This is a genomic window from Streptomyces sp. NPDC053367 (assembly GCF_044545925.1).
GTDB lineage: Bacteria > Actinomycetota > Actinomycetes > Streptomycetales > Streptomycetaceae > Streptomyces.
Genome location: NZ_JBITYN010000012.1, coordinates 169,913 through 225,723 on the forward strand (window position 1 = coordinate 169,913; position 55,811 = coordinate 225,723).

General features: G+C 71.3%; 51 protein-coding genes and 5 tRNA genes (2 of these 56 running past the window's edge). 21 read left to right on the plus strand and 35 right to left on the minus strand.

What is annotated here, in order from left to right:
- Positions 1–162: the 5' portion of a 3-isopropylmalate dehydratase small subunit gene (gene leuD / locus ACIGXJ_RS30930; protein ID WP_399652309.1), read on the minus strand. Its footprint begins 432 nt before the window's first position; 162 of the gene's 594 nt are visible here — the first part of the coding sequence; it begins with the start codon at positions 160–162; the stop codon falls past the left edge of the window.
- Positions 163–168: 6 nt separating this feature from the next.
- Positions 169–1,599: a 3-isopropylmalate dehydratase large subunit gene (gene leuC, locus ACIGXJ_RS30935; protein ID WP_399652312.1), complete on the minus strand. Its 1,431-nt coding sequence runs from the start codon at positions 1,597–1,599 to the stop codon at positions 169–171.
- Between the two features lie 189 nt (positions 1,600–1,788).
- Here leuC and ndgR point away from each other — a divergent pair, with 189 nt between their 5' ends.
- The gene (gene ndgR / locus ACIGXJ_RS30940; protein ID WP_026278050.1) at positions 1,789–2,505 is read left to right on the plus strand and encodes an IclR family transcriptional regulator NdgR; all 717 of its coding nucleotides are present in this window, start codon (positions 1,789–1,791) and stop codon (positions 2,503–2,505) included.
- Between the two features lie 82 nt (positions 2,506–2,587).
- Here the strand turns inward: ndgR and ACIGXJ_RS30945 are convergent, their stop codons facing one another.
- Entirely contained in the window at positions 2,588–3,115 is a 528-nt protein-coding gene (locus ACIGXJ_RS30945) for a DUF4188 domain-containing protein (protein WP_399652315.1), read from the minus strand.
- A gap of 38 nt (positions 3,116–3,153) precedes the next feature.
- On the opposite strand from ACIGXJ_RS30945, the gene ACIGXJ_RS30950 reads away from it, so the two are divergent.
- Entirely contained in the window at positions 3,154–3,798 is a 645-nt protein-coding gene (locus tag ACIGXJ_RS30950) for a MerR family transcriptional regulator (RefSeq protein WP_399652317.1), read from the plus strand.
- A 44-nt stretch (positions 3,799–3,842) separates the two neighbouring features.
- Here the strand turns inward: ACIGXJ_RS30950 and ACIGXJ_RS30955 are convergent.
- The 6 genes from ACIGXJ_RS30955 to ACIGXJ_RS30980 form a co-directional block, all read right to left on the minus strand.
- Positions 3,843–3,915, minus strand: a tRNA-Glu gene (locus tag ACIGXJ_RS30955).
- A 28-nt stretch (positions 3,916–3,943) separates the two neighbouring features.
- Positions 3,944–4,015: transfer RNA gene (locus ACIGXJ_RS30960), tRNA-Gln, on the minus strand.
- A 20-nt stretch (positions 4,016–4,035) separates the two neighbouring features.
- Positions 4,036–4,108, minus strand: a tRNA-Glu gene (locus ACIGXJ_RS30965).
- A 63-nt stretch (positions 4,109–4,171) separates the two neighbouring features.
- A tRNA-Glu gene (locus ACIGXJ_RS30970) sits at positions 4,172–4,244 on the minus strand.
- 21 nt (positions 4,245–4,265) lie between these two features.
- A tRNA-Gln gene (locus tag ACIGXJ_RS30975) sits at positions 4,266–4,337 on the minus strand.
- 90 nt (positions 4,338–4,427) lie between these two features.
- On the minus strand, positions 4,428–5,159 hold the full coding sequence (locus ACIGXJ_RS30980; protein ID WP_399652319.1) for an HAD family hydrolase: 732 nt from the start codon (positions 5,157–5,159) through the stop codon (positions 4,428–4,430).
- Between the two features lie 73 nt (positions 5,160–5,232).
- Here ACIGXJ_RS30980 and ACIGXJ_RS30985 point away from each other — a divergent pair, with 73 nt between their 5' ends.
- Positions 5,233–5,529, plus strand: a complete 297-nt coding sequence (locus tag ACIGXJ_RS30985) for a type II toxin-antitoxin system RelE/ParE family toxin (protein WP_399652321.1) — start codon at positions 5,233–5,235, stop codon at positions 5,527–5,529.
- A gap of 60 nt (positions 5,530–5,589) precedes the next feature.
- Here ACIGXJ_RS30985 and gltX read toward each other — a convergent pair whose 3' ends face one another.
- From gltX to ACIGXJ_RS31000, 3 genes are all read right to left on the minus strand, one after another.
- On the minus strand, positions 5,590–7,074 hold the full coding sequence (gene gltX, locus ACIGXJ_RS30990; RefSeq protein WP_399652323.1) for a glutamate--tRNA ligase: 1,485 nt from the start codon (positions 7,072–7,074) through the stop codon (positions 5,590–5,592).
- The gene (locus tag ACIGXJ_RS30995) at positions 7,067–7,843 is read right to left on the minus strand and encodes a fumarylacetoacetate hydrolase family protein (protein ID WP_399652325.1); all 777 of its coding nucleotides are present in this window, start codon (positions 7,841–7,843) and stop codon (positions 7,067–7,069) included. The genes gltX and ACIGXJ_RS30995 overlap by 8 nt, the downstream gene beginning before the upstream one ends.
- A 253-nt stretch (positions 7,844–8,096) precedes the next feature.
- A complete protein-coding gene (locus ACIGXJ_RS31000; protein ID WP_399652327.1) occupies positions 8,097–8,285 on the minus strand; it encodes a hypothetical protein in 189 nt (62 codons plus the stop codon).
- Between the two features lie 566 nt (positions 8,286–8,851).
- Between ACIGXJ_RS31000 and ACIGXJ_RS31005 the strand changes: the two genes are divergently transcribed.
- The 8 genes from ACIGXJ_RS31005 (at position 8,852) to ACIGXJ_RS31040 (ending at position 19,371) form a co-directional block, all read left to right on the plus strand.
- On the plus strand, positions 8,852–12,580 hold the full coding sequence (locus ACIGXJ_RS31005; protein ID WP_399652330.1) for a nitrate- and nitrite sensing domain-containing protein: 3,729 nt from the start codon (positions 8,852–8,854) through the stop codon (positions 12,578–12,580).
- 9 nt (positions 12,581–12,589) lie between these two features.
- Entirely contained in the window at positions 12,590–13,003 is a 414-nt protein-coding gene (locus ACIGXJ_RS31010) for a roadblock/LC7 domain-containing protein (RefSeq protein ID WP_003973453.1), read from the plus strand.
- A gap of 114 nt (positions 13,004–13,117) precedes the next feature.
- A complete protein-coding gene (locus ACIGXJ_RS31015; protein ID WP_399652334.1) occupies positions 13,118–13,516 on the plus strand; it encodes a DUF742 domain-containing protein in 399 nt (132 codons plus the stop codon).
- Positions 13,497–14,087, plus strand: a complete 591-nt coding sequence (locus tag ACIGXJ_RS31020; RefSeq protein WP_399652336.1) for a GTP-binding protein — start codon at positions 13,497–13,499, stop codon at positions 14,085–14,087. The genes ACIGXJ_RS31015 and ACIGXJ_RS31020 overlap by 20 nt, the downstream gene beginning before the upstream one ends.
- Before the next feature lie 388 nt (positions 14,088–14,475).
- On the plus strand, positions 14,476–17,721 hold the full coding sequence (locus ACIGXJ_RS31025) for a nitrate- and nitrite sensing domain-containing protein (RefSeq protein ID WP_399652339.1): 3,246 nt from the start codon (positions 14,476–14,478) through the stop codon (positions 17,719–17,721).
- Between the two features lie 10 nt (positions 17,722–17,731).
- Entirely contained in the window at positions 17,732–18,145 is a 414-nt protein-coding gene (locus ACIGXJ_RS31030) for a roadblock/LC7 domain-containing protein (RefSeq protein WP_004983065.1), read from the plus strand.
- Positions 18,146–18,239: 94 nt separating this feature from the next.
- Positions 18,240–18,809, plus strand: coding sequence for a DUF742 domain-containing protein (locus ACIGXJ_RS31035; protein WP_399652342.1), 570 nt, complete (start codon positions 18,240–18,242; stop codon positions 18,807–18,809).
- Positions 18,790–19,371, plus strand: a complete 582-nt coding sequence (locus ACIGXJ_RS31040) for a GTP-binding protein (protein ID WP_399652345.1) — start codon at positions 18,790–18,792, stop codon at positions 19,369–19,371. The genes ACIGXJ_RS31035 and ACIGXJ_RS31040 overlap by 20 nt, the downstream gene beginning before the upstream one ends.
- 203 nt (positions 19,372–19,574) lie before the next feature.
- On the opposite strand, the gene ACIGXJ_RS31045 is transcribed toward ACIGXJ_RS31040, so the two are convergent.
- Entirely contained in the window at positions 19,575–19,766 is a 192-nt protein-coding gene (locus ACIGXJ_RS31045) for an acyl-CoA carboxylase subunit epsilon (protein WP_399652347.1), read from the minus strand.
- A gap of 57 nt (positions 19,767–19,823) precedes the next feature.
- A complete protein-coding gene (locus tag ACIGXJ_RS31050) occupies positions 19,824–21,407 on the minus strand; it encodes an acyl-CoA carboxylase subunit beta (RefSeq protein ID WP_399652350.1) in 1,584 nt (527 codons plus the stop codon).
- A gap of 308 nt (positions 21,408–21,715) precedes the next feature.
- Between ACIGXJ_RS31050 and ACIGXJ_RS31055 the strand changes: the two genes are divergently transcribed.
- Positions 21,716–22,324 carry a YceI family protein gene (locus tag ACIGXJ_RS31055; protein WP_399652352.1) on the plus strand — a complete coding sequence of 203 codons (609 nt, stop codon included), beginning with the start codon at positions 21,716–21,718 and terminating at the stop codon, positions 22,322–22,324.
- A gap of 66 nt (positions 22,325–22,390) precedes the next feature.
- Here ACIGXJ_RS31055 and ACIGXJ_RS31060 read toward each other — a convergent pair whose 3' ends face one another.
- Genes ACIGXJ_RS31060 through ACIGXJ_RS31070 form a run of 3 tightly spaced genes read right to left on the minus strand, consistent with a single transcriptional unit; the run spans position 22,391 to position 27,445 of the window.
- Positions 22,391–22,951 (minus strand): YdeI family protein, encoded by a 561-nt coding sequence (locus ACIGXJ_RS31060; RefSeq protein WP_399652355.1) that lies wholly within the window; start codon positions 22,949–22,951, stop codon positions 22,391–22,393.
- A 52-nt stretch (positions 22,952–23,003) separates the two neighbouring features.
- Positions 23,004–24,371, minus strand: coding sequence for a hypothetical protein (locus ACIGXJ_RS31065; protein ID WP_399652357.1), 1,368 nt, complete (start codon positions 24,369–24,371; stop codon positions 23,004–23,006).
- A 50-nt stretch (positions 24,372–24,421) separates the two neighbouring features.
- Positions 24,422–27,445 carry a glycoside hydrolase family 3 protein gene (locus ACIGXJ_RS31070; protein ID WP_399652359.1) on the minus strand — a complete coding sequence of 1,008 codons (3,024 nt, stop codon included), beginning with the start codon at positions 27,443–27,445 and terminating at the stop codon, positions 24,422–24,424.
- Between the two features lie 230 nt (positions 27,446–27,675).
- On the opposite strand from ACIGXJ_RS31070, the gene ACIGXJ_RS31075 reads away from it, so the two are divergent.
- A complete protein-coding gene (locus ACIGXJ_RS31075; protein WP_399652361.1) occupies positions 27,676–29,532 on the plus strand; it encodes a ricin-type beta-trefoil lectin domain protein in 1,857 nt (618 codons plus the stop codon).
- Between the two features lie 99 nt (positions 29,533–29,631).
- On the opposite strand, the gene cimA is transcribed toward ACIGXJ_RS31075, so the two are convergent.
- From cimA to ureA, 6 genes are all read right to left on the minus strand, one after another.
- Positions 29,632–31,254 (minus strand): citramalate synthase, encoded by a 1,623-nt coding sequence (gene cimA, locus ACIGXJ_RS31080; protein WP_399652364.1) that lies wholly within the window; start codon positions 31,252–31,254, stop codon positions 29,632–29,634.
- 301 nt (positions 31,255–31,555) lie between these two features.
- Positions 31,556–32,101: a TetR/AcrR family transcriptional regulator gene (locus ACIGXJ_RS31085; protein ID WP_399652619.1), complete on the minus strand. Its 546-nt coding sequence runs from the start codon at positions 32,099–32,101 to the stop codon at positions 31,556–31,558.
- Positions 32,102–32,154: 53 nt separating this feature from the next.
- Complete coding sequence (locus ACIGXJ_RS31090) at positions 32,155–32,643, minus strand: hypothetical protein (protein WP_399652366.1); 489 nt, start codon at positions 32,641–32,643, stop codon at positions 32,155–32,157.
- 23 nt (positions 32,644–32,666) lie between these two features.
- Entirely contained in the window at positions 32,667–33,695 is a 1,029-nt protein-coding gene (locus ACIGXJ_RS31095) for an agmatine/peptidylarginine deiminase (RefSeq protein ID WP_399652368.1), read from the minus strand.
- A 17-nt stretch (positions 33,696–33,712) separates the two neighbouring features.
- Positions 33,713–35,425, minus strand: coding sequence for an urease subunit alpha (locus ACIGXJ_RS31100; RefSeq protein ID WP_399652371.1), 1,713 nt, complete (start codon positions 35,423–35,425; stop codon positions 33,713–33,715).
- Positions 35,422–36,117: an urease subunit gamma gene (gene ureA, locus ACIGXJ_RS31105; RefSeq protein WP_399652373.1), complete on the minus strand. Its 696-nt coding sequence runs from the start codon at positions 36,115–36,117 to the stop codon at positions 35,422–35,424. The genes ACIGXJ_RS31100 and ureA overlap by 4 nt, the downstream gene beginning before the upstream one ends.
- A gap of 147 nt (positions 36,118–36,264) precedes the next feature.
- Between ureA and ACIGXJ_RS31110 the strand changes: the two genes are divergently transcribed.
- Entirely contained in the window at positions 36,265–37,701 is a 1,437-nt protein-coding gene (locus ACIGXJ_RS31110) for a cytosine permease (RefSeq protein WP_399652376.1), read from the plus strand.
- A gap of 78 nt (positions 37,702–37,779) precedes the next feature.
- Here the strand turns inward: ACIGXJ_RS31110 and ACIGXJ_RS31115 are convergent, their stop codons facing one another.
- On the minus strand, positions 37,780–38,868 hold the full coding sequence (locus ACIGXJ_RS31115; protein ID WP_399652379.1) for a branched-chain amino acid aminotransferase: 1,089 nt from the start codon (positions 38,866–38,868) through the stop codon (positions 37,780–37,782).
- Positions 38,869–39,127: 259 nt separating this feature from the next.
- Positions 39,128–40,171: a 3-isopropylmalate dehydrogenase gene (locus ACIGXJ_RS31120; RefSeq protein ID WP_399652382.1), complete on the minus strand. Its 1,044-nt coding sequence runs from the start codon at positions 40,169–40,171 to the stop codon at positions 39,128–39,130.
- Positions 40,172–40,313: 142 nt separating this feature from the next.
- On the opposite strand from ACIGXJ_RS31120, the gene ACIGXJ_RS31125 reads away from it, so the two are divergent.
- Positions 40,314–41,882: a purple acid phosphatase family protein gene (locus tag ACIGXJ_RS31125; RefSeq protein ID WP_399652385.1), complete on the plus strand. Its 1,569-nt coding sequence runs from the start codon at positions 40,314–40,316 to the stop codon at positions 41,880–41,882.
- A gap of 76 nt (positions 41,883–41,958) precedes the next feature.
- Here the strand turns inward: ACIGXJ_RS31125 and ACIGXJ_RS31130 are convergent, their stop codons facing one another.
- Positions 41,959–42,090: a hypothetical protein gene (locus tag ACIGXJ_RS31130; RefSeq protein ID WP_399652388.1), complete on the minus strand. Its 132-nt coding sequence runs from the start codon at positions 42,088–42,090 to the stop codon at positions 41,959–41,961.
- A 233-nt stretch (positions 42,091–42,323) separates the two neighbouring features.
- Positions 42,324–43,250: a LysR family transcriptional regulator gene (locus ACIGXJ_RS31135; RefSeq protein WP_399652391.1), complete on the minus strand. Its 927-nt coding sequence runs from the start codon at positions 43,248–43,250 to the stop codon at positions 42,324–42,326.
- A gap of 102 nt (positions 43,251–43,352) precedes the next feature.
- On the opposite strand from ACIGXJ_RS31135, the gene ACIGXJ_RS31140 reads away from it, so the two are divergent.
- Entirely contained in the window at positions 43,353–44,345 is a 993-nt protein-coding gene (locus ACIGXJ_RS31140) for an NADP-dependent oxidoreductase (RefSeq protein WP_399652394.1), read from the plus strand.
- 3 nt (positions 44,346–44,348) lie between these two features.
- On the opposite strand, the gene ACIGXJ_RS31145 is transcribed toward ACIGXJ_RS31140, so the two are convergent.
- Both ACIGXJ_RS31145 and ACIGXJ_RS31150 read right to left on the minus strand, forming a co-directional pair.
- A complete protein-coding gene (locus ACIGXJ_RS31145; protein WP_399652397.1) occupies positions 44,349–44,873 on the minus strand; it encodes a GNAT family N-acetyltransferase in 525 nt (174 codons plus the stop codon).
- A 10-nt stretch (positions 44,874–44,883) separates the two neighbouring features.
- Positions 44,884–45,315, minus strand: a complete 432-nt coding sequence (locus ACIGXJ_RS31150; RefSeq protein ID WP_399652400.1) for a hypothetical protein — start codon at positions 45,313–45,315, stop codon at positions 44,884–44,886.
- A gap of 68 nt (positions 45,316–45,383) precedes the next feature.
- Here ACIGXJ_RS31150 and ACIGXJ_RS31155 point away from each other — a divergent pair, with 68 nt between their 5' ends.
- From ACIGXJ_RS31155 to ACIGXJ_RS31165, 3 genes are read left to right on the plus strand one after another with little or no spacing between them, the layout of a single operon-like run.
- Entirely contained in the window at positions 45,384–46,280 is an 897-nt protein-coding gene (locus tag ACIGXJ_RS31155; protein WP_399652403.1) for an alpha/beta fold hydrolase, read from the plus strand.
- A 52-nt stretch (positions 46,281–46,332) separates the two neighbouring features.
- Positions 46,333–46,539 (plus strand): DUF5988 family protein, encoded by a 207-nt coding sequence (locus tag ACIGXJ_RS31160; protein WP_399652406.1) that lies wholly within the window; start codon positions 46,333–46,335, stop codon positions 46,537–46,539.
- A 34-nt stretch (positions 46,540–46,573) separates the two neighbouring features.
- A complete protein-coding gene (locus ACIGXJ_RS31165) occupies positions 46,574–47,068 on the plus strand; it encodes a DUF1877 family protein (protein WP_399652409.1) in 495 nt (164 codons plus the stop codon).
- A 32-nt stretch (positions 47,069–47,100) separates the two neighbouring features.
- Here ACIGXJ_RS31165 and pruA read toward each other — a convergent pair whose 3' ends face one another.
- The gene (gene pruA, locus ACIGXJ_RS31170) at positions 47,101–48,732 is read right to left on the minus strand and encodes an L-glutamate gamma-semialdehyde dehydrogenase (RefSeq protein ID WP_399652413.1); all 1,632 of its coding nucleotides are present in this window, start codon (positions 48,730–48,732) and stop codon (positions 47,101–47,103) included.
- 38 nt (positions 48,733–48,770) lie between these two features.
- Entirely contained in the window at positions 48,771–49,697 is a 927-nt protein-coding gene (locus tag ACIGXJ_RS31175) for a proline dehydrogenase family protein (protein ID WP_399652417.1), read from the minus strand.
- A 162-nt stretch (positions 49,698–49,859) separates the two neighbouring features.
- Between ACIGXJ_RS31175 and ACIGXJ_RS31180 the strand changes: the two genes are divergently transcribed.
- On the plus strand, positions 49,860–51,041 hold the full coding sequence (locus ACIGXJ_RS31180) for a PucR family transcriptional regulator (protein ID WP_399652420.1): 1,182 nt from the start codon (positions 49,860–49,862) through the stop codon (positions 51,039–51,041).
- Positions 51,042–51,045: 4 nt separating this feature from the next.
- Here the strand turns inward: ACIGXJ_RS31180 and ACIGXJ_RS31185 are convergent, their stop codons facing one another.
- Positions 51,046–51,483: a hypothetical protein gene (locus tag ACIGXJ_RS31185; protein WP_399652423.1), complete on the minus strand. Its 438-nt coding sequence runs from the start codon at positions 51,481–51,483 to the stop codon at positions 51,046–51,048.
- A gap of 41 nt (positions 51,484–51,524) precedes the next feature.
- Positions 51,525–52,106, minus strand: a complete 582-nt coding sequence (locus tag ACIGXJ_RS31190; protein ID WP_399652426.1) for a TetR/AcrR family transcriptional regulator — start codon at positions 52,104–52,106, stop codon at positions 51,525–51,527.
- Positions 52,107–52,218: 112 nt separating this feature from the next.
- Here ACIGXJ_RS31190 and ACIGXJ_RS31195 point away from each other — a divergent pair, with 112 nt between their 5' ends.
- Positions 52,219–53,751, plus strand: a complete 1,533-nt coding sequence (locus ACIGXJ_RS31195; RefSeq protein ID WP_399652429.1) for an MFS transporter — start codon at positions 52,219–52,221, stop codon at positions 53,749–53,751.
- Positions 53,752–53,810: 59 nt separating this feature from the next.
- Here ACIGXJ_RS31195 and serA read toward each other — a convergent pair whose 3' ends face one another.
- A complete protein-coding gene (gene serA, locus ACIGXJ_RS31200) occupies positions 53,811–55,400 on the minus strand; it encodes a phosphoglycerate dehydrogenase (protein WP_399652432.1) in 1,590 nt (529 codons plus the stop codon).
- Between the two features lie 228 nt (positions 55,401–55,628).
- Positions 55,629–55,811, minus strand: partial view of a ketol-acid reductoisomerase gene (gene ilvC, locus ACIGXJ_RS31205; RefSeq protein ID WP_399652435.1) — the end only. Its footprint extends 816 nt past the window's final position; the window shows 183 of its 999 coding nt (coding positions 817–999); its start codon lies off the right edge, out of view; its stop codon occupies positions 55,629–55,631.

Consider the following 55,811-nt stretch of genomic DNA (forward strand, 5'->3'; position numbering starts at 1 on the left):
GAGCACGAACTCCGGGTCCTTGCGCCAGGCCTCGAACAGACCGTCCTCGAAACCGTCCCGGGTCACCTTCTTGAGCCAGTGAGCAGGGATGATCTGGTCGGTGTCGACGTTGGAGCGGCGCAGCGGAACGGCCCGGCCGGTGTGCGTGGTGAATGCTTCCATGGCTGATCAGACTCCAGCGGGCGTACGGGTCTCGGCGTCGGACAGGTCGGCCGGGGAGGCCAGGTGGCCCAGGACGGCCGTGGCGGCCGCGACCTGCGGCGACACCAGGTGGGTGCGACCGCCCTTGCCCTGCCGGCCCTCGAAGTTGCGGTTGGAGGTGGACGCGGAGCGCTCGCCCGGGGCCAGCTGGTCGGGGTTCATGCCCAGGCACATCGAGCAGCCCGCGTGCCGCCACTCGGCGCCGGCCTCCTTGAAGACGACGTCCAGGCCCTCGGAGACGGCCTGCAGACCGACCCGCGCGGAGCCCGGGACGACCAGCATCCGTACGCCGTCGGCGACTTTGCGGCCCTTGAGCAGATCGGCCGCGGCCCGCAGGTCCTCGATGCGGCCGTTGGTGCAGGAGCCTACGAAGACGGTGTCCACCTTGATGGAGCGCAGCGGCTGACCGGCCTCCAACCCCATGTACTCCAGCGCCTTTTCGGCGGCCAGGCGCTCCGATGCGTCTTCGTACGAAGCGGGGTCGGGGACGTTCGCGGAAAGCGGCGCGCCCTGCCCGGGGTTGGTGCCCCAGGTGACGAACGGGGACAGCTCGGCGGCATCGATGACCACCTCGGCGTCGAACTCGGCGTCGTCGTCGGTGCGCAGCGTCCTCCAGTACTCGACGGCCGCGTCCCAGTCGGCGCCCTCGGGGGCGTGCGGGCGGCCCTTGAGGTACGCGAAGGTCGTCTCGTCGGGGGCGATCATGCCCGCGCGGGCGCCGGCCTCGATCGACATGTTGCAGATGGTCATCCGGGCCTCCATCGAGAGCTTCTCGATGGCCTCGCCACGGTATTCCAGGATGTAGCCCTGGCCGCCGCCGGTGCCGATCCGCGCGATGATCGCCAGGATCAGGTCCTTGGCGGTGACACCCTCGGGCAGCTCGCCGTCGACCGTGATCGCCATGGTCTTCGGGCGGGCCAGCGGCAGCGTCTGGGTGGCCAGCACATGCTCGACCTGCGAGGTGCCGATGCCGAACGCCAGCGCGCCGAAGGCGCCGTGCGTGGAGGTGTGGGAGTCACCGCAGACCACGGTGGTACCGGGCTGGGTCAGGCCCAGCTGGGGGCCCACGACGTGGACGACACCCTGCTCGACGTCGCCCAGCGGGTGCAGGCGCACCCCGAACTCGGCGCAGTTCTTGCGCAGCGTCTCCAGCTGGGCGCGGGAGACCGGGTCCGCGATGGGCTTGTCGATGTCGAGGGTCGGGGTGTTGTGGTCCTCGGTGGCGATGGTCAGGTCGAGGCGGCGGACCTTCCGGCCGCTCTTGCGGAGGCCGTCGAAGGCCTGCGGGCTGGTCACCTCGTGCAGCAGGTGCAGATCGATGTAGAGGAGGTCGGGCTCGCCCTCGGCGCGCCGGACGACATGGTCGTCCCAGACCTTCTCCGCGAGTGTCCTACCCATCGCTTTCCCTCCGGCCGGCAAAGGTGCGCCGGCCCAACTAGAGATCTTTGAGGAGACGGCGCCCGCACCCCTGATCCGGGCAGCCCGCCGCCAGGCCCGTTGGTCCGCGGGCCGCTGTGCATCCAAGGGTTGCGCGTTCCGGAGAAAATTGAACTTGCGTTTCACAGAGTGAGACGCGAGTATCGTTGCATGGACAACAGTAGCGGCGTCGGCGTTCTGGACAAGGCGGCCCTCGTCCTGAGCGCTCTGGAGTCCGGTCCGGCCACCCTCGCGGGTCTGGTCGCGGCCACCGGACTGGCACGACCCACAGCTCACCGCCTGGCTGTGGCTCTGGAACACCACCGCATGGTGGCACGCGACATGCAGGGCCGGTTCATTCTCGGCCCGCGCCTGGCAGAACTGGCCGCGGCGGCCGGCGAGGACCGCCTCCTCGCGACGGCCGGCCCGGTGCTCACCCACCTCCGTGACGTCACGGGCGAGAGCGCGCAGCTCTACCGCAGGCAGGGCGACATGCGCATCTGCGTCGCCGCGGCGGAGCGTCTGTCCGGACTGCGGGACACCGTCCCGGTCGGCTCGACGCTCACGATGAAGGCCGGTTCCTCGGCGCAGATCCTCATGGCCTGGGAGGAGCCCGAGCGCCTCCACCGCGGCCTGCAGGGCGCCCGTTTCACGGCGACGGCCCTGTCGGGTGTGCGCCGCCGCGGCTGGGCGCAGTCCATCGGCGAGCGCGAACCGGGCGTCGCGTCCGTCTCGGCGCCCGTACGGGGCCCCTCCAACCGCGTCGTGGCCGCGGTCTCCGTCTCCGGTCCCATCGAGCGCCTGACCCGCCACCCTGGCCGTATGCACGCCCAGGCGGTCATCGACGCGGCGGCCCGTCTTTCCGAGGCCCTGCGCCGCTCGGGCTGACAGCAGGAAACGCCCCTGGGACGGAGCGGCCTCAACGCCGCGGCAGCTCCGCCCCAGGGGCTCCCCCGCCCCTCCGTGGCCCTCAGGCGGCCTTCTCGCCCTCCGAGCGCCAGGCGAACCGGTCCTTCGCGTACCGCCCCCGCGCCTGAAGCGGAAGCCGCCCGTGCGCGGCCGCCAGCCCGAAGGCGGGCATGTCCCCGTAGACCGCCTCGTAGGACCCCTCGGGCACCACGTACGCCTCGTGCCAGATCCCGACGTGGCCGCGCAGCTTCCCGGCCCGGTCCTTGCGGTTGATCCGCCCCCACACCACGTGATGGAACCCGTCCGCCGCGCTCGCGTAGGCGTACAGCTTCGCCTTCGACTCCCAGTACTGCACGACGTAGTACGTCCGCGGCGAGGCCGTCAGCAGCACACGCGACAGCAACCCCCGCCCCGGCTGCCTCTTCAGCTCCGCCAGCATCCGGAACATCGCCAGCATCACCGGTAGCCAGTGGTGCACCGCCCAGAACCTGTTGATGCGCATGCCGATCAGCAGGACGACCACGTCCCCCCGGGCATCCGCGGTCGTCAGCCGCATGGAGCGGCCCGCCGTGCTCTCCGTGTCCGCCATGCTTGGATAGTGCCGCTACCCAATGAAAGGCGCAAGACATGCGGCTCGCCGAACTGAGCAACCGCAGCGGTGTCTCCACCGCGACGATCAAGTACTACCTCCGCGAGGGCCTGTTGCCGCCCGGCCGCCAGATCAACGCGACGACGGCGGAGTACGACGAGACGCACCTGCGCCGGCTGCGGCTGGTGCGGGCGCTGATCCAGGTGGGCAAGGTCCCGGTGGCCAACGCCCGCGAGGTGCTCAAGCACATCGACGACGACTCCCTGGGCCGCACGATCCGGCTGGGCGCCGCCCTGTGGGAGCTGCCGCAGGGGCCCGCCCCGGACGCGGACGACGAGTTCGTCCAGGCCGCGCACCGGGAGGTCGCCGCGCTGCTCGACCGGCTCGGCTGGGAGAACGCCGGACAGCTCACGAGCATCTCTCCCGCGTACCGCGCACTGGTCACGGGAGTGGCCGCGTTCCGCCGGCTCGGCTACGACTGGGGGGCCGAACAGCTCGCGCCGTACGCCGAGTTCATGCACCGCACGGCCGTACTGGACCTGGACAACATGGAGGCCTACCCGTCGGACGCGGAGCGGGTCGAGTTCGCGGTGCTCGGGGCGATCCTCAACGAGCCGGTGCTGCAGGCGCTGCACCGGCTGGCGCAGGAGGAGGAGTCGGCGCGGCGGTACGGCTTCGAGTGAACGCCGAAGGGGCCTCCGCCGAAGCGGAGGCCCCTTGGGACTCGTACCCCCGACCGGATTCGAACCGGCGCTACCGCCTTGAGAGGGCGGCGTGCTAGGCCGCTACACAACGGGGGCGTGGACACTGCGTTTCCGCAGGTCCGAGCTGGTCTACCTGGACTCGAACCAAGACTAACTGAACCAGAATCAGTCGTGCTGCCAATTACACCATAGACCAATGTGGTTTAGACCAGTCAGTACCCCCGACCGGATTCGAACCGGCGCTACCGCCTTGAGAGGGCGGCGTGCTAGGCCGCTACACAACGGGGGCCCTAGCGATCCTGACATCGAGATCAGTGGGAGCTACCCATACTGTCCTCGCGGGAAGGATCTGTACCCCCGACCGGATTCGAACCGGCGCTACTGCCTTGAGAGGGCAGCGTGCTAGGCCGCTACACAACGGGGGCTTTGCAGATAAGCTCTGCGAGCTGGCCTACCTGGACTCGAACCAAGACTAACTGAACCAGAATCAGTCGTGCTGCCAATTACACCATAGGCCACTGGAACTCAAGCCCCTGCGGGGATCTCGTTCTAGTTCGCTCCTCGGGGCTTCGGCCTTTCGGCCCGCGCCCCTCGGCGCAGAAAGAACATTACCCGAAGGTGTCCGGGGCTCCAAAACGGGTATCGGCGCCGAGGAGCGCGGGGAGTTCGGAGAGGGTCCCGATCCGGTGCCCTCCGGGCGGTGCGCAGGCGGTCACGGTGCCGCCGTACCGGTCGATCCACACGGACAGCAGGCCCGCCTCGGCGGCGCCCCGTCCGTCGATCTCCGGGTGGTCACCGACGTACGCGACCTGGTGCGGAGGCAGAGACAGCGCCTCGCAGGCGGCGAGGAACGCGGCGGCCTCCGGCTTGGAGACGCCGAGCTCGGCGGCGCACAGGATCGACTCGAAGCGGTCGTGGAGGCCGAGCACGCGCAGTTTGCGGTCCTGGACGGTCAGGCTGGAGTTGGACAGCACGCTGTGCCGGTAGCGGGCGGCGAGGGCGTCCAGGGCCGGCACGACGTCCGGGAACACCGCCCAGGCGGTCTCGTAGTGGCGCAGGTAACGCTCGAACCAGGCGTCCGCCTCGGCGTCGCTCAGCTCCTCGCCCAGGAACACCCGCACCCGGTCCCTGCGCTGCCCCCGGAAGGTCGTCTCCCCGGCCGCGTACCGCGCCCACTGCGCGTCGGTGACCTCCCGCCACCGCGCGACGGCCTGCTCGGGCGTCCCGTACCCCTCCAGCAGCCCCTCGGCGGCGAGATGGGCCCGCATGCCCTCGCGGTCCGCGGTGGTGTAGTCGAAGAGGGTGTCGTCCACGTCCCAGACCACGGCTCGGATGCTCATGCGCCGACCGTAACGCGGTGGGGGCTCCTCCGGGGCTGATACGGCGAAGGGCCCTGGCTGGCAGACTGAGCCCATGAGCGAGTACCGCGTCCAGTACCGCGTCCAGTTCACCGTCGAGGCCCGTGCCGCATACGACGACCTGCCTCCCTCCCGCCAGGCCCAGCTGGACCGGGCCGTGCGGATACTGGCGCGTGACCCGTTCCGGAAGCACTCGACCGCCCAGCTCGGCCCCGAGGAGCATCTGCGCAAGGCGTACGTCGCCCCGGGCGTGATGCTGGAGTACATGGTGGCCGGCGCGATCATGGTCGTCGTCGTCCTGGAGATCTTCGACGAGAGCGCGTATCTGATCGACGAGGCCGACGCTCGGTGACCGAACGCACGAGGGGCGGTACCCGGAGGATCGGGTACCGCCCCTCGGTGCGTGTGTGACCTACGCGGCCAGCTTCGCCAGCGCCGCGTCGATGCGGGCCAGCGTGGCGTCCTTGCCCAGGATCTCCAGGGACTCGAACAGGGGCAGGCCGACCGTGCGGCCGGTGACGGCGACGCGGACGGGGGCCTGGGCCTTGCCGAGCTTGAGGCCGTGGGCCTCGCCGGCGGCCAGGACGGCCTCCTTCAGGGACTCGGCCGAGGTCCAGTCGGCCGCCTCCAGCTTCTCGCGGGCCGTGCGCAGCAGGGCGTCGGAGCCCTCCTTCATCGCCTTGGTCCAGCTCGCCTCGTCGAGGACCGGCTCCGGCAGGAACAGGAAGTCGACGTTGTCGGTGATCTCCGACAGGACCTTCAGACGGGTCTGCGCGTGCGGGGCGATGGCGTGCCACTTGGACTCGTCGAAGTCCTCCGGGGCCCAGGGCGCGAAGGGGGCCTTCAGCCAGGGGGCGCAGCGCTCGGTGAAGTCCTTCACGTCGAGCATGCGGATGTGGTCGCCGTTGATCGCCTCGCACTTCTTCAGGTCGAAGCGGGCCGGGTTGGGGTTCACGTCCGCGATGTCGAAGGCCGCGACCATCTCCTCGATCGAGAAGACGTCCCGGTCGGCGGAGAGGGACCAGCCGAGCAGGGAGAGGTAGTTGAGCAGGCCCTCGGGCAGGAAGCCCTGCTCGCGGTAGAGGTTCAGCGACGACTGCGGGTCGCGCTTGGAGAGCTTCTTGTTGCCCTCGCCCATCACGTACGGCAGGTGGCCGAAGGACGGGATCTCCTTGGCGATGCCCAGCTCGATCAGCGCCTTGTACAGGGCGATCTGGCGCGGGGTGGAGGAGAGCAGGTCCTCGCCGCGCAGGACGTGGGTGATCTCCATCAGCGCGTCGTCGACCGGGTTAACGAGCGTGTAGAGCGGGGCTCCGTTGGCTCGTACGATCCCGTAGTCCGGCACGTTCTCCGGGGTGAAGGTCAGCTCCCCGCGGACCAGGTCGGTGAAGGTGATCGTCTCGTCCGGCATGCGGAAGCGGACGATCGGCTCGCGGCCCTGGGCCTTGTACTCCTCGACCTGCGCGGCGCTCAGCTCGCGGCAGTGGCCGTCGTAGCCGGACGGCCTGCCGGCGGCGCGGGCGGCCTCGCGGCGGGTGTCCAGCTCCTCCTGGGAGCAGTAGCAGTGGTAGGCGTGGCCGCCGTCGAGGAGCTTGCCGGCGACCTCCTTGTAGAGGTCCATCCGCTGCGACTGGCGGTAGGGCGCGTGCGGGCCGCCGACCTCGGGGCCCTCGTCCCAGTCGAAGCCCAGCCAGCGCATCGCGTCGAGCAGCTGGTTGTAGGACTCCTCGGAGTCGCGGGCCGCGTCGGTGTCCTCGATGCGGAAGACGAGCGTGCCCTGGTGGTGCCGGGCGAACGCCCAGTTGAACAGGGCGGTGCGGACCAGGCCCACATGCGGGTTACCGGTGGGCGAGGGGCAGAACCGTACTCGGACGGCGGGGACGGGTGCGCTAGCCACGCTTGACAACCTTGTTGGTGAGAGTGCCGATGCCTTCGATGGTGACGGCGACCTCGTCGCCGACAGCCAGGGGGCCGACCCCCGCGGGGGTGCCCGTGAGGATGACGTCGCCGGGCAGCAGCGTCATGGCCTCGGTGATGTTGACGATCAGGTCCTCGATCGAGTGGACCATCTCGCTCGTCCGGCCGAGCTGGCGCTGGTCGCCGTTGACCGTGAGCTGGATGGTGAGGTCGCTCGCGTCGAGGTCGGTCTCCACCCAGGGGCCGAGCGGGCAGGAGGTGTCGAAGCCCTTGGCCCGGGCCCACTGCTTCTCGCGCTTCTGGACGTCACGGGCGGTGATGTCGTTGGCGCAGGTGTAGCCGAAGATCACGTCCTTGACGCGTTCGCGCGGGACCTCGCGGCACATGCGGCCGATGACGACGGCCAGCTCGGCCTCGTGGTGGAGGTCCTCGGAGAAGGACGGGTACTGGATCGCGTCGCCCGGGCCGATCACGGAGGTGGCCGGCTTGAAGAAGGCGAACGGGTCCTCGGGCACCTCGTTGCCCAGCTCGCGCGCGTGCTCGGCGTAGTTGCGGCCGAAGGCCACGACCTTGTTGGGGAGCACCGGCGGCAGCAGCCTGACCTTGCTCAGCGGCACCTTCGTGCCGGAGAGCTCGAAGTCCGCGAACGGGATGCCCTTGATGATGTCGAGGACGAGCTCGTCCTGCTTCTCGCCCTCGACCGCGCCGAAGGCGACGTTCCCGTCGATGGAGAACCTGGCGATGCGCACGGGTTGCTTGGCCCCTTGACTTAACCGGCTGGAGTCTGACGCTCCAGGCTAGCGCGGCGGGCGGCGGCCGCCGCGCCCATATACGCCGCGCCCGTCCGCGCCGGTGCCTCGCGCCCGGGGCCGTGCCGGCCCCTGGGCGGAGCCGGAGCACGGGCCGGACGAGCGAGGGCGCCGCGGACCGGATGGGTCCGCGGCGCCCTCGACGGGTGCTCGAGCCGGGCTCGACCTGAACGGTCCGCCCCGGTCGTGCGTACTACTCTGCGGAGGCGGCGGCGGTGGCCGGGAGCTCCATCAGGACCGTGCGCCGGGGGTTGGCGGTCTGCGCGGGGAGTTCGACGGAGTGCTCCGGGCGCTGCGGGATCTGCAGTTCGTCGGCGTCCTTCAGGTGCGCCAGCGTGGTGCGCCGCGGGTTGGCAAGGCGGAACATCGTCGTCGTCTTCACGGTGGTACGGATCCTGTCGTGTGCTGGTCGGGGGTTGTCAGACTGTTACCTCTTGTAAAGCGTCAGGCTAAACATCCGCTTCCCTGCAGAACGCGTGAAGACGCCATGATCCCCGTGTGAGTTTGCTCACGAATCGCCACTCAAACCGGTCAATTCAGGCCCGCAACTCATGCCCACGAAACGGACATTGCGTCCCTGAAGCCGTCATTCCGCTCCTGATCATGGCGACTGGGACACCAGAGCCCGCCCAGCGGATCGCCCGGAAATGCCCGTTATACGGGAGCCGTAGGTGTACGGCTCGTGATCCGGCCCTCACACGGTGTCACAGAAGTCGCGGCATGGCCTACGGGCCTTGTTGGAGATCCTGCACTGTGCTGGAATTCCACGGACCGCCGCGGGATCGAACCGGCGCAGGGGCGCACACAGCGCCGAGCGGCGGTGAGAAGGGGGAAGCCAGCGCCGGTCACTCACGACCATCCGGGGACGCATTCAGGGCGTCCCCGACGACGCCGACACCGTTCTTCCGTTCAGTCGGAAGGGCGCCTGGTCCAGAGGTTGCGACGCTAGTGCAGGGACGTTTCAAGAGGGATGGCAGCGCTTCGGCGGAGCCGGAGCCGCATGGCGGGACGGGCCCCAAGGCCGTCGGCTCCTCGCCCCAGCACGCCCAGAACCAGGGCCCGACCCCGTCCGACGCAGACCGCTCCGGGCGCCCCGGCGCATCGGCACCGTCGGCCGCGCCCACCCCCACCGTGAAGCCGCCGCAGGGCCCCACCGGCCCCGGTCCGCGAATAGCGCTGCGCAACTGGCGCATCTCCACCCGACTGGTGGCGCTGCTGACGCTCCCCGTGGTCGCCGCGACCACGCTGGGCGCCCTGCGCATCAACCAGTCCATGGAAGACATGCAGCAGCTGGACAACATGCGGCTGCTGACGGACATGACGAAGCAGGCCACCGAGCTCGCCGCCGCCCTCCAGGAGGAGCGCGACAAGTCGGCCGGCCCGCTGGCGCACGACTCCACGGCCAACGACCTCACGATCAAGGGCTACCGGACCAAGACGGACCGGGCCACGGACAACTTCATCAACGCCTCCGAGGAGATCGACGCCGCCGCCAAGGACGGCAACCTCGAGGGCGTGCGCGACACCCTCGTCGGCCTGGTCGGCGAGCTCGGCAACGTCGCCAAGATCCGCGCCAAGGCCTACGAGTCAGAGCGCAACTCCACCCAGACGGTGGAGGCCTACCACCGCCTGATCACCCACCTGCTCGACCTCTCCCAGGACATGGCGGAGGCCACCAGCAACCCGGAGATGATCAAGCGGACGCGTACGCTGGCTGCCTTCTCCTCCGCCAAGGAGTACGCGTCGATCCAGCGCGCCGTCCTGGCCGCCGCCCTCCCGGCGAACAACAAGTCCGACGGTGACCTCTCCGAGAACGACCGCCTCTACGGCCAGTCGGCCCTGGAGAGCGAGGAGTCCGAACTCGCGAGCTTCCGCAGCATCTACGGCACCGAGGAGGCCGCGGAGACCCTCAAGCCCGTCGAAGAGGGCAACGCGACCATCAAGGACGCCGACGTCTACGCCGACCGCGCCTTCAGCCGGACCGACGGCATCGAGGGCCTGGGCCGCCGCTCCTACCTGGACTGGGTGGACGACAGCTCGGCGAAGATCGAGCAGATGCGCAAGATCGAGACCCAGCTGCTCGACGACATGGAGCAGAAGGCCCGTGAGCTGCGCAACGAGTCCGAGCAGGAAGCGATCATCTCCGGTGCGCTGATCCTGCTGGTGCTCGGCGTCTCCCTCGTCGGTGCCTTCGTCGTGGCCCGCTCCATGATCCGCTCGCTGCGCCGGCTGCAGGAGACCGCCACCAAGGTCGCCCAGGACCGGCTGCCCGAGCTGGTCAAGCAGCTGTCCGAGTCCGACCCGCAGGACGTCGACACGTCTGTGGAGTCGGTCGGTGTGCACTCCCGTGACGAGATCGGCCAGGTGGCCGCGGCCTTCGACGACGTGCACCGCGAGGCGGTCCGCCTCGCCGCCGAGCAGGCCCTGCTGCGGGGCAACGTCAACGCGATGTTCACCAACCTCTCGCGCCGCTCCCAGGGTCTGATCCAGCGCCAGCTGTCGCTGATCTCCGAGCTGGAGTCGCGCGAGGCCGACCCCGACCAGCTGGCCTCGCTGTTCAAGCTGGACCACCTCGCGACCCGTATGCGCCGTAACGGCGAGAACCTCCTCGTCCTCGCGGGTGAGGAGCCCGGCCGGCGCTGGACCCGCCCGGTCCCGCTGGTCGACGTCCTGCGCGCCGCCGCGTCCGAGGTGGAGCAGTACGAGCGCATCGAGCTGGCCTCCGTGCCGACCACACAGGTCGCAGGCCGGGTCGTCAACGACCTCGTGCACCTGCTCGCCGAGCTGCTGGAGAACGCGACCTCGTTCTCCTCGCCGCAGACCAAGGTCAAGGTCACCGGTCACGCGCTGCCCGACGGCCGGGTGCTGATCGAGATCCACGACACCGGTATCGGCCTGTCCCCCGAGGACCTGGCCGCGATCAACGAGCGGCTCGCGCAGCCGCCGACCGTGGACGTCTCCGTCTCCCGCCGCATGGGTCTGTTCGTGGTCGGCCGTCTGTCGCAGCGCCACGGCATCCGCATCCAGCTGCGCCCGTCCGACTCCGGTGGCACGACCGCGCTGGTCATGCTGCCCGTCGATGTCGCACAGGGCGGCAAGAAGCCCCAGCCCAAGGCCGGTCAGGGCCCGGGCGTCGGCGGCCCGGCCGCGGCTCAGGCCGCCGCCGGCGCGGCCGCGGCCCGGCGTCAGAACGGCGGCGCGCTCGGTGGCGGTGCTCCCTCCGCCGGTGGCGGGCTGCTCGGCGCCGGCCAGGGTCCGCGCGCCGCGCTGCCCGGCCGTGACGGCGCCTTCCCGGGAACGCCCGGTGGTGCGCGCGGCCCGCAGGGTCCCGGTGGCCAGCAGCAGGGTCCCGGCGGCCAGCAGGCTCCCGGCGGCCAGCAGGGCCGTCCGGCTCCGGCGCAGGCCGGCTTCGGACAGGGGCCCGCGGGCGGCCAGGGCCAGGACGCCTTCGGTGGCGCACAGGGCAGGCAGCAGCAGGGCCAGGACGCCTTCGGCGCCGGCCAGGGCCGGCAGTCCGCCGGTGCCGGTCAGGGCCAGGGCCAGGGCCAGGGCCAGGGCCAGGGCCAGGGTCAGGACGCCTTCGGCGGTCCGCGTGGCCCGGTGACCCCGCAGCGCGGTGACGCGAACGGCGAGCAGAGCGCCCCGCGCCGCCGCCGGCCCCAGCTGCCGCCGCAGGGCGGGGCCCGGCCCGAGCTGCCCGGCGGTCCCGCGCAGCAGCAGCGGCCCGCCTGGAGCGACGACAACGCGCAGCCGCCGGTCTCCCGTGCCTCGCTGGACACCCCGCGCGGCCACGAGGAGTCGGACCTCGACCGCACGGGCCGTATGCCCCGCGTCGACGACCGACAGGGCCCCGGTGCCACGGCCGAGATGCCGGCGATCCCGCGGACCGACGAGCGTCCGGGCCTGCCGGCCGGCCCCGCCGACTACGCGCGCCCGGGTGCCGACTCCCCGCAGGACACCGGTCAGTTCACGGCCCCGCAGGGCTACCAGAACGGCGCCACGGGTCAGTTCCCGGTCCAGCAGGGCTACGACAACGGCTCCACCGGCCAGTTCGCCGCCCCGCAGGGCTACCAGAACGGTGCCACCGGCCAGTTCCCGGCCCAGCAGGGCTACGACAACGGCTCCACCGGCCAGTTCGAGCGCCCCCAGCAGGGCGTGCGCCCGGCCTCCCCGCAGCGTCCGCAGCAGCAGCGGCCCGCCGCCCGCCCCGAGCCGGAGGCCCTGCCGCCGGCGTCGGGCCCGGGTGATGGCCGTACGCCGCTCTACGACACCCTGGAGACCAACTGGTTCCGCCAGGAGCGCCAGGCCGAGCAGGGCGCGGCTCCGGCCGCCCCGCAGACGCCCCAGGCCACCCCGGCGCCGGCTCCCCAGCGTCCCGCCGCCACCGCCTGGCGCAGCTCGCCGAACGACGACCTCGTCCGGCAGGCCGAGCGCGTCCGGCAGCCGGCCGCGGGCGGCATCACCACGTCCGGCCTTCCGCGCCGGGTACCCCGGGCGAACCTCGTCCCGGGTACGGCTCAGCAGCAACAGCACCAAGCCGGTCCGCAGGTCTCGCGTGCGCCTGACGACGTGCGCGGGCGGCTGACCAATCTCCGCAGGGGCATCGCTCAGGGTCGCCAGGCCGGCAACGGCCAGACCGGGAGCTTCCCCAGCCCCTCTCACCAGCAGGAGCGTTAGTTGAGCCAGATGAGCCAGGCAGCACAGAACCTCAACTGGTTGATCACCAACTTCGTTGACAACACCCCCGGTGTGTCCCACACCGTCGTGGTGTCCGCAGACGGCCTGCTCCTCGCCATGTCCGAGGGATTCCCGCGCGACCGCGCCGACCAGCTGGCGGCCGTCGCGTCGGGTCTCACCTCGCTGACGGCCGGGGCCTCCCGGATCTTCGAGGGCGGCAACGTGGCGCAGACCGTCGTCGAGATGGAGCGAGGGTTCCTCTTCCTCATGTCCGTCTCGGACGGCTCGTCGCTCGCCGTGCTCGCGCACCCCGAGTGCGACATCGGTCTGGTGGGCTACGAGATGGCGCTCCTCGTGGACCGTGCGGGTGCGGTGCTCACGCCCGACCTGCGCGCCGAGCTCCAGGGCAGTCTGCTTCACTGATCAGCCCGAGATCCATACGCCTCACCAAATCACCGTTCGGCCGACACAATCCCCCCACCGGCCCTGCTCAGACGGCACGACCGACCGAGACATGCTGTCCCGCCCGGAGGATTCATGACCCCGCCCACCGCCTCTCATGATCCGTACGCAGACGATCCGTACGGGGACGAGGGCGACCAGCCGCTGGTTAGGCCGTACGCGATGACCGGCGGCCGGACCCGGCCGCGCTACCAGCTCGCCATCGAGGCGCTGATCAGCACCACGGCCGACCCGGCAGCGCTGATGGGGCTCCTGCCGGAGCACCAGCGCATCTGCCATCTGTGCCGTGAGGTGAAGTCGGTCGCGGAGGTCTCGGCGCTGCTCTCCATGCCGCTCGGCGTGGCGCGGATCCTCGTGGCCGACCTTGCCGAGGCCGGCCTGGTCGCCATCCACCAGCCGGGTGGCGACGAAACCACCGGTGCGCCGGACGTGACACTGCTCGAAAGGGTGCTCAGTGGACTTCGCAAGCTCTAGCGGCGGTCCGGTCTCCACCGGACGGTCCACCACCTCCGCGAAGATCGTGGTGGCGGGTGGCTTCGGCGTGGGCAAGACCACGTTCGTCGGCGCCGTCTCGGAGATCAACCCGCTGCGCACGGAGGCCGTGATGACGTCCGCGAGCGCGGGCATCGACGACCTCACCCACACCGGGGACAAGACGACCACCACGGTCGCCATGGACTTCGGCCGTATCACCCTGGACCAGGACCTGATCCTGTACCTGTTCGGCACGCCCGGTCAGGACCGGTTCTGGTTCATGTGGGACGACCTGGTGCGCGGCGCGATCGGCGCGGTCGTGCTGGTCGACACCCGGCGCCTGGCGGACTGCTTCCCGGCGGTGGACTACTTCGAGAACAGCGGGCTGCCGTTCGTGGTGGCGCTCAACGGGTTCGACGGCCACCAGCCGTACCACCCGGAGGAGGTCCGCGAGGCCCTGCAGATCGGCCCGGACACCCCCATCATCACCACCGACGCCCGGCACCGGGCGGACGCGAAGTCCGCGCTGATCACGCTGGTGGAGCACGCTCTGATGGCACGCCTGCGGTAGCAGCCAAATCGTCAGTTCCGTGGGGCAGTTGTACAGCTGTCGTCGTAGACGCTTTGGAGCCGGCTGTGGCTTTTGACACGGCCGGCTCCGGTGTTCATAACGTTTCGGCAGAGGAATCGGCAACCGCCACCACGCGTCGCGGTCGGCCGGTCTCGCTGTGCTCACGAAAGCCCCGTCTTTTGACGGGGCTCGCTCTTTTTGACCGTTTTATCTGGCGCTTACAAGATCCCGATCCGGCGCTTCCCCATGTTTGGAACTGCACTGGTTGACGTGCTGGAATGCCTGAACTGCCCATTAGTCAAAGACGTACTCCGTGGTCGATGACGAACCGGGCTCTGAGACACTGCGGCACGACGTAGGTGCCCGCCGCCGAGAGGTTGTTGGTCGAGTGAGGCGAAGCAAGAACGGTCCCGAGCCGCCTGCGCGGGGCAACTTCACCCCGCCGCCGCGCGGAGCGGCGCCCGCCCCCGTGCCCGGCTCGGAGCCCGCGGCCGCCCCCGTCGAGAGCGGCGGCCGGCTGTCCCCGCGCAACTGGCGGGTGCCGACCCGGCTGAACGCGATCCTGCTCATACCCGTGCTGGTCGGCCTCGTCATGGGCGGCTTCCAGGTCAAGAGCTCGATCGACACCTGGCAGGACGCCGAGGACGCCGAGAAGGTCGCCCTTCTCGTGCGCGCCGCCGACGAGTACGGCCAGGCCCTGCTCGACGAGCGTGACCTGAGTGCCCCCGACCTGCTGGCCGGCAAGGGCGTCACGGACGACGTCGAGAAGCTGCGGGCCGTGACCGACGCGGCGAAGCAGAACTTCGACGAGGCCGCCCAGGACCTTCCGCAGACGGCGTCGCTGAAGCGCCGCATGGAGCTGTTCCAGTCCAACGAGAGCAAGCTCGACGCGCTGCGCAAGGCCGCCTACACCGAGGCCATGGACCCGGTGAAGACGGAGGAGGGCTACGTCGCCGTCCAGCACGGTCTGATGGAGTTCGCCAACGAGCTCAGCCTCGGCACCGGCAACGTCACCAGCTACGGCCGTACCGTGTACGCCGTCTCGCTCGCCAAGGCCGCCGCCTCGCTGCAGCGCTCGATCGGCACGCACCTGCTGCTGCGCCCGAGCGACAAGGCCGAGGTGGCCCAGCAGCAGCGGGTGTCGCTGGTCTCCTACCGCTACCTCGAGGGCATCGCGGTCAACGAGTTCGTCTCCGGCGCCACCCAGGCCGACGTCGACCGGCTCGACGAGGTCATGGCCGAGCAGCGCAAGGCCGTCGGTGACAAGGGCACCGCGGTCGACGCCGGCCAGACCTCCTCCACGCAGGGCGGCGCCTACTCCGCCATGCCCGCCGCCGACCGTATGGTCCAGGGCATCGCCTCCGGCGCCTTCAGCAGCGAGGAGCTGGCGCAGAAGGGCGTCACCGTCCAGAACTGGATGGGGGCCTCCACCGCGAAGTTCGAGGGCTACAACACGGTCGAGACCGAGCTCGTGGACAAGGCGGTGGACGAGGCCCAGGCGATCGCCGACGACGCCAAGCAGGACGCGTTCGTCACCGGCGGCATCGTCGTCATCGCCCTGCTCGCCGCGTTCATCCTGGCCGGCATGGTCGCCCGCCAGATGAGCCGCTCGATGCGCCAGCTGCGCAACGCCGCCTTCGGCATCGCCGAGCAGCGTCTGCCGATGCTGGTCGACCAGCTCTCGCGCACCGACCCCGGCCGGGTCGACACCCGGGTCGCGCCGATCCCGATCACCACCACCGACGAGATCGGCGAGGTCGCCCGCGCCTTCGACCAGGTCCACCGCGAGGCGGTCCGCCTGGCCGCCGAGCAGGCCCTGCTGCGGGGCAACATCAACGCGATCTTCACCAACCTCTCGCGCCGCAACCAGTCGCTGATCGAGGGCCAGCTGACCCTGATCACCGAGCTGGAGAACAACGAGGCCGACCCGGACCAGCTGGAGAACCTCTTCAGGCTGGACCACCTGGCGACCCGTATGCGCCGCAACGGCGAGAACCTCCTGGTCCTCGCCGGCGAGGAGCCCGGCCGCCGCTGGGACCAGCCGGTCCCGCTGGTGGACGTGCTGCGCGCCGCCTCCTCCGAGGTGGAGCAGTACGAGCGCATCGAGCTGTCCGGCGTCCCCGAGGCCGACATCCACGGCCGCGCGGTCACCGACCTCGTGCACCTGCTCGCGGAGCTGCTGGAGAACGCGACGACGTTCTCCTCCCCGCAGACCAAGGTCCGCGTCACCGCGACCCGTCTCCCCGACGGCCGCGTCATGATCGAGATCCACGACAAGGGCATCGGCCTCACGGCCGAGGACTTCGCGGACATCAACCACAAGCTGGCGAACCCGCCGACCGTGGACGCCGCGATCTCCCAGCGCATGGGTCTGTTCGTGGTCGGCCGGCTGTCCGACCGGCACGGCATCCGGGTCCAGCTGCGCCCCTCGGGAGAGCAGGCCGGTACGACGTCGCTGGTCATGCTGCCGGACGCGATCACGCACGGTGGCGGTGGCGAGCCGGCGGTGGAGCGCGACGAGTTCACGGTCTCGCAGATCATCCCGGAGCAGCAGTTCCGCGGCGAGGACTTCAGCCAGGCCCCGCCGATGCGCACGGCCGCCGAGCTCGGCTTCGACGACAGTCGTTACACCGAGGTCCCCGACGACATCCGTGAGCTGGACCCGGTGGGCCGCTCCCTGATGCGCGAGGAGCGCCGCGCGGCCCTGGAGGCCCAGACGCACGGCCCGCAGCCGTCGCAGGACCCCTCCGAGTCGTCGGCGTACGACGAGTTCGCCGGTCAGGGCTACGCGGGCGGCCAGAACGGCTACCCGGACGACTCCGGCGCGTACGGGCAGCAGCCGTCGTACGACGAGCAGCAGCACCAGCCCGCCTACGACGAGCAGCAGTACTACGCCCCCAACGGCGGCCTGCCGCAGGGCGACGGTTTCCCGTCCTCCGGCGGCTACCCCGAGCCGGGCTATACGGAGGGCGGCCAGGACCAGCACGCGTCGGTGCCCGCCTCCGGCCAGGACGGCTACTCGGGCTACGAGGAGCAGTCCTACCAGGCGGACTGGCAGCAGCAGGACGGCTACCGGAACGGCTACCCGGACCAGTACGCTCCGCAAGCGGAATCTGCACAGGCCGCTGACGCGGGCGAGCGGGACCGCGTAGGCTTCGACCGTCCGGATGCGGCTTCCTCCACCGGGCACGCGCTGACCGACGCCGGACTTCCGCGCCGCGGGTCCACCGGCTCCACCGACGCCGGGCTCCCCCGTCGCGGGGCCACGGGCGGCAGCGCGAACGGCGCCCGGCCCGCGGACCGGGAGCCTCCGGCCTCCGCGCCGGAGAGCAACGGCGACAGCAACTGGCGCTCGGCGAACGACGAGCGCTGGCAGCAGGCCGCGCAGCTGAGGAAGCCCAAGGCGGGCGGGGTCACCTCCTCCGGCCTGCCGAGGCGGGTGCCCAAGGCCAATCTGGTCGAGGGCACCGCGGAATCGACCCCGCAGGGCGGCCCACAGGTCTCCCGCGCCCCCGAGGACGTCCGGGGCAGGCTGAGCAACCTGCGCCGGGGTGTCCAGCGGGGACGCAGCGCAGGAAGTGAAACGAACGGCCAGGGCTTCGGTCCTGACAGCACCTACAACCAGGAGCGTTAGTGTGAGCCCGATGAGCCAGGCGGCACAGAACCTGAACTGGTTGATCACCAACTTCGTGGACAACACCCCCGGGGTGTCCCACACCGTGGTGGTCTCCGCCGACGGACTCCTTCTGGCGATGTCCGAAGGCTTCCCCCGCGACCGCGCCGACCAGCTCGCGGCCGTCGCCTCCGGTCTGACCTCGCTGACCGCCGGTGCCTCGCGCATCTTCGAGGGCGGCAGCGTGAACCAGACGGTTGTGGAGATGGAGCGGGGATTCCTCTTCATCATGTCCATCTCCGACGGTTCGTCGCTCGCGGTGCTGGCCCACCCGGAAGCGGACATCGGCCTCATTGGGTACGAGATGGCCCTTCTGGTGGACCGCGCGGGCACGGTCCTCACCCCGGACCTGCGGGCGGAGCTCCAGGGGAGCCTGCTCAACTGACAGAGGGACGGTGCGTTTTCGCCTCCCGAGACCGTAAGGTTTCGGGACGCGGCTCCACATGGATGGGTGCCCGGCACAGTCGGAGGAGGAAGAAGTGGCAACACCCCCAGGCGGTTCACCGGGTAACTGGTCGTACGACCCTGCCCAGGGTCACGGCGACGGTTCCCAGAACCGGTACGACTTCCCCTCCGCGCCGGGTCATCCGCAGCCGTACGTTCCGCAGGGCCCCGGCCCTTCGCCGTACGACCAGCCGCAGTCACCGCGCATCCAGCCGGTGCAGCCGCAGCGACGTGCCCCTGAGCCGGCGCCCGCCGGGGCGTCGAACAACCCCCTGGTGCGTCCGTACGCCATGACGGGCGGCCGCACCAGGCCGCGGTACCAGCTCGCCATCGAGGCGCTGGTGCACACCACCGCGGCTCCGCACCAGATGCAGGGCCAGCTGCCCGAGCATCAGCGGATCTGCAATCTGTGCCGGGAGATCAAGTCGGTGGCCGAGATCTCGGCCCTGCTCACGATTCCCCTCGGCGTGGCCAGGATCCTCGTCGCCGACTTGGCGGAGGCGGGCCTGGTCGCCATCCATCAGCCCGGCGGCGCCGAGAACGCCGGCGGCCAGCCAGACGTGACACTGCTCGAAAGGGTGCTCAGTGGACTTCGCAAGCTCTAGCGGCGGTCCTTCCCGCTCCACCACCTCCGCGAAGATCGTGGTGGCGGGCGGCTTCGGCGTGGGCAAGACCACGTTCGTCGGCGCCGTCTCGGAGATCAACCCGCTGCGCACAGAGGCCGTCATGACGTCCGCTTCGGCAGGCATCGACGACCTCACCCACACCGGGGACAAGACGACCACCACGGTCGCCATGGACTTCGGCCGCATCACCCTCGACCAGGACCTGATCCTGTACCTCTTCGGTACACCCGGCCAGGACCGGTTCTGGTTCATGTGGGACGACCTGGTGCGCGGCGCGATCGGCGCGATCGTGCTCGTGGACACCCGGCGCCTCGCCGACTGCTTCCCGGCCGTCGACTACTTCGAGAACAGCGGGCTGCCGTTCGTCATCGCCCTCAACGGCTTCGACGGCAATCAGCCGTACCAGCCGGAGGAGGTCCGCGAGGCCCTGCAGATCGGCCCGGACACCCCCATCATCACCACCGACGCCCGGCACCGCGCCGACGCGAAGTCCGCGCTGATCACGTTGGTGGAGCACGCGCTGATGGCGCGGCTTCGGTAGGAAGGCCTCGGCCACCGAGCTGCCGTGGACGGTCGTACGCCGTCTGCGGCAGCTCTTCGGCTTCTCGCGCCCGCGCGCCGGAGCCGCATGTCGCCGGAGCCGCATGTCGATGGAGCCGCATGTCGATACGGCCCCGCGCCCTTGGACGAAAAGAAGCAGGGCCCCTCTCTTGTGAGAGGGGCCCTGCTTCGTTCTTCTGCGTCCTATCGCCAGCTGTGCGGGGCGCGGAAGCCGGGCTCGCGCTCCAGGCGGCGCCAGCCGGCCTTCGCGCGGCCGCGGTGGGCCGGGGTGGGGGTCGGCTGGGAGGCGGCGCGGGCCAGGAGGATGGCCGTGAGGGCGGCGACTTCCTCGGGCTCGGCGTGGCCCTTCTCGACACGGATGTCAGGGAGGTTCATGGGTGTCAGTCTCCATGGATGAGGTTTCCGCAGGGGTACGGCGGTCGAACCGCCGGGTTACTGCGGGGGGTTGCCGTGCTTGCGGGACGGCAGGTCGGCGTGCTTGGTGTGGAGCATCGCCAGGGACCGGATGAGCACCTCGCGGGTCTCGGCCGGGTCGATGACGTCGTCCACGAGGCCGCGCTCGGCCGCGTAGTACGGGTGCATCAGCTCGGCCTTGTACTCCTTGACCATCTTCTGCCGCATGGCCTCGGGGTCCTCGGCGTCGGCGATCTGCCGCCGGAAGATGACGTTGGCGGCACCCTCGGCGCCCATCACGGCGATCTCGTTCGTCGGCCAGGCGTAGGTGAGGTCGGCGCCGATGGACTGGCTGTCCATGACGATGTAGGCACCTCCGTACGCCTTGCGCAGGATCAGGCTGATCCTCGGCACGGTGGCGTTGCAGTAGGCGTAGAGGAGCTTGGCGCCGTGCCGGATGATCCCACCGTGCTCCTGGTCCACACCAGGCAGGAAGCCGGGGACGTCCAGAAGGGTGACGATCGGGATGTTGAAGGCGTCGCACATCTGGACGAAACGCGCGGCCTTCTCCGACGCCTCGATGTCCAGGACACCGGCGAGGGTCTGCGGCTGGTTGGCGACGATGCCGACTACCTGGCCGTCCAGGCGGGCCAGCGCGCAGATGATGTTGCGGGCCCAGCGCTCGTGGACCTCCAGGTACTCGCCGTCGTCGACGATCTCCTCGATGACCTTGGCCATGTCGTACGGCCGGTTGCCGTCGGCCGGGACGAGGTCGAGCAGGACGTCCGAGCGGCGGTCCGGCGCGTCCGCGGACTCCGCGCGCGGCGGGTTCTCGCGGTTGTTCTGCGGCAGGAGCGAGAGGAGGTAGCGCACCTCGGCGATGCACGTCTCCTCGTCGTCGTAGGCGAAGTGGCACACACCGCTGGTCTCGGCGTGCACGTCGGCGCCGCCGAGGCCGTTCTGGGTGATCTCCTCGCCGGTCACCGCCTTGACCACGTCCGGGCCGGTGATGAACATCTGCGAGGTCTCGCGGACCATGAACACGAAGTCCGTCAGGGCCGGCGAGTACGCCGCGCCGCCCGCGCACGGGCCGAGCATCACCGAGATCTGCGGGATGACACCGCTGGCCCGGGTGTTGCGCTGGAAGATGCCGCCGTAGCCGGCGAGGGCGCTGACGCCCTCCTGGATACGGGCGCCCGCCCCGTCGTTGAGGGACACGAGCGGGGCGCCGGCCGCGATGGCCATGTCCATGATCTTGTGGATCTTGGTGGCGTGGGCCTCGCCCAGCGCGCCGCCGAAGATCCGGAAGTCGTGCGCGTACACGAAGACCGTCCGGCCCTCGACCGTGCCCCAGCCGGTGATGACACCGTCGGTGTACGGCTTCTTCGCCTCCAGGCCGAAGCCCTGAGCGCGGTGCCGGCGCAGCTGCTCGACCTCCCGGAAGGAGCCGGGGTCCAGGAGCAGCTCGATACGCTCCCGCGCGGTCAGCTTGCCCTTGGCGTGCTGCGCCGCGGTCGCCTTCTCGCTCGGCCCGGCCAGCGCCTGCGCACGGATCTCGTGCAGCTCGGCGACCCGCCCGCGCGCGTCGGTGGGCTCACCCGTCGTCTCTTCCAAAACGGTCATGTAGTGACCTTACGAAGCCCACCAAGGATTGCGAGCCGTCGACTCTGTACAGTGTCCGGCCCGTTTTCCTGGTAGCACTGAACAGAACCAGAGGGCCGTGCAGGCGTTTCGACTGCTCAGAGGGCATAGGGGCTGTAGGGGTCCAACAAATGGAGATAGGGGTGGCGCGGCTCACCACCGTAGGCCATCCGCAGGAAACCGAACCCACCGCGGCAAAGCTGTTGAACTTTGAACGGAATAGGTCTACGGTCGTTCTCGTTGAGCTCGTTGAACATTCAACAGCTTCCGTCCCCTTCAAGGAGCACACCATGGGCATCTTCGGCCGCAAGGACAGCACCGAGACCACCACCGCCACCGCCGCCGCCGTGAACCCGGACCTGGCCGCGCTGACCGGCGACTACGGCATCGACGCCGCGCACAGCACGATCGGCTTCGTCGCCCGGCACGCGATGGTGACCAACGTCAAGGGCAAGTTCCTCGACTTCTCCGGCTCGCTGCACCTCGACGGCACGGACCCGGCCCGCTCCACGGCCTCGATCGACGTCAAGATGGAGAGCATCGACACCGGCAACGCCGACCGTGACGGTCACCTGAAGAGCGCCGACTTCTTCAAGACCGACGAGTTTCCGACGATGACCTTCCGTTCCACCGGGGCCGAGGCCCTCGGCGGTGACGACTACCGCATCACCGGCGACCTCTCGATCCTCGGTGTCACCCGGCCGATCAGCATCGACCTGGAGTTCAACGGCGCCGCGAAGGACCCCTTCGGCAACGAGCGCGTCGGCTTCGAGGGCAAGGCGGAGATCCTGCGCTCCGAGTTCGGCCTGACCTGGAACGCGGCCCTGGAGACCGGCGGCGTCCTCATCTCGGACAAGATCAAGCTGAACTTCGACATCTCGGCGATCAAGAACGCCTGACGCCTGAGCACCCCTGAGCGCGCCCGCCCTCATCCCCTGACCCGGGGAGGGCGGGCGCTCGGCGTGTCAGGACGCCTCCAGCCCGGCGACCGCCGCGGAGACCTGGGCGGCCCGCGCCTCGGGTGTACGGGCCCGGAGCAGGCCGAGCATGACCAGGTACCGGTCCGTTCTGCCGAGCCGCTCGAAGGCCGCCTTCGCACGAGGGCTGTCCTCCAGGGCCCGGACCAGTTCCTCGGGCACGGCCGCGTTCCTCTGCGACTCGTACGCGGCCTCCCAGCGCCCGTCCGCCCGGGCGGCGGCCACCTCGGCGAGCCCGGCGGGGCGCATCCGTCCCTCGGCGGTCAGCTCCGCCACGCGGCGCACATTGACCATGGACCACACGCTGCCCGGCCGCCGCGGGGTGATGCGCTGGAGGTAGTGAGAGGTGTCGAGCGCCCTGCGCCGGCCGGTGATCCAGCCGTGGCACAGGGCCACGTCGTTGACCTCGGCAGCCGTGACGGACCGCAGGCCCGATCCCTTCTTGGCCACCTTGACCCACAGGCCGGCATGCGGCGCGGGGTGCCGGGACAGCCAGGCGTCCAGGTCTGCGGGTGTCGCGAAGAAGAGGGCGTCGTCCTGGGGCGTCATAAGAGCACCGTAGACCGCCTACAGGTCGGTTCCTGTCCGCTTTCGGGGATCCTCAGAACCCGCCGCCGAAGTCCCCTCCCCCGCCGAAGTCCCCTCCTCCGCCGAAGTCGCCGCCGCCCCCGAAGCCCCCGCCGAAGTCGCCGGAGTCGAAGTCCGCGCCGGAGACGTCGCCGCCTTCGTAACCGCCGCCGCCGAAGTCGCCGTAACCGGCGCCGTAGTCGGTGGCGTACGCCGGAGTCGCCATGGCGCTGCCGAGCATCGTGCCGATGAGCAGGCCGGGCAGGAGCCCGCCGCCGAAGTAGCCGCCCGCCCAGGGGCCGTACGCGGGACCGGCGTCCCAGTAGGGGCGGCGGCCGGAGACGGTGTCCACCTCGCGGACCAGGGGATCGCGGCCGTCGGCGAGCCGGGCCCGGTCGGCGGCGCAGACCGGGACCTGCCGACTCGCGCCCGCCTGGGGCGTCCACTCCACGTCCGCCACCGAGGGACCGTGGCGCGGGTCGAAGAAGCAGGGCGGCCGGCGCTCGGGCAGCGGCCTGCCCTGACGGCGGGCCGCGAGCCGGGCCAGCGAGAAGCGGCCGTCCTCCAGGGCCTCGGTCACCGCGCGCACGTCCTCCGGCCTCTGGGCCTGCTCCATGAGCCGTTTCGCCTGCTCGTAGGAGTCCAGGGCATGGGCGTAGTCCTCGCGCATGGCGTCGTCGGCCCCGGGTTCGGAGGGGCGGAAGTCGAGGCGGTCCAGTTCCTCGCCGTAGGCGGTGATGTCCTCGTCGACGACGACCCGCAGCTTCTCCAGCGCCTCGCGCCGGGCCTCGTCGTGCCGGCGCCGGTTGCGGCGGACCAGGGCGTAGGCGCCGGCACCGCCCGCCGCGAGGACCGCGCCCAGGGCGACGAGCGTGCCGGCCGAGGCGCCGCCCTGGTCACCGGAGTCCCAGCCCGACGGGGCCGAGCCGCCCATGTTGGCGACGGCCCGGTCGGTGAAGTCGCCCAGCTGGACGGCGGCGTCGTCCACGCCCTGGACGCTTCGGACGAGATTGCGTACGGCGCCGCGCGACAGGACGGAGGAGTCGGCGCGGGCGTCGAAGCGGTCCCCGACGCGGATCGCGTACAGGCCGGTGATCCCGGTGGCGGTCCGCAGGTCCTGGAACAGCGTCCCCGTGGGCTGGTCGGCGGGCAGGACCGCGACGAACACCGGCTTGTCGGCGCCCTCGATCCTCTTCACCAGCGCCTCCGCGTCGGACTCGGAGAGCTGGTCCTGGGCCCCGGGGGCGACGTAGACGGGGCTCTCGCGGAGGGCCTCGGCGATCGTCGACACATCGGTGGCCGCACCGGCGGGCGGGGCGCCCGCCGTCAGCACAGTCAGGACGGCGAACGCCAGCGCGATCAGCAGTCCGGCGGGCCCTCGGGCCGATGGAACGACCTTCATACCATCGAAGCTACCCGAAGGTGCCCGAACCAGACATAACTCCTTTGTGGTCAGGCCGCCCGATAGGCGACCGTCAGCTTCGCCACGGCCGCCCCGTAGCGCCCGGTGAGCACCAGGTGCTCCGCCTCCGCGAAGGGCTTGGCGAGCGCGGCCGTGATGTGCTGCCCGGCCTTCGCCTGGACGATCAGCCGGGCCTTGGCGGCCAGCGCGCGGCCGGCCCCGTCCGCCCCGGCCCGCTCGGCCGCGGCCGCCGCCACCCCGAGGGCCCTCAGGGTCGCGGCCCCGCCGCCGGGCACCTTGCCTCCGGTGGTCAGGCCCCACCCGTAGGGGTACTGCGGGTCGTACGCCGAGTCGCCCACGTTGATCGGCAGCTGTGCCTCGGACTTCGGCCAGGTGACGGGCAGCTGTCCGGTGAAGGGGCGGCGTCCGTAGAGCACGTCCGCGACTCCGGCGCCCTCGGTGCCGGGCAGCCAGGACGCCACCAGCGCGTCGATGTCGCCGAGGCGGTCGCCGAGCAGCTGCGGACGCCCGGACACGATCAGCACCACGCACTTCATCGCCGCGCACACCGTGTCGACCGCGGCCTTGTCGACGGCGGACAGCTCCAGGTCGTGGCCGTTGCCGACATCGCCCATGCCCTCGGCGTACGGGGTCTCGCCGACGACGACCACACCGACGTCGTGGCCGGCGGTCGGCGCCGAGGCGTCCTTGGACCAGGTGACGTCCCCTCCGGCCTCGCGCAGCCCCTCGAGGACGGTCGTGCCGGGGGTGATGTCGCCGGACGCGCCCTGCCAGGTGATGGTCCAGCCGCCGGTCTGATTGCCGATGTCGTCGGCGTTGGACCCGGCGACGTAGACCTTCTGGCTCTTCCGCAGCGGCAGCAGGCCGCCGTCGTTCTTCAGCAGCACCTGGGACTTCGCCGCCGCCTCGCGGGCGACCGCGCGGTGGGCGGCCGAGCCGACGGCCGCGGCGCCGGAGGTGTCGGCGTACGGGTTCTCGAAGAGCCCCAGCCGGAACTTCTGGGTGAGGATGCGGGCCACGGCGTCGTCGATCCGCGACTCGGCGATCCGTCCGGCGCGGACCTCGGCGATCAGCGTCGTACGGAAGTCCTTGTAGGCGTACGGCACCATGATCATGTCGAGGCCCGCGTTGACGGACGTCCGCACGTCCGAGGCGAGGTCGCCGGGGATCTGGTCGATGGCGGCCCAGTCGCTGATGACGAAGCCGTCGAAGCCCATGCGGTCCTTCAGGACGCCGTTGATCATGTCGGCGCGGGCGTGCATCTTGACCGGCCCGCGGCCGTCCCCGATCAGGTCGAGGGAGGAGTAGGAGGGCATGACCGTGCCGACGCCGCGGTCGACGGCGCCCTGGTACGGCGCCAGGTGCACGGCCTCCAGTTCCTCGCGGGTGACCTTGGTGACGCCCTGGTCGATGGTGTAGCTGCCGGTGGTGGAGGAGCCGAAGGCGGTGCCACCGTCCCCGACGAAGTGCTTGGCCGTGGCGAGCACCTTGTCGTCCCGGTCCAGGTCGCTGCCGTCGGCGCGGCCCTGCAGGCCCTGGATCACCGTCTCCATCGACTCGACGAGCGCGGGGTCCTCGCCGAAGGACTCGTACGACCGGCCCCACCGCTCGTCGCGCGTCACGCACAGACAGGGCGCGAAGTCCCAGGGCACACCGGTCGCGCGGACCTCGGCCGCGGTCACCGCGCCGGTGCGGCGGGCGAGCCCGGGGTCACGGGCCGCGCCGATGCCGATGTTGTGCGGCATGACGGTGGCGCCGACCAGGTTGTTGTGGCCGTGCACCGCGTCCACGCCGTAGATCAGCGGGATCTGGAACCGGCCGGCCTGCGCGCGCAGCTGGAACCCGTCGATCATCCTGGCCCATGCCTCGGGGGTGTTGGGCGTCGGTGTGGAACCGCCGCCGGAGAGCAGCGAGCCGAGGCCCTGTGCGGCGATGTCCCCCGGCTCGGCGGTGACGGCACCGCGCTCGGCCTGGGTCATCTGGCCGGCCTTCTCCTCCAGGGACATCCGGGAGAGGAGATCGGCGACCCGCTTCGCGACCGGCAGCTTCGGGTCGAGGTACGGCAGCCCGTGCGCGTCGATGACGACCTGCGGGTCCTCGGCGGGGGCCTTGGCGCCGGTCACGGTGAGCCGCACCGCGACGGTCTCGGCGTGCTCGGCGGCGTCGTCGCGCAGGGTGGAGACGCGCAGGGTGCGGGTGGTGCCGCTCGGGGTGCCGGCGGGGAAGGTGACGGTCCCGGAGACCGGCGTGAAGTCCTTGCCGGGCTCGGCACCACCGGTCGCGGCGGTCTCGTAGGAGACGGTCACCGGCTCGTCGGTCGGGGCGCCGCCGAGGGTGCCGAGGGTCAGGCCGACGGTGGCGGTGCCGCCCTCCTCGACGGGGTGGACGGCGGCGTCGGTGGTGACGGAGACCCGCCTCGACTGGTCGGCGCGGCCGTACAGTTCGACGCCGTCCATCGAGAACTCGCCCTTGAGGCCCACCGGGAGGGTGAGGGCGTAGCCCCAGGTCTCGGTGAGGCCGAGGATCTGGTCGATGCCACCGACCGGTTGGTAGTCCGTGCGGTAGGTGAACGCGCTGAACGGCAGCTCGATCTGCTTCCAGCCGGTGAAGTCGTCGGCGAAGGACGTGGTCCACAGCTCGGACGCCTCGCCGTTCGCGCCGCCGTCCTTCAGCTCGAAGGCGATGCTCCGGCCGGTGCCGTGCCCCTCCCACCACAGGCGCACGCCCTTGTGGGCGGACCAGTCGTGGGCGGGCTCGGCGAAGGCGAAGTCGTGGGTGAAACCGCCCCAGCCGCTGATGTCGTAGGTCCCGGCGAGGACCTTGTCGCCCTCGGGGGCGTCGGGCCGGGCCCGGAGGGTGAGGGCGGGGTGGTCGTCGGTGTCGCTGCCCCAGGTGAAGAGGCCGCCGGCGGGGGGATCGGCGAAGGGCACCTCGCCCTCGAAGCGGTCGACGGGGACGGGGGCGGGGTCGTCGGCGGCCTGGGCGGCGTTGGCCGCGAGTGGCAGCAGGCCGGTGAGCAGGGTGGCGCAGGCGAGCAGGGCGGTTCTTCGCATGGAACGGTCCCTCGACTCTCGTCACGGCTTAGATCACGGCGTGAGTTAACTGGTGAAGCGGGGTGGCGTCAAGACTTCACACCAGAACTGATACGGGAGCCAACCAGCGGCCGGATCTGGGGCGTTGTCGTTTCGAGTAATGAACGCGCAGGCCCTTGACGGGGGGACCGACCCGTCATTTACTCACCGCTCGCACGCCTCCCCACCCCACCTCAGAAGGGCGGCGCACCATGAGGAGTTCCATCCGGCTGCTGCTGGCCGGGCTGCTGACGACGGCAGGTCTCACGACGGCGGCCACCCCCGCGCAGGCCGCGGGCGAGCAGGTCGGCGTCTGGCTGACCACCACGGACGACTCCGGCGGACGGCATGTGGTCCGCGGACTCCAGCCCCAGACCCCGTTCGCCTTCCAGGCCGGGGCGGGCGGGGCCGGTGAGAACATCACCGTCGACGAGAACACCCGCTACCAGACCTTCACCGGCGGCGGCGCCTCCTTCACCGACACCGCCGCGTGGCTGATGGACGGCAGCGGGGCCCTGTCCCAGGCGACCCGTGACGACACCATGCGCAGGCTGTTCTCGCCGACGGACGGCATCGGCCTGTCGTTCCTGCGCAACCCGATGGGCGCGTCGGACCTGGCCCGCTTCGGCTACACGTACGACGACGTCCCCGCCGGGCAGACCGACCCCGACCTGTCGGAGTTCTCCATCGGCCACGACCTCCAGGACGTGGTCCCGCTGACCCGCCAGGCCCGGCAGCTGAACCCCGCCCTGACGGTGATGGCCTCGCCCTGGACCGCGCCGGCCTGGATGAAGGACAGCGGACAGCTCAACGGGGGCTGGCTGAAGGCTGAGCACTACGGCACCTACGCGTCGTACTTCGTGAAGTACCTCCAGGCCTACCGCGACCAGGGCGTCCCGGTGGCCTACGTGACCGCCCAGAACGAGCCGACCTGCTGCTCCGGCTACCCGTCGATGAGCTGGAACGCCTCGGGGCTGGCCTACTTCACGAAGAACGAGCTGCTTCCGAAGCTGGCCGCGGCGGGCCTGACGACGAAGGTCCTGGCCCACGACTGGAACTGGTCCGACTACGACGCCTACGCCGCCCAGACGGTGAACGACCCGGCGATCCGCACCCACCCGAACTTCGGCGGCATCGCCTGGCACGGCTACGGCGGTGACGTGGCCAAGCAGAGCGCCGTGCACGACCAGTATCCGCAGCTGGACGCCTTCGGCACCGAGCACTCGGGCGGCACCTGGATCGCCCACCAGCAGCGCGAGGACATGATGAACATCATCGACTACACCCGGCACTGGGCGAAGTCGGTGACGAAGTGGTCCCTGGCCGTGGACCAGAACATGGGCCCGCACAACGGCGGTTGCGGCGTCTGCACCGGCCTGGTGACGGTCCACAACGGGGACGCCCGGCACGGGCAGGTCGACTTCACCGTCGAGTACTACACGATGGGCCACCTGACGAAGTTCGTCCGTCCGGGCGCGCAGCGCATCGCCTCGACGGCGTCCTCGGCGGTCCCGAACGTGGCCTGGCGCAACCCCGACGGCTCCAAGGCCCTGATCGCCTACAACGACTCGACGTCGGCCCGTACGGTGACGATCAACTGGGGCGGGCAGCACGCCACCTACTCGCTGCCCGGCCGCACCTCCGCGACCTTCACTTGGACCGGCTCCCCGTCCGGGGGCGGCGACACGACCGGCTCGTTCGTCGGGCTCGCGGGCAAGTGCCTGGACGTGGCGGGCGGTTCCACCGCGAACGGCACGGCCGTCCAGCTGTGGGACTGCAACGGCACGGCGGCCCAGCGCTGGACGGTCCGGGCGGACGGCTCCGTCCAGGCCCTCGGCAAGTGCCTCGACGTCACGGGCGGCTCGGTGGCCGACGGAGCCAAGGTGCAGCTGTACGACTGCAACGGCACGGGGGCCCAGCGCTGGTCCTACAACGCCTCGACGGGCGACGTGGTGAACCTCGCCGCGAACAAGTGCCTCGACGTCACGGACAACTCGTCGGCGAACGGCGCCCGCGCCCAGATCTGGTCCTGCACGGGAGCGGCCAACCAGAAGTGGTCCCTGCGCTAGGACTGCCCGGCCGGTGTGTGCGGAGTTCGTCGCGGCCCGCTCTCGTCCGAACCCCTCGTTCGACGAAGTCCGCACCCACTGGCCCTGCACCGGCCGCGCTCACTGCGCCGGTCGTACCCCCGCGCGCAGCAGTCCGTAGGTGTAGGCGTCCTCCAGTGCCTGCCAGGAGGCCGCGATGACGTTGGCGGCCACACCCACGGTGGACCACTCGCCCGCGCCGTCGGTCGTGGAGATGAGGACCCTGGTGGTGGACTGGGTGCCGTGGACGCCTTCCAGGATGCGGACCTTGTAGTCCACCAGGTCCAGCTTGGCGAGCTGGGGGTAGATCCTCTCCAGGGCGACCCGCAGCGCGCGGTCGAGGGCGTTGACGGGGCCGTTGCCCTCCGCCGTGGCGACGATGCGCTCGCCCTTGGCCCAGAGCTTGACGGTGGCCTCGTTGGCGTGGGTGCCGTCGGGGCGGTCCTCGACGATGGCGCGCCAGGACTCCACCTCGAAGTAGCGAAGGGGCCTGCCGCCCTGGGCCTCCGTGCGCAGCAGCAGCTCGAAGCTCGCGTCGGCCGCCTCGTAGGTGTAGCCCTTGAGTTCGCGTTCCTTCACCCGCTCGACGACCCGGCCCACGAGCTCGCGGTCGCCGCCCAGGTCGATGCCGAGTTCCTTGCCCTTGAGCTCGACCGACGCGCGGCCCGCCATGTCCGACACCAGCATCCGCATGGTGTTGCCGACCTGCTCGGGGTCGATGTGCTGGTACAGGTCCGGGTCGACCTTGATGGCGGAGGCGTGCAGGCCGGCCTTGTGGGCGAAGGCCGAGACGCCGACGTACGGCTGGTGCGTGGACGGGGTCAGGTTCACCACCTCGGCGATGGCGTGCGAGATGCGCGTCATCTCGCGGAGGCGGCCCTCCGGCAGGACCTTCTTGCCGTACTTCAGTTCCAGGGCCGCCACCACCGGGAACAGGTTGGCGTTGCCCACCCGCTCGCCGTAGCCGTTGGCCGTGCACTGGACGTGGGTCGCGCCTCCGTCCACCGCGGCGAGGGTGTTGGCGACCGCGCAGCCCGTGTCGTCCTGGGCGTGGATGCCGAGGCGGGCGCCGGTGTCCGCCAGCACCGTGGAGACCACCGCCTGGACCTGCGCGGGAAGCATGCCGCCGTTGGTGTCGCAGAGCACCACGACGTCCGCGCCGGCCTCCGACGCCGTACGGACGACCGCCTTGGCGTACTCGGGGTTCGCGCGGTAGCCGTCGAAGAAGTGCTCGCAGTCGACGAAGACCCGGCGGCCCTGGGACCGGAGGAAGGACACGGTGTCCTTCACCATCTCCAGGTTCTCCTCCAGCGTCGTGCGCAGGGCCAGTTCCACATGCCGGTCGTGGGACTTGGCGACCAGGGTGATCACCGGGGCGCCGGACTCCAGCAGCGCCCTGACCTGCGGGTCCTCGGAGGCCGTGGTGCCCGCGCGGCGCGTCGCGCCGAAGGCGACCAGCTGGGCGTGGCGGAAGTCGATCTCCTGCTGGGCGCGGGCGAAGAACTCGGTGTCGCGCGGGTTCGCGCCCGGCCAGCCGCCCTCGATGAAGCCGACGCCGAACTCGTCCAGGTGCCGTGCGATGGCCAGCTTGTCGGCGACGGTGAGGTTGATGCCCTCCCGCTGGGCGCCGTCGCGCAGGGTGGTGTCGAAGACGTGGAACGAGTCGTCGAGCTCGCTGGTTGCCGAATCGGTCGTCGCGGTCATGGTCTCAAGGCTCCTGTTGTGGATCTTCGGTCTTACCGGAATGACCGGCTCCACCGTCCCCCCATGGTCCCTCGCGCCTGCGCTCCCCGGCTGCGGGTGGGCCAGAAAAGCGAAAAAACCCCTCGCGGGTGCGAGAGGTCTGCGCGCGGGTCGAGGACGACGGTGTCCGCCCGTACCTGGTCGTACGAAGGCGGTCACTGCGGACCGGCGCGCCTGCTGCCAATAATCATGGCGAACGAGAGCACGGGGGCAGTCTGGCACAGACCTCCCCCGCGCCACGGCGGTGTCTCACGATGCGAGCTCAGCCGTCCACCAGCAGCGCCTCGGCCAGGAACTCCCGGACATGGCCCCGGATCAGGTCCCGGTCCGTCCCGCGCAGCCCGATCGCCACATGGATGGCGAAGCCGTCGAGCAGGGCGCGCAGCCGGGCGGCGAAGCGGTCGGCGTCGACCGGGCGGAACTCGCCGCGGGAGACGCCCTCGGCGATCAGGGCGACGAGGTCCCGGTGCCAGACGCCCTCGATCTCCGACTGGCGCTCGCGCGCGGCCTCGTCGGCGTTCTGCGAGCGGTTCCACACCTCCAGCCACAGCGTCCAGTGCGGGTCGCGGTGGCCGTCGGGGACGTACAGGTCGACGTAGGCGTCCAGGCGCTCGCGGGCGCTTCCCGGGCGGGCGAGCAGACGGCGGCGTTCCTCGCCGAGCCGGCTCTCGCTCCACTCCAGCGTCTGCAGCAGCAGTTCGTCCTTGGAGTGGAAGTAGTAGAGGAGGTGGCCGCTGCTCATGCCGACCTCGCGGCCGAGCGCCGCCATCGTGAGCTTCTCCAGACCGCGCTCGGCGATCATCTCCATGGCGGCGGCCAGCACCTCTTCGCGGGGCGGGGCGGGGGTGCGGCGGCGGGAGCTCACGCGGCGGCCTCCGCGCGGACGGCACCGGGGACGAGACGGGTCTCGTAGCCGCCGCTGCAGTCGGACGCCTCGACGGCGACCTCGGCGCCGCAGCCGCAGACGCGGTTGACACCGCGGTAGGGGCTCGCGCCGCAGCAGCCGCCCAGCCGGGACGTGTCCGGGTGGAGATCGGGCTCCACCACGTCGAGGGGGTGCAGGACGTACGTGCCGCGCGGCCCGTCGGACACGAGGTCGCCCCGCTCGTCGGACATCCACATGCCGCCCGGCACTATCCCGTCGTGGTCGTCGCCCTCGTACGGCACGAAGGGCGCGCCGAACGGCAGCGTGTCGACCACATAGGTGCCCCGCGGGACGCTCGCCGGGCCGTGCCGCCGTCCGTCGGCGTCGGGCAGGCCGTCCCAGCCGGGGTACTCGGGCATCTCGTCGAGGCGCCGGACGGGCTCGGTCAGCCGTCGGCCGCAGGCCGCGCAGAGCAGTACGTTCACCCGTATGTTCTACCTGACGTGTTCTACCTCGCGGTCGCCCTGGGCTGCTGCTGGGTGATGCAGTGGATACCGCCCCCGCCCGCGAAGATCGCCCGGGCGTCCACCAGCGTCACGGTCCGCTCGGGGAACAGACGGCGGAAGATGCCGGCCGCGATCTCGTCGTTCGGGTCGTCGAAGCCGCACAGCACCACACCGCCGTTGCAGAGGTAGTGGTTGATGTAGGAGTAGTCGACCCAGTCGCCGTCCTCGTCGCGCAGCACGGTCGGCGCCGGGACCTCGACGACCTCCAGGGCGCGGCCCCTGGCGTCGGTCTGGCCGCGCAGGATGTCGACGTACAGCTGGGAGCGGGCGTGGTCGGGGTGCGCGGGGTTCTGCTGGCTGTGCACGACGACCCTCCCGGGCCCGGCGAAGGCCGCGACGATGTCGACGTGGCCCTGGGTGCCGTACATGCCGTAGTCACCGGCGAGGCCGTGCGGGAGCCAGATGGCCTTGCTGGTGCCGAGCTTGGCGTGGATCTCGGCCTCGACCTGCTCGCGGCTCCAGTCGGGGTTGCGGCCGGAGCCGAGCTGGACGGTGTCGGTGAGCAGGACGGTGCCCTCGCCGTCGACGTGGATGGCGCCGCCCTCGTTGACCAGCGGGGAGGACAGCACGGGAACCCCGGCCAGGTCGGCGACATGGCGGGCGATCTTGGAGTCGTGCTCCCAGCGGGCCCAGTCCTGGCCGCCCCAGCCGTTGAACACCCAGTCCACCGCGGCCAGTCGGCCCTCGGCATCCTTGACGAAGGTCGGGCCGATGTCGCGCATCCACGCGTCGTCGAGCTCGCGCTCCACCAGGTCGATGTCCGGGCCGAGCAGTTCGCGGGCGGAGTCGCCCTGGCCGGGGCCGTGCACCACGGTGACCGGCTCGAAGCGGCGTACGGCACGGGCGACGGACGCCCAGGCGGCGCGGGCCCCGGCGAGTTCCCCGGCGTCGGTGAACGTCGGGTTGGGGCCGGGCCAGGCCATCCAGGTGCGCTCGTGCGGGTCCCACTCGGCGGGCATACGGAAGGTCATGGAGACGTCCTTGGGGCTCAGAGGAAGTAGAGGCGGTTGAGGGAGACGGAGTCGGCCGGGTCCGAGCGCAGGGGCTCTCCGTCCAGCGTCACGAGGCCCGTGCGCTGGTCGACGTCCACCTGTCCGGTACGGGAGTTGAGCCGCAGGTCGGCCGGGCCGATACCGCGCGTGCCGCGTACGGCCACCCGGCGGCGGCGGGTCGGCATGGTGTCGCGGCCCTGGTCGAGGGCGGCCTGGGCGACGAACGCGACGGAGATGTCGGCCGGGGTGGCCCCGTGCGCGCCGAACTGCGGCCCCAGCACGAGGGGTTCGCAGGTGTCGGTGGCCGCGCCCGGGTCGCCCGTGACGCCGTACGCCGGGAAGCCGGACTTCAGCACCAGCTGCGGCTTGGCGCCGAAGTACTCGGGCCGCCACAGGACGATGTCGGCGAGCTTGCCGACCTCCAGCGAGCCGACCTCGTGGGCGAGGCCGTGGGCGATGGCCGGGTTGACGGTCAGCTTGGCCATGTAGCGCAGCACGCGCTCGTTGTCGTGGCCGACGCCGGGGTCGCCGAGCTCGGCCTTCATCTTGCCCGCCATGGCGAACGTACGGCGGACGGTCTCGCCGGCGCGGCCCATGCCCTGCGCGTCGGAGGAGGTGATGCCGATCGCGCCCAGGTCGTGCAGCACGTCCTCGGCGCCCATGGTCCCGGCGCGGATGCGGTCGCGGGCCATGGCGGCGTCGCCGGGCAGGTCGGTCTTGAGGTCGTGGACGGAGACGATCATGCCGTAGTGCTCGGCGACCGCGTCCCGGCCGAAGGGCAGGGTGGGGTTGGTCGAGGAGCCGATGACGTTCGGGACGCCCGCCATCTTCAGGACGTTGGGGACGTGCCCGCCGCCGCAGCCCTCGATGTGGAAGGCGTGGATGGTGCGGCCCTCCAGCACCCTCAGCGTGTCCTCGACCGACAGGCACTCGTTCAGGCCGTCGCTGTGCAGGGCGACCTGGACGTCGTGCTCCTCGGCCACCCGCAGGGCCGTGTCCAGCGCGCGGGTGTGGGCGCCCATGTCCTCGTGCACCTTGAAGCCGGACGCGCCGCCCTCGGCGAGGGCCTCGATCAGGGGCGCCTCGTGGGAGGACGAACCCCGGCCCAGGAAGCCGATGTTGACCGGCCAGGCGTCGAAGGCGCCGAAGGCGTGCCGCAGCGCCCAGGGGGAGTTGACGCCGACGCCCCAGACGGGGCCGAACTCCTGGCCGATGACGGTGGTGACGCCGGAGGCGAGGGACGCCTCCATGATGCGCGGCGACAGCAGGTGGACGTGGGTGTCGACGGCCCCGGCGGTGGCGATGAGACCCTCGCCGGACACGATCGAGGTGCCGGTGCCTACGACGACGTCGACTCCGTCGAGGGTGTCGGGGTTCCCGGCCCGGCCGATCGCGCAGATGCGGCCCTCGCGGATGCCGATGGACACCTTGCGGATGCCGAGGGCGGCGTCGATGACGACGACGTTGCTGATGACGACGTCACAGGTGTCGCGGACGGCGGCGGCCTTCAGGTGCAGTCCGTCGCGGGCGGTCTTGCCGAAGCCGGCGAGGAACTCGTCGCCGTACCTCTGCGCGTCGGACTCGACCTCGACGGTCAGGCCGGAGTCGCCGAGGCGGATGCGGTCGCCGGCGCGGGGGCCGTGCGTCGCGGCGTACTCGTACGGGGTGAGACGACGGGCCTCCGCGGGGTGCCCTCCGGGCCGGCTCATCGGTTGACCTCCTCGACGGGAACTCCCAGGTATCCGCAGGCTGCCGCCCTGCGCAGCGCCTCCTCGCGGGCCCCCGGCGCGTCGAGGGGGCCGTCGACGAGCCCGGCGAAGCCGATCGCGATCCGGTCGCCGCCGATCGGCACGAGGCCGACCTCGCCGCTCTCGCCGGGCCCGAAGCGCACGGACGATCCGGCGGGCACGGCGAGCCGCATGCCGTAGGCCCTCTCGCGGGGGAAGTCCAGGCGCGGGTTGGCCTCGAAGAAGTGGAAGTGCGAGGTCACCGAGACGGGGACGCGCGCGGTGTTGGTGACGGTGAGCCGGACGACGGGCTCGGGGTCGCTGTGCTCGGGTCCGGGCAGCAGGGCGCCGGGTGCCTCGGCGCCCAGTCCCCCGCCGATCGGGTCGGTGACCACCGCGAGCCGCGAGCCGTCGTCGAAGACGGCCTCGACGTGCACCTCGGTGACGACGTCGGCGACGCCGGGCAGCACGTCGTCGGGGCCGAGCACGGAGCGGGCGGCCTCGATGGCCTCGGCCAGCCGTCTGCCGTCGCGGGCGGCCTCGCAGACGGTGTCCGCGATCAGGGCCGTCGCCTCCGGGACGTTCAGCCGCAGGCCCCGGGCCCGGCGGGCGCGGGCCAGCTCGGCGGCTCCGAAGAGCAGCAGCCGGTCACGTTCCGTGGGGGTCAGTCTCATGACGCGGGCACCTCCTTGCCTTCCATAGGTTAGAGCACCACTCTAAACACGAGATTTCCCACCACGGAAACATTGACGTGCCAGCTTCGACAACGTCACATTGAACGGCACTCTAAACGCCAAGGCGGCTGATCAAAGGAGACCCGCATGCCGATGGAACAGCACGGTGTCGACACCATCCCGGACGAGGAACGCACCAGCGGGCCGCGCGACCTCGTCTCGATCCTGCTCGGGTCCAACCTCTGCCTGGGAGTGATCGTCTTCGGATGGCTGCCGCCGTCCTTCGGTCTCGGCTGGTGGGCGTCCGTCAGCTCCATCGTGGTCGGCACCCTGGTCGGCACGGCCTTCACCGCGCCGCTCGCGCTGATCTCCCTGCGCACGGCCACCAACCTCTCGACCTCCTCCGGCGCCCAGTTCGGGGTGCGCGGCCGGCTGGTCGGCTCGGTGGTCGGCCTGCTGCTGGCCCTCGGCTACACCGCGCTGACGGTGTGGATCGGCGGCGACGTGACCGTCAGCGTGCTCGGCCGGATGTTCGGCCTGCCCGCGAACGACCTGTCCTACGTCCTCGTCTACGGCCTGCTCGCCGCGGCGACCGTCGCGGGCGCGGTCTACGGCTACAAGGTGCTGCTGGCGATGTCCCGCATCCTCGCCGTCGGCATGACCGCCCTGCTGATCCTCGGCGTGATCGCCTACGCCCCCGCCTTCACCACGGCCGCGCTCCCGGACGCGGGCGGCTATCTGCTGGGCGGGTTCTGGCCGACCTGGCTGCTGGCGGCGGTGGCCGCGGGTCTGTCGGGGCCGGTCGCCTTCATCACCCTGCTCGGCGACTACACCCGCTACATCTCCCCCGCCCGCCACTCCTCCCGCACGGTGCTGCGCGCGACCTGGGCCGGACTGCTCCTCGGCCTGCTGGTGCCGCAGCTCTTCGGCACCTTCACGTCCTACGCCGCGGGGGCCGCGCTCGACTACGCCGGGCCGCTCGCCGCGTCCGCGCCCGTCTGGTACCTGCTGCCGCTGCTGCTCGCCGCCTCGGCCGGGTCGGTCGGCAACGCGGGCCTGATGCTCTACTCGATGGGCCTCGACCTGGACGCGATCCTGCCCCGGCTGTCGCGGGCCAAGGCCACCTGTGTGGTCGCGGTGGTCGCCACCGTGTCCGTGTTCCTCGGCCACTACTTCTCGGACACCCAGTCCGCGATGACGTCCTTCGTGCTGCTGCTCACCGCGATCGGCACGCCCTGGGCGGTCATCACCCTCATCGGCTTCGTCCGCTGCCGCGGGCAGTACGACGCCGACGCCCTGCAGGTCTTCAACCGGCGCGCGCGGGGCGGGATCTACTGGTTCCGCGGCGGCTGGAACCTCGCGGCGACGGCCTCCTGGGCGCTGGGCGCCGCGGTCGGCTGTCTCGCGGTGGCGCTGCCGTCGTACGAGGGGCCGCTGCTGTCCCTGACCGGCGGGGTGGACTGCAGCTTCCTGCTGTCCGGCGCGGTGGGCGGTCTGGCCTACACGCTGCTGACGCGGTCCGCCCCGGCGATCGGCCCGACGGCCCTCGACGAGGCGGACACCAGGAGTGCGACGGCCGCCTGAGCACGGGCCGTCGACGGCGCGGGGCCCGGGGCGCATCGCCCCGGGCCCCGCGTGTGCTCGTCACCGGCCGGCCGCCGGTCAGGCCAGCTGGTGCATCCAGCCGTGCTTGTCCTCGGCCGTGCCGCGCTGGATGTCGAGCAGGGCCTGGCGGAGCCTGAGGGTGACCTCGCCGGGCTCGCCGCCGGACTGCTGCCACTCGGCGCCGTCGGTCTTGACCGTGCCGACCGGCGTGATGACGGCGGCCGTGCCGCAGGCGAAGACCTCGGTGAGGGTGCCGTTCGCGGAGTCGCGGCGCCACTGGTCGAGGGAGACGCGGCCCTCCTCGGCCCGGTAGCCGAGGTCACGGGCGACGGTGAGGAGGGAGTCGCGGGTGACGCCCTCCAGGATGGAGCCGGTGAGGGACGGGGTGACGATCCTGTCGCCGTACACGAAGTACAGGTTCATGCCGCCGAGCTCCTCGACCCACTGGTGCTCGACCGCGTCGAGGTAGCAGACCTGGTCGCAGCCCTTGGCGGCGGCCTCCGCCTGGGCGAGCAGGGACGCGGCGTAGTTGCCGCCGGTCTTGGCGTCGCCCATGCCGCCGGGGACGGCGCGGACGCGGTCCTGCGAGACCCAGATGGAGACCGGCTTCACACCGCCGGGGAAGTACGCGCCGGCCGGGGAGGCGATGACGAGGAAGAGGTACTCGTTGGCGGGCTTCACGCCCAGGCCGACCTCGGTCGCGATCATGAACGGGCGCAGATACAGGGACTCCTCGCCGCCGTGCGCCGGGACCCAGTCCCGGTCCTGGCGGACGAGGGCGTCGCAGGCGTCGATGAAGGTCTCGACGGGAAGCTCGGGCATGCCGAGGCGGCGGGCGGAGGCCTGGAAGCGCTGGGCGTTCTTCTCCGGGCGGAAGGTGGCGACGGACCCGTCGGGGCGGCGGTAGGCCTTGAGGCCCTCGAAGATCTCCTGGGCGTAGTGCAGGACGGTCGTGGCCGGGTCGAGCGAGAGCGGCGCGTACGGCACGAGCTGACCGTCGTGCCAGCCGCGGCCCTCCGTCCACTTGATGGTCACCATGTGGTCGGTGAAGTGGCGGCCGAACCCGGGGTTGGCCAGGATGGCCTCCCGCTCCGCGGCGGAGAGCGGGTGGGCGGAGGGCTTCAGCTCGATCGTGGGCGTCGTCATGAGTGGTTGTCCTTCACCGGTTGTAGTGACGGGCCGCGCTCACGCCTTCGACGGCCGTTTCCGGCCAGTGCTAGGACGTCCGAGCTTTCCCTCATTCCGCGGCTCCGCGTTCGATTATCGCTCGCGGGGTGCCGGGGGAGAAAACAGCGGGGTGCGACCCAGGGCTCGATGGTGGCACCCGGCGGGGGACATGCGGAAGCCGCCGGGTGCGGAATGCGACCCGGCGGCTTCGACTGCGATGGGTGTCGAGTCCGGCGGGTCAGCCGGCTACTCGCCCGGCGAGCGCGTCGCCGATCGCGGTCGTGGAGCGGGCCGGCTTGCCGACGCGCTCGGCGAGGTCGGCGGCGACGGCCTCCTCGATGCGGGCGGCCTCGGCGTCGTGGCCGAGGTGGCGCAGCAGGAGCGCGACGGACAGGACGGTGGCCGTGGGGTCGGCCTTGCCCTGGCCGGCGATGTCCGGGGCCGAGCCGTGGACCGGCTCGAACATCGACGGGAACTCGCCGCTCGGGTTGATGTTGCCGGAGGCCGCGACGCCGATGCCGCCGGAGACGGCCGCGGCGAGGTCGGTGATGATGTCGCCGAAGAGGTTGTCGGTGACGATCACGTCGAACCGCTCCGGCTGGGTGACCAGGTAGATGGTCGCGGCGTCGACGTGCATGTACTCGGTGGTGACGTCCGGGTACTCCTCGGCCACCTGGTTGAAGACGTTCGTCCACAGGTGACCGGCGAAGGTCAGCACGTTGTTCTTGTGGATCAGCGCCAGCTTCTTGCGCGGGCGGGCCTGGGCGCGGGCGAAGGCGTCCCGCACGACACGCTCGACGCCGAAGGCCGTGTTGACGGACACCTCGGTGGCGACCTCGTGGGGCGTGCCCTTGCGGATGGTGCCGCCGTTGCCGGTGTACGGGCCCTCGGTGCCCTCGCGCACGACGACGAAGTCGATCTCCGGCTGGCCGGCGAGCGGGGTGGCCACGCCCGGCAGCAGCTTGGAGGGCCGCAGGTTGACGTGGTGGTCGAAGGCGAAGCGGAGCTTGAGCAGGAAGCCGCGCTCCAGGACGCCGGACGGCACCGACGGGTCGCCGATCGCGCCGAGCAGGATCGCGTCGTGCTGCTTGAGGGCGTCGAGGTCGGCGTCGGTGAGGGTCTCACCGGTGGCGTGGTAACGCCGGGCGCCGAAGTCGTACTCCTTGGTCTCCAGCTTCACGTCCTCCGGGAGGACGGCGGAGAGGACCTTCAGGCCTTCGGCCACTACCTCCTGGCCGATGCCGTCACCGGGGATCACTGCGAGATCGATGCTGCGAGACATGCGGGCACCCTACTCTTCGTCCCATGCAATGACACACACTGTCCGCCATCTGGACATTCGCACAACGGGCGACCTCATCTCGTCGTACCACGTTCACCCGTGTGTCGCAGCGGGGTCGGGGCCCACGGGGAACCTCTACCCCATGGAGACACCGGACTTCGGGATCCCGGAGCGACTCGCCCGCCGGATGACCATGGCGGAGCAGCACGAGTACCTGCGCGGCCGGCCGACCCGGCGCCGCACGCTGGTGACCGCGGGCGCGGTGGCGGGCGGACTGCTGACGGGCTGCGCGGGCACGCGGGAGCGCCCCGTGCGTGCGGTGGCCGCCACCGCGGTGGCGCCCGGCGCGGCGGTCGTGCCCTTCGGCCGCCATCTGGCCCTCGGCGCGGACCCGCGCACCCAGATGCGGATCTCCTGGCAGGTCCCGGTCGCGGTGCGCGCGCCGTACGTCCGGATCGGGGCGCGGCCCGACGCGCTGGGGCCGCGCGTCGCGGCGGAGCTGCGCGCCCTGCACACGCCGGGGGTGGAGGGCGTACGGCCCGAGGTGGAGCAGTACTACGTGCACGCCGCACTGGACGATCTGCTGCCGGGCACCACGTACTACTACGGCGTCGGGCACGAGGGCCTCGACCCGGCCGACCCGCGCCGGCGGGCCGCTGTCGCCTCGTTCCGCACGGCGCCCGCGCGCCCGGAGTCGTCCTTCGTCTTCACCGCCTTCGGCGACCAGGGGGTCGGCGAGGGGGCGGCCGCGCTCGACCGGCAGCTGCTGCGCGAGCGGCCCGCCTTCCATCTGCACGCCGGGGACATCTGCTACGCCGACGCCAACGGCAGGGGCGCCGTGGCGGACCGCTACGACGCCACGCTCTGGGACCGGTTCTTCCGGCAGAACGAACCCGTCGCCTCGTCCGTGCCGTGGATGGTGACGACCGGCAACCACGACATGGAGGCCTGGTACTCGCCGGACGGCTACGGCGGGCAGCTCGCCCGGTTCTCCCTGCCGGACAGCGGCTTCGACCCGCGCACGGCGCCGGGGGTGTACGCGTTCACGTACGGCACCGTCGGCGTGGTGGCGCTCGACGCGAACGACGTGTCGTACGAGATACCCGCCAACTACGGCTACAGCGAGGGGCGGCAGACGGCGTGGCTGGACCGCACGCTGCGCGCGCTGCGGGCCTCGGAGGACGTCGACTTCGTCGTCGTCTATTTCCACCACTGCGCCTACTCCACCTCCGCGCACGCCTCCGACGGCGGGGTGCGCGCGGCGTGGCTGCCGCTGCTCGCGCGGCACCGGGTGGACCTGGTGATCAACGGACACAACCACGTCTACGAGCGCACCGACGCCGTCCGGGACGGCGAGGTCGGCCGGCGTGTGCCGGTCGGCGGCTCGACGGACCCGGAGCGGGACGGGACCGTGTTCGTCACCGCGGGCGGCGGCGGGCGTGACCCGTACGACTTCCCGGCCGGCGCACAGGAGAGCTACGAGGGGCATGTGCACGACGCCGAGTCCGTGGAGACCTTCCAGTGGACCCGGTCGCGGCAGCCGGACCCGGAGACCGTGGAGTGGTCCCGGGTGCGCTACCGGGGGTTCTCCTACCTCTCGGTGGAGGTGGAGAGCGGCCCGGCGCCCCGGCTGAAGGTGTCGGCGCGCACGCACACGGGTGAGCGGATCGACCATTTCGAGGTGCGGCGCGGACGCCGGACCCGTCCGTAGGTCCCCGGCGCCCGCACCGCACCTCGCGCGGGCGCGGCTCCCGGCGATCTGGGGCGAAGAAGGCTTCGGTGAGGGCTCAGTGGCCGGTCGCGCCGCCGTTGTCGCGGCGGTCGAGGGCGCGCTGGAGGGCGGCGGCGGCCTGCTTGCGGTCGGTCTCGGTCGTACGGGAGAGGTGGCGGACTCGGCGGCGGACGGTCGTCTCGGCCATGGGTGATCGACTCCTTCGGAAGACACCGGAGGCGGAAGGGGGTTACGAGACGCCGGAAGGGGCGGGGAGCACCGGCCGCAGGGGTTGCCTGCACGGGGCCCGGCTCACGACCGCCATTCGCTTGATCGAGCGAGACGTTCGGCTCCTACAAAGCTAAGGGAGGAGCTCGCCGCTGTCTCCACAATTACTCGGACTTCCTACTATCTGAGACGGTGAACCGGGAGTGTCTTGAGTCACACCGCCGTGACCTGCGCTTTTGGCATACGGGGGTGCAGTGCGCGCAGCTCCCGGACGAGGGCGCGGACGGCCGCCGTGGCGGCGAGCTCGGGGGTGGTGACATAACCGACCCGGCGGGTGGGTCGCCGGGGGCCGAGATCGGTGATCTGGAGGGTGAGCGGTGCTCCGGTGAGGGAGAGCGCGGGCATGACGGCCATGCCGAGACCGCTGCTCACCATCGAGAGCACCGCTCCGTCGTCCTCGGCGCGCACGGTCGCGGGCGGAAGCCACTCCTGGGCCGCCCACCACTCGCGGGTGTACGAGGTGCAGTTCTCCGTCCAGTCGACCAGCGGGAGCGAGCGCGGATCGGGGTGGCCGGCCGGGTGCACCAGGGAGTACGGCTCCTCCAGCAGCACATCGCCGACCAGCTCCGGCGGAACGGGTGAGCTGGTGCCGAGGGTCGCTATCCCGATGTCGGCCCGCCCCGCGGCCACCTCCCCCGCGGTGCCCGGCCCGACCTCCCGTACGACGGTCACGCTCGCCTCGATGCCGGGGTGCCGGGCGGCCAGCCGCTCCAGCGCGGGCGGCAGCAGATGCAGGGCCGCGCTGCGGAAGGCGGCGATGCGCAGCGGGCCGGACGGCCCGGCGGACTCACCCGATCCCGACCCCGCCCCTGCCCCGCGGGTCTCGGCGACCAGCACCTGGAGCAGCCGCAGCACCCGGCGCCCGTGGGCCACCGCACGCTCCCCCGCCGCGGTGGGCCGGGCCCCGTGCCGGCCGCGCTCGAACAGCACGACGCCCAGCTTGCGTTCCATGCCGCGCACCGCGTGCGACACCGCGGACTGGGTGGCGCCGAGGCGGACGGCAGCGGCGGAGAAGCCGCCCTCCTCGGCGACGGCCACGAGCGTGCGCAGCTCCTGCGGCGCGAGGTCGACTGTGTTCACGCGGGCGCTCCACCTGCTGCTATGAGGGCGATTCATGGACCGGCCGGTCCCATGAGCGCAACCCTCTGCCGCACCCGAGCATTCCTTCCTACGGTCCCCGTCATGAACGACATCGCGCTCACCGTCCAGCAGACCGCCCGTCCGACCGGTTTCCCCACCGCGGACCACTTCCGGTTCGCCGAGTCGCCGGTTCCCGGGCCGCGGCCGGGCACGGCCCTGGTGGAGAACCTGCTGTGGTCGGTCGACCCGTACCACCGCGAGATGATGGACGGCGACTTCGCGCTGAACGCCCCGCTGGAGGGCCGCACGCTCGGCCGGGTCGTCGCCTCGCGCGAACCCTCCCTGCGGGAGGGCGAGATCGTCCTCCACCGGCAGGGCTGGCGCACCCACGCCGTGGTCACGCCCGAGGAGGTCCGGCACGTCCCGCTGCACGAGGGCGTCCCGCTGACCGCGTACCTGGGCGTGCTCGGCGGCACGGGCCTCACGGCGTACATCGGGCTGACCCGGATCGCCGGACTGCGCGCGGGGCAGGACGTGTTCGTGTCGGGCGCCGCGGGCGGGGTCGGCACGGCCACCGGCCGCTTCGCCCGGCTGCTGGGCGCGGGCCGGCTGATCGGCAGCGCGGGCACGCCTGAGAAGGTCCGCCACCTCACCGGACAGGTCGGCTACGACGCGGCGTTCGACTACCACGACGGGCCGGTCGCCGAGCTGCTGGCGAAGGCCGCGCCCGGCGGCGTCGACGTCTTCGTGGACAACGTCGGCGGGGAGCACCTCGGCGCGGCGATCGGGGCGCTGCGTGAGCGCGGGCGGGTGGTGCGGGTGGGCACGATCAGCCAGTACAACACCCCCGAGGCGCCGCCCGTGGTGTTCGACCACGCCGCCGTGGTGGAGAAGCGGCTGCGCATCGAGGGCTTCCTGGTGAGCGACTACCGCGAACAGCAGGAGGAGCTGTACGAGTTCGCCGTACCGCATCTGCGCAGTGGGGCGCTCGCGCTCGACGAGACGGTCGTGGACGGCTTCGAGCGGATCGTGGAGGCGTTCCTGCTGATGCTGCGGGGCGGGAACACCGGGAAGATCCTGGTGCGGGCCGTGTGAGGCTCACAGGACGTCGCCGTCGCGCCAGTCGAAGAGCAGCTCGGCGTGCGGGTCGGCGGGGGCGGGCCAGACGTAGGTGGACCCTTCCTCCTCGGGCAGCCGGACCGGCCCCTCGGGCCCCAGCGCGCCGACCGGGCCGGTCCAGGGGCGCCAGCCGCGGGCCTCGTACAGCAGGGCGCCCTCGTCGCTCGCGGACAGGGCGCCCAGGTCGTAGGCGCGTGTCAGCACGCCCTCCAGGGCGTCCATCACCCGGCCGCCGAGCCCGGTGCGCCGCACGTCCCGGCGTACGGCGACCCCTTCGACGTAGCCGACCCGCAGCCAGCGGCCGCCCAGCCGGGCGCGGCGCATGACGACCGCCCCGTGCGCGGCGACGCCCCGCTCGTCGTAGGCGAGGGCGTGCATGCCGCCGAGGGTGTGGTCCCAGTCCTCGGCGGAGAGGTCTCCGTCGAAGGAGTCGTCCAACAGGTCGCGGACGGAGCGGAGTTCGGTGGGCGCGAGCTGCGCCGTGTGGGCGATGCGCAGAATCATACCGGCATTGTCAGGCGTGCCGCATCCAGATGTTGGGCTCGCGGTAGACCCCGAGCGTCCCGCCGGCCGGTCCGCGCCCTCTGCGGGACGGGGCGACGACGGCCCCGCAGATCACCGACGAGTCCGGCTCCAGGCCCTGTTCGCGTCCCTCCACGGCGCGCACGAGGGAGTCGGTGTAGCCGCCGGGCAGGCCGTCGACGGTGCCGTCCCAGCGCAGCGGGACGCCCCAGCCGGCGGCCACGGGCACGTCGTCGCGCTCGTCGACGAGCATCAGGTCGAACCCGGCGAAGTACTCCCTGACCCGGCCTATGCACCTCTTGACCACCCGGTCGGCGGTGATGAACGCCGGGAAGCCCTCGCTGAACAGCTCCGCGAGCTGCTCGTCCTTCCACTCGCCGCGCCGGCGCGCTCGATCTTGACTGTCACGGGGCGTTCTCAGCACACACCCTCACTCGCCTAACCACTAAAACACTCTTGACTGGTTAGACATGGGCGGCACATGATGCCGTCATGACCACTCACCGGGTTCACCACCGCACCACCACCGTCCGCGGCCACGAGGTCCACTACCGCGAGGCCGGCCCCGAGGACGCGCCCGCGGTCCTGCTGCTGCACGGCTTTCCCAGCAGCTCGCACATGTTCCGCGACCTGATCCCGCTGCTCGCCGGCCGCTACCGGGTGATCGCGCCCGACCACATCGGGTTCGGGCGCTCGGCGACGCCGCCCGCGTCGGAGTTCTCGTACACCTTCGCCGAACTGGCCGAGCTCACCGCAGAGTTCACCGAGCGGCTCGGACTGGAGCGGTTCGCGCTGTACGTCCAGGACTACGGCGCCCCGATCGGGCTGCGCCTCGCGCTCGCGCATCCGCACCGGGTGAGCGCGATCGTCACCCAGAACGGCAACGCCTACGAGGAGGGCCTCGGCGAGGAGGCCTGGGCCCCGGTGCGGGCGCTGATCGAGAAGCGCACGCCCGAGACGGAGGCGCCGGTGCGGGAGATCTACTCCCTGGACGGCATCAAGTGGCAGTACCTGCACGGCGTTCCGGAGCGCCTGCGGGACCTGGTCAGTCCGGACGCCTACGAGCGGGACGCGGCCGACATCTCACGTCCGGGCCAGACGGAGATCCAGCTCGACCTGATCAGCGACTACGGCTCCAACTTCGCCCTCTACCCGGCCTTCCACGAGTACTTCCGCACCAGCCAGGTGCCCCTGCTGGCGGTGTGGGGCGCCCACGACGAGATCTTCGTCCCGGCCGGCGCCCTCGCCTTCCAGCGGGACCTGCCGGAGGCCGAGGTGCATCTGCTGCCCACCGGCCACTTCGCGCTGGAGACGCACGCCGGCCAGATCGCGGGCCTGATGGACGACTTCCTCGGCAGGACCGTGCGGGCGGCTCGCCCACACGACTGATCCTCCGCGCGGCGCCGGACATGCGGCCGCCGCGAGGGGAACAGGTGACGTCATGAACGACACGGAGAAGGTGTTCCTCGAAGGCGGCCCGGACGATCTCCCCGAGCGGATCGTGCCGGTTCCCAGCCCCGGTCCGGACGTGAAGATCGAGCTGCGCAACGGCTACGAGCACTTCCGGCCCACGTCCCGCCGGGCGGACACGCCGGAGGGCAGCCTGCCGGTGTACGAGTGGTGGGAGCGTACGGAGATGGCGGGCTGAGGGCGTTGTCAGTGGCAGCCCCTACGTTGGGCGCATGGGCTACCACCTGCATCTGATCGCGGTCCCCGAGGCCGAGCTGCGCGAGGACGGCGTCTGGCTCGCGGAGCTGTTCGCCGCGTCGTGGGACGCCTGGTCCGGCGGGGAGAAGTCGCCGGACGCCGTCGAGACGGTGATCGAGAAGGACTTCTTCACGCTCGACCACCTGCTCTGCGGGGCCGAGAAGCACGACATCGGCCCCTGGCTGCCCGCCTCGCTGCTCATATTCGGCGGCCGGCCCGTGTACCACCCCAAGTACCCGGACCCCTATGTGCTGCTCACGCCCGAGGAGGTCCGGGTGGCGGCGGATTTCATCCGGAGGACCGCCTTCGAGGAGCTGTGGGCGGTGAGCGGCGTGGAGCTGGCCGCCTCCTGGGGGCGGCCGCGGGCGGAGGTCGCGGAGATGCTCGCCGGGCACTACGCGGACCTGCGCGACACCTATGGGCGCGCAGCGGCCGAGGGCCGGGTCGTGGCGAAGTACTTCGCCTTCTGACCCGGCCCTCGGACAAGGGTGCCGCGCGGGCTTCAGCCCATGTGCGGGTAGGTGTAGTCGGTCGGCGGGACCAGCGTCTCCTTGATGGCGCGGGTCAGCGTCCAGCGCATCAGGTTCTGCGGGGCGCCGGCCTTGTCGTTGGTGCCGGAGGCGCGGCCGCCGCCGAAGGGCTGCTGGCCGACGACGGCACCGGTCGACTTGTCGTTGATGTAGAAGTTGCCGGCGGCGTAGCGCAGCTTCTCCATCGTGTACGCGGCGGCGGCGCGGTCGTTCGAGATGACCGAGCCGGTCAGCGCGTAGTCCGACGCCGACTCCATCTGGGTCAGCATCTCGTCGTACTTGTCGTCCTCGTAGACGTACACGGCGAGGATCGGGCCGAAGTACTCGGTCGTGAAGACCTCGTTCTCCGGGTCGGTGCACTCGATGACGGTCGGGCGGACGAAGTAGCCGACCGAGTCGTCGTAGGAGCCGCCCGCGACGATCGTGCAGGTGGGGTCCTGCTTGGCGCGGTCGATGGCGGCCTTGTTCTTGGCGAAGGCGCGCTCGTCGATGACGGCGCCGATGAAGTTCGACAGGTCGGTGACGTCACCCATGGTGATGTAGTCGACCTCGGCGGCGAACTCCTCCTTGAAGCCGGAGTTCCAGATCGACGCGGGGATGTAGGCGCGGGAGGTCGCCGAACACTTCTGGCCCTGGTACTCGAAGGCACCGCGGGTCAGGGCGGTCTTCAGGATCGCCTTGTCAGCGCTCGGGTGGGCGACGACGAAGTCCTTGCCGCCGGTCTCGCCGACCAGACGCGGGTAGGCGCGGTACTTCTCGATGTTGGCGCCGACCGTCTTCCACAGGTACTGGAAGGTCCTGGTCGAGCCGGTGAAGTGGATGCCGGCGAGGTCCCGGTGCTCCAGGGCGACCTTGGAGACCTCGATGCCGTCGCCGGTGACGAGGTTGATGACGCCCTTGGGCAGGCCGGCCTCCTCCAGGAGCTGCATCAGCAGCACGGCGGCGTGGGTCTGCGTCGGGGACGGCTTCCACACGACCACGTTGCCCATCAGGGCCGGGGCGGTCGGCAGGTTGCCCGCGATGGCCGTGAAGTTGAACGGCGTGATCGCGTAGACGAAGCCCTCCAGCGGGCGGTGGTCGAGGCGGTTCCACACACCCGGGGAGTTCGCCGGGGGCTGCTCGGCCAGGATCTGGCGGGCGTAGGCGACGTTGAAGCGCCAGAAGTCCACCAGCTCGCAGGGGGTGTCGATCTCGGCCTGCTGGGCGGTCTTGGACTGGCCCAGCATGGTGGAGGCGGCCAGCGTCTCGCGCCAGGGGCCGGCCAGCAGCTCGGCGGCGCGCAGGATGATCGCCGCGCGGTCGTCGAAGGACATCGCGCGCCAGGCCGGGGCGGCCGCGAGGGCCGCGTCGATCGCGTCCTGGGCGTCCGCTTGCGTGGCGTTCCGGTAGGTGCCGAGGACCGCCTTGTGGTTGTGCGGCTGGACGACCTGGAAGACCTCGCCGCCGCCCATCCGCTTCTCACCGCCGATGGTGCAGGGCAGGTCGATCGGGTTCTCGGCCAGCTCCTTGAGCTTGACCTCGAGGCGGGCACGCTCGGGCGAGCCGGGGGCGTAGCCGTGCACCGGCTCGTTGACGGGGGTGGGGACCTGGGTCACAGCGTCCATGAGATCCGTAACTCCTTGTACGTGAGCGGGTGTTCGGGTCAGCCCTTGGAGAGCATGCTGCGGACGAAGAAGCGCAGGTTGGCCGGCTTCTCCGCGAGACGGCGCATGAAGTAGCCGTACCAGTCGGTGCCGTAGGCCGTGTACACGCGCATGCGGTGGCCCTCGGCGGCCAGGCGCAGGTGCTCGTCGCCGCGGATGCCGTACAGCATCTGGAACTCGTACTCGTCGAGCTTGCGGCCGGCCTTGCGGGCGAGTTCCTGGGCGATGGAGATCAGGCGCGGGTCGTGGGACCCGATCATCGGGTAGCCCTCGCCCTCCATGAGGATCCTCAGGATGCGCACATACGCCTTGTCGATCTCCTGCTTCTGCTGGTAGGCGACCTCGGCGGGCTCCTTGTATGCGCCCTTGACGATGCGCACCCGGCTGCCGTTCGCGGCGAGGCGGCGGGCGTCGGCCTCGGTGCGGAAGAGGTAGGCCTGGATGACACAGCCGGTCTGCGGGAAGTCCTTCCGCAGCTCCTCGTGGATGGTGAACATCGAGTCGAGGGTGGTGTGGTCCTCGGCGTCCAGGGTGACCGTGGTGCCGATCGCCGCGGCGGCCTCGACGACCGGGCGGACGTTCGCGAGGGCCAGCTCGTGGCCGCCCTCCAGGGCCTGGCCGAACATCGACAGCTTCACGGACATCTCGACACGCTCGCCGAGCTCCAGGTCCTTGAGGTGCTCGATCAGCAGCAGATAGGCGTCCCGGGCGGCGGTGGCCTGCTCCGGGGTGGTGATGTCCTCGCCGACGACGTCCATCGTCAGCTCCAGGCCCTTGGCCGTCAGGTCCTCGATGATCGGGACGATGTCGTCCACGGTCTCACCGGGGATGAACCGGTCGACGACCTGCTTGGTGACCGGGGCCGCCGAGATCAGGCGTCGCATCCGGTCGCTGCGCGACGCGGCGAGAATCACGGGACCCAGCACGGGGAACCTCCACTAACCAGCAGAAACAGGCCGCGGCCCGAAGATTCGGGTACGGCACGGAGAACCACCGTGAAACCTAAGGATCGCTCCGATCCTCTGCCATCGACAGCTGTCACGCATCCCTGCCACAGATCTCGGACAGATGTATGAAGGGCACGGGAAATGCGGCAGAATGCCCGGGTGGCGTCGGAATACAAAGCGGACTACCAGGAGCTGGTCGACGAGATCTCCGAGCTGCTGGGCGTTCCGGCGACCCTGGAGAACCGCGACTTCGAACTGATCGCCTTCGGCGCGTACGACGACGAGGGCGACCTCGACCCGTCCGCGCTGGACCCGGTCCGCACCCGCTCGATCCTGACCCGGCGCTCCACGGCGGCGGTGCGGGAGTGGTTCGAGGGCTTCGGCATCACCCGGGCGACGGGACCGGTCCGTATCCCGCCGACCCCGGAGGCGGGGGTGTACCGGGGACGGATCTGCCTGCCCGTACGCCACCGGGGTGTCGTCCTCGGGTACGTGTGGCTGCTGGACGACGACCCGGGTCCCACGGACGCCCAGCTCGCGGCGGCCATGGAGGTGACCGCCCGGATCGGCGCGCTGCTCGCGGACGAGGCCCAGCACGGCGCCGACCTCACCCGGGAGTTCCGGGCGGTGCTGACCGCCGAGCGGGGCTGGCAGCAGGACATGGCGGTGGCGGCGCTGCGGACCGCGCTGGGCCCGCGCGGGGAGGGCCCGCACACCGTGGTCTGCGTCGCGCCCTGGCCTTCGGCCGACCCCGACGACGCCCCGTCGGCGCGTACCGTGCCGCACACGACGGCCCTGTGCACGGTGCCGTGGGGCCCGGCCCGCCAGTGTCTGGCGGTGCTGGTGCGGCTGCGCTCGGCCGATGTGCACGTGCCGGCGCTGACGGCGGCCTCGCGGCTGCTGCGGGAGGGGGCCCGGGCGGCTGGGGTCGGGGAGATCCGCAGCGGGCTCGCCGAGCTGGGCACCTCCTGGCAGGAGGCCTCGGCCGCCGCCCGCGCCGCGCTCGCCGAGCCCCGCCTCGGGCCGGTCGCGGAGTGGTCCCGGATCGGGGCCTACCGGCTGCTGACCTCCCTGCCGACGGGCGCCGCGCACGATCCGGCGTCGGCCCCGCTCCTGTCCCCCGCCCAGAGCGAGCTGGCCCGCACCGCCGAGGTCTACCTCGACCACGCGGGCCAGGCCGGGCGTACGGCCGCCGCGCTGGGCATCCACCGGCAGACCCTCTACTACCGGCTGTCCCGCGTCGAGCAGCTGACGGGCCTGGACCTGGACGACGGCGAGCACCGGCTGCTGCTGCACATGGCGCTGAAGGCGGCGCGGCTGTGAGCCGTCACCAGGCCGGGGCGCGGGTGGCGCGGTCCTCGGCGCCCTCGCGGAAGAAGTACTCGGGCCCGAGCCCGCGCAGCACCTCGGGAGAGCCCTCGGCGATCCAGCCGCCCCCGGCCCTGCGCGCGGCGGGCCCGAGCCGCTCGAACGTGGTCTCGCCGATCAGCTCGACGTACCTCGCCCCGGAGTAGTCCACCTCGAAGAGCCGGAGCGGGGCTCGGCAGGGTTGCCTCGGACAGCGGGTCACGCCGGTGCCCGGCACGACCCATGCCTTGGTCGCCGGGGCGGACTCCTTGGCCGAAGGCCCCTTGGTGTCGGCCTGCGAGCCCGGCACCCGGCCGCCGAGGGGAGTCACGTCGGCGACCGGTGCCGCCTCGTGTTCGTCACTGCGCCACACACTGGCGCTGAGCAGCGACAGCAGCAGGGCTGACCCCACCAGCAACGGAAGAAGGAAGTCCGGCCACCCCCGGGGCGCTCAGCAGCTCAGCCCTTCGTGGCGGCGTCGATCAACCGCCGCAGACCCTCGGCGAGCTGCTCGCCGCTGGGCGCGGTCTTCGGATCGAAGGTCCACTGGGCGATCAGCCCGGTCATGAGGGTCACGTAGAACATGCCGAGGGTGTCGGCGGTCTCGTCCGAGACGTCCTCCTCGCGGCCGCCCATGAGCATCGGGACGAACCCGCGGCCGGCCTCGCGCTGGGCGCGCGCCAACTGGTCCCGCACCTCGGGGAGTTCGTCGCCCATGACGATGATCTCCATGCTCAGGCGCCAGATGGAGCCCGGCTCGCGCATGGTGGCGATGATGTTCGACCACACCTCCTGGAAGCGCTCCACGGAACCGGGCTCCGTGCTCGCCGCGCCTCCGCCGCCCTGGAAGGCGGGGCCCATCCCCTCGACCAGCGACACATAGGCCTGGGCGAGCAGCGCGTCCTTCGAGCCGTAGTGGTAGCCGATGGAGGCCAGGTTGGTGCCCGACTCCTTGACGATGTCGCGCGCCGTCGTGCGCGCGAAGCCCTTCTGCAGCAGGCAGCGCTTGGCGCCTTCGAGCAGATCCTCGCGGTGTCCCATGCGGGTCAGCCTAGCGTCCGGGTCCATACACCCGTCCCATACGCAGGTCTTATACGCAAGTCTTATACACATGTTCTAGACAGGCGTATAGGACGCCTGTACATTGCTCGGCATGACGAATCCGACGAGCACGACCCCTGCCCCCGGCTCCCCTGCCGGGCGCCGCGAATGGACCGCCCTGGCCGTGCTGATGCTGCCGCTGCTGCTGGTGTCGATGGACGTCTCCGTCCTCTACTTCGCGATCCCCGCCATCGGGGCGGACCTGGCGCCCACCGCCACCCAGCAGCTGTGGATCTTCGACATCTACGGGTTCGTCCTGGCCGGCCTGCTGATGACGATGGGCTCCCTCGGCGACCGCTTCGGCCGCCGCCGGCTGCTCCTGCTGGGCGCGGCCGCCTTCGGCACGGCCTCCCTGGTGGCGGCCTACGCGAACAGCGCGGAGACGCTGATCGCGGCCCGCGCGGTCCTCGGCATCGGAGGCGCGACCCTGATGCCGTCGACGATGGCGCTGGTGCGCACGATGTTCACCGACCCCCGCCAGCGCACCAAGGCCATCGGCATCTGGTCCGGCGTGATGACCGGCGGCATCGCCCTCGGCTCGGTGATGAGCGGGGTGCTGGTGGAGTACTTCTGGTGGGGCTCGGTGTTCCTGGTCAACCTGCCCGCGATGGTGCTGCTGCTGGTCCTCGGCCCCGTCCTGCTGCCGGAGTCCGAGGACCCCACGCCCGGCCGCTTCGACTGGCTGAGCATCCCGCTGTCCATGGCGGCGGTGCTGCCCGTGATCTACGGGCTCAAAGAGATCGCGGCCGAGGGCTGGTCCGCCGGTCACGTCGTCCCGATCACGGTCGGCCTGCTGTTCGCGGCCCTGTTCGTACACCGCCAGCGCACCACGGCCTCCCCGATGATCGACCCGGCCCTGTTCCGCGGCCGCGGCTTCGCGCCGTCGGTCTCCCTGAACCTGCTGTCCGCCTTCGCGGTGATGGGCTCGGCGTTCTTCACCACGCAGTACCTGCAGTCGGTGCTCGGCAAGAGCGCCCTGGAGGCCGCCCTGTGGTCGCTGCTGCCGTCGGTGCCGATCGGGGCGGCGGCACCGGTGGCGGCCCAGCTGGTGCAGAACGGCGTGCAGCGCGCCTACGTCGTCACGGCGGGCTTCGTGACCGGCGCGGGCGGCTACGGGCTGCTGGCCCTGGCGGGCCCGGACTCGATGGCGCTGGTGCTGACGGCGTGCGGGGTGCTCGCCGTCGGGATCGTCACCGTGATGTCCCAGATCACCGACCTGGCGCTGGGCGCGGCCCCGGTGGAGCGGGCGGGGTCCGCCTCCTCGCTCCTGGAGACGGGCGCGGAGTTCGGCGGCGCCCTCGGGATGGCGGTGCTCGGCTCCATCGGCACCGCGGTCTACCGCTCCGGGATGCCCGGCTCGGCGCCGGACGTGGCCCGCGAGACGCTGGGCGGGGCGCTGGCCGTCGCCGACGGGGTCCCGGGCCTGGCCGCCGCCGCGCGGGAGGCCTTCACCGACGGGATGCGGGCCGCGTCGCTCACGGCGGTGGTGCTGCTGCTCGCCGCGGCGGTCCTGGCGGCGGTTTCGCTGCGGGGGATCAGTGTGCGGGAGGCGCCTGCGGAGGAGCGGGAGCCCGCAGCGGTCTGAGACGCGAGAACGCCGTTCGGGCCGAGAGTCTCTCGGCCCGAACGGCGTTCTCGCGGCACTCAGACCAGGTTCACCGAGCGAGCGGAGGTCGCGCCGATCTCGTTCGCCAGCTCCGCCAGCACCCCGGAGGGCACGGTGTCGTCGACGGTGAGCACCGCGAGGGCCTCGCCGCCGACCGCCGCACGGGCGACCTGCATACCGCCGATGTTGATGCCCGCCTCACCGAGGATGCGGCCGACGGTGCCGACGACACCCGGACGGTCCTCGTAGCGCAGGACGACCATGTGGTCGGCGAGCGCGAGGTCCACGTCGTAGTCGCCGACGGCGACGATCTTCTGCAGGTGCTTCGGGCCGGCCAGGGTGCCGGACACCGACACCTCCTCGCCGGTGCCGAGCGTGCCGCGCACGGTGACGACGTTGCGGTGGTCCGGGGACTCCGAGCTGGTCGTCAGACGCACCTCGACACCGCGCTCCTGCGCGAACAGCGGGGCGTTGACGTAGGAGACCGTCTCGTCGACGACGTCCTCGAAGACGCCCTTGAGCGCGGACAGCTCCAGCACCTTCACGTCGTACTGCGTGATCTCGCCGTAGACCTCGACGTCGAGGCGGACGGCGACCTCACCCGCGAGGGCGGTGAAGATGCGGCCGAGGCGCTCGGCGAGCGGCAGGCCAGGCTTGACGTCCTCGGCGATGACACCGCCCTGGACGTTCACCGCGTCCGGCACCAGCTCACCGGCGAGGGCGAGGCGCACCGAGCGGGCGACGGCGATGCCGGCCTTCTCCTGCGCCTCGTCGGTGGAGGCGCCCAGGTGCGGGGTGGCGACGACCTGGTCGAACTCGAACAGCGGCGAGTCCGTGCAGGGCTCCTTGGCGTACACGTCGAGGCCGGCACCGGCGACGCGGCCCTCCTTGAGGGCGGAGTACAGCGCCTGCTCGTCGACGATGCCGCCGCGCGCGGCGTTGACGATGCGCACGCCGGGCTTGACCTTGCGCAGCGCCTCGTCGCCGATCAGGCCGAGCGTCTCGGGGGTCTTGGGCAGGTGGACGGTGATGAAGTCGGAGACCTCGAGCAGCTCGTCCAGCGACAGCACCTTCACGCCCATCTGCGCGGCGCGCGCGGGCTGCACGTAGGGGTCGTAGGCGACGACCTTCATGCCGAAGGCGGACATGCGCTGGGCGACCAGCGCGCCGATGCGGCCGAGGCCGACGACGCCGAGGGTCTTCTCGGCCAGCTCCACACCGGTGTACTTGCTGCGCTTCCACTCGCCGTTCTTCAGCGCGGCGTTGGCCTGCGGGATGTTGCGGGCGGTGGCGAGGATCAGACCGCAGGCCAGCTCGGCGGCGGTCACGATGTTGGAGGTCGGGGCGTTGACGACCATCACGCCGGCCTTGGTGGCGGCGGAGACGTCGACGTTGTCCAGGCCGACGCCGGCTCGCGCGACGACCTTCAGCTTGTTCGCGGCGGCGATGGCCTCGGCGTCGACCTTGGTGGCCGAGCGGATCAGGATCGCGTCGACATCGGCGATGGCGGGCAGCAGCTCGGCGCGGTCGGCGCCGTTGCAGTGCCGGATCTCGAAGTCGGGTCCGAGTGCGTCGACGGTCGCGGGCGACAGCTCTTCAGCGATGAGTACGACGGGTTTCGAGCTCACGTGGTCCTCACATGTGCGATGCGGACGGCCGTCCCGACGGCCGCAGGCGGTGGAGGGGCTAGCCGCGTGGAAGACGCACGACGCTGTGGGCCTGACGCGTTGTTGTTGAGCAGTGTAGTGGCGCCACGCCGTGCGTTCTTCGCCTCTACGGAAGGATCACCCGTCCGTGGCTGGACGGGTTGGACAACGGGGCCGGAGCGTATCGCCCCGGCCCCGCCGCCAGGAGGCTCAGGCCTCCTCGTTCACCCAGCTCATCAGCTTGCGCAGCTGCTTGCCGGTGGTCTCCAGCAGGTGCTCGGAGTCCTGGTCCTTGTACTCGTTGTACTTCTTCAGACCGCCGTGGTACTCGTCCATCCAGTTGCGGGCGAAGGTGCCGTCCTGGATCTCGGTGAGGACCTGCTTCATCTCGGC

Coding starts and splice junctions, on each gene's coding strand:
- ACIGXJ_RS31115 (WP_399652379.1), bottom strand. CDS start 38,868: ATGACGACGCCCACGATCGAGCTGAAGCCCTCCGCCCACCCGCTCTCC.
- pruA (WP_399652413.1), bottom strand. CDS start 48,732: ATGGACGCTGTGACCCAGGTCCCCACCCCCGTCAACGAGCCGGTGCAC.
- ACIGXJ_RS31010 (WP_003973453.1), top strand. CDS start 12,590: ATGAGCCAGGCAGCACAGAACCTCAACTGGTTGATCACCAACTTCGTT.
- ACIGXJ_RS31145 (WP_399652397.1), bottom strand. CDS start 44,873: ATGATTCTGCGCATCGCCCACACGGCGCAGCTCGCGCCCACCGAACTC.
- leuC (WP_399652312.1), bottom strand. CDS start 1,599: ATGGGTAGGACACTCGCGGAGAAGGTCTGGGACGACCATGTCGTCCGG.
- ACIGXJ_RS30945 (WP_399652315.1), bottom strand. CDS start 3,115: ATGGCGGACACGGAGAGCACGGCGGGCCGCTCCATGCGGCTGACGACC.
- ACIGXJ_RS31070 (WP_399652359.1), bottom strand. CDS start 27,445: ATGCGAAGAACCGCCCTGCTCGCCTGCGCCACCCTGCTCACCGGCCTG.
- ACIGXJ_RS31125 (WP_399652385.1), top strand. CDS start 40,314: ATGGAGACACCGGACTTCGGGATCCCGGAGCGACTCGCCCGCCGGATG.
- ACIGXJ_RS31180 (WP_399652420.1), top strand. CDS start 49,860: ATGCGGCAGAATGCCCGGGTGGCGTCGGAATACAAAGCGGACTACCAG.
- ACIGXJ_RS30980 (WP_399652319.1), bottom strand. CDS start 5,159: ATGAGCATCCGAGCCGTGGTCTGGGACGTGGACGACACCCTCTTCGAC.
- ndgR (WP_026278050.1), top strand. CDS start 1,789: ATGGACAACAGTAGCGGCGTCGGCGTTCTGGACAAGGCGGCCCTCGTC.
- ACIGXJ_RS31015 (WP_399652334.1), top strand. CDS start 13,118: ATGACCCCGCCCACCGCCTCTCATGATCCGTACGCAGACGATCCGTAC.
- ACIGXJ_RS31050 (WP_399652350.1), bottom strand. CDS start 21,407: ATGACCGTTTTGGAAGAGACGACGGGTGAGCCCACCGACGCGCGCGGG.
- ACIGXJ_RS31045 (WP_399652347.1), bottom strand. CDS start 19,766: ATGAACCTCCCTGACATCCGTGTCGAGAAGGGCCACGCCGAGCCCGAG.
- ACIGXJ_RS31190 (WP_399652426.1), bottom strand. CDS start 52,106: ATGGGACACCGCGAGGATCTGCTCGAAGGCGCCAAGCGCTGCCTGCTG.
- ACIGXJ_RS30985 (WP_399652321.1), top strand. CDS start 5,233: ATGAGCGAGTACCGCGTCCAGTACCGCGTCCAGTTCACCGTCGAGGCC.
- ACIGXJ_RS30950 (WP_399652317.1), top strand. CDS start 3,154: ATGCGGCTCGCCGAACTGAGCAACCGCAGCGGTGTCTCCACCGCGACG.
- ACIGXJ_RS31120 (WP_399652382.1), bottom strand. CDS start 40,171: ATGTCTCGCAGCATCGATCTCGCAGTGATCCCCGGTGACGGCATCGGC.
- ACIGXJ_RS31155 (WP_399652403.1), top strand. CDS start 45,384: ATGACCACTCACCGGGTTCACCACCGCACCACCACCGTCCGCGGCCAC.
- ACIGXJ_RS31195 (WP_399652429.1), top strand. CDS start 52,219: ATGACGAATCCGACGAGCACGACCCCTGCCCCCGGCTCCCCTGCCGGG.
- ACIGXJ_RS31095 (WP_399652368.1), bottom strand. CDS start 33,695: ATGACCTTCCGTATGCCCGCCGAGTGGGACCCGCACGAGCGCACCTGG.
- cimA (WP_399652364.1), bottom strand. CDS start 31,254: ATGACCGCGACGACCGATTCGGCAACCAGCGAGCTCGACGACTCGTTC.
- ACIGXJ_RS31100 (WP_399652371.1), bottom strand. CDS start 35,425: ATGAGCCGGCCCGGAGGGCACCCCGCGGAGGCCCGTCGTCTCACCCCG.
- ACIGXJ_RS31075 (WP_399652361.1), top strand. CDS start 27,676: ATGAGGAGTTCCATCCGGCTGCTGCTGGCCGGGCTGCTGACGACGGCA.
- ureA (WP_399652373.1), bottom strand. CDS start 36,117: ATGAGACTGACCCCCACGGAACGTGACCGGCTGCTGCTCTTCGGAGCC.
- ACIGXJ_RS31160 (WP_399652406.1), top strand. CDS start 46,333: ATGAACGACACGGAGAAGGTGTTCCTCGAAGGCGGCCCGGACGATCTC.
- ACIGXJ_RS31165 (WP_399652409.1), top strand. CDS start 46,574: ATGGGCTACCACCTGCATCTGATCGCGGTCCCCGAGGCCGAGCTGCGC.
- ACIGXJ_RS31140 (WP_399652394.1), top strand. CDS start 43,353: ATGAACGACATCGCGCTCACCGTCCAGCAGACCGCCCGTCCGACCGGT.
- ACIGXJ_RS31030 (WP_004983065.1), top strand. CDS start 17,732: ATGAGCCAGGCGGCACAGAACCTGAACTGGTTGATCACCAACTTCGTG.
- ACIGXJ_RS31110 (WP_399652376.1), top strand. CDS start 36,265: ATGCCGATGGAACAGCACGGTGTCGACACCATCCCGGACGAGGAACGC.
- ACIGXJ_RS31060 (WP_399652355.1), bottom strand. CDS start 22,951: ATGACGCCCCAGGACGACGCCCTCTTCTTCGCGACACCCGCAGACCTG.
- ACIGXJ_RS31055 (WP_399652352.1), top strand. CDS start 21,716: ATGGGCATCTTCGGCCGCAAGGACAGCACCGAGACCACCACCGCCACC.
- ACIGXJ_RS31130 (WP_399652388.1), bottom strand. CDS start 42,090: ATGGCCGAGACGACCGTCCGCCGCCGAGTCCGCCACCTCTCCCGTACG.
- ACIGXJ_RS31085 (WP_399652619.1), bottom strand. CDS start 32,101: ATGGAGATGATCGCCGAGCGCGGTCTGGAGAAGCTCACGATGGCGGCG.
- ACIGXJ_RS31065 (WP_399652357.1), bottom strand. CDS start 24,371: ATGAAGGTCGTTCCATCGGCCCGAGGGCCCGCCGGACTGCTGATCGCG.